This window comes from Gluconacetobacter sp. (assembly GCF_047721585.1).
Taxonomy (GTDB): Bacteria; Pseudomonadota; Alphaproteobacteria; order Acetobacterales; family Acetobacteraceae; genus Gluconacetobacter; species Gluconacetobacter dulcium.
Genome location: NZ_JBDNXE010000022.1, coordinates 1 through 40,393, shown reverse-complemented (window position 1 = coordinate 40,393; position 40,393 = coordinate 1). Strand labels below are relative to the sequence as shown.

The 40,393-nt window shown below is 68.7% G+C and carries 35 protein-coding genes; 15 read left to right on the top strand and 20 right to left on the bottom strand.

All coding sequences use genetic code 11. The annotated features are described in order from the left end of the window. Nucleotides 1-8 precede the first annotated feature (8 nt). The 4 genes from ABF821_RS06465 to gpmI form a co-directional block, all read right to left on the bottom strand. Entirely contained in the window at nucleotides 9-515 is a 507-nt protein-coding gene (locus tag ABF821_RS06465) for an RNA pyrophosphohydrolase (RefSeq protein WP_415529444.1), read from the bottom strand. Beyond that, nucleotides 508-1,932, bottom strand: coding sequence for a S41 family peptidase (locus ABF821_RS06460; protein ID WP_415529443.1), 1,425 nt, complete (start codon nucleotides 1,930-1,932; stop codon nucleotides 508-510). The genes ABF821_RS06465 and ABF821_RS06460 overlap by 8 nt, the downstream gene beginning before the upstream one ends. Nucleotides 1,933-2,068: 136 nt before the next feature. Next, entirely contained in the window at nucleotides 2,069-3,508 is a 1,440-nt protein-coding gene (locus ABF821_RS06455; protein WP_415529442.1) for a murein hydrolase activator EnvC family protein, read from the bottom strand. Nucleotide 3,509: 1 nt separating this feature from the next. Continuing rightward, the gene (gene gpmI, locus ABF821_RS06450) at nucleotides 3,510-5,060 is read right to left on the bottom strand and encodes a 2,3-bisphosphoglycerate-independent phosphoglycerate mutase (protein WP_415529441.1); all 1,551 of its coding nucleotides are present in this window, start codon (nucleotides 5,058-5,060) and stop codon (nucleotides 3,510-3,512) included. Nucleotides 5,061-5,169: 109 nt separating this feature from the next. On the opposite strand from gpmI, the gene msrB reads away from it, so the two are divergent. The 3 genes from msrB (at nucleotide 5,170) to ABF821_RS06435 (ending at nucleotide 6,587) form a co-directional block, all read left to right on the top strand. Continuing rightward, nucleotides 5,170-5,583: a peptide-methionine (R)-S-oxide reductase MsrB gene (gene msrB / locus ABF821_RS06445; RefSeq protein ID WP_182972220.1), complete on the top strand. Its 414-nt coding sequence runs from the start codon at nucleotides 5,170-5,172 to the stop codon at nucleotides 5,581-5,583. A gap of 51 nt (nucleotides 5,584-5,634) precedes the next feature. Further along, on the top strand, nucleotides 5,635-6,291 hold the full coding sequence (gene upp, locus ABF821_RS06440; RefSeq protein ID WP_182972219.1) for a uracil phosphoribosyltransferase: 657 nt from the start codon (nucleotides 5,635-5,637) through the stop codon (nucleotides 6,289-6,291). Between the two features lie 80 nt (nucleotides 6,292-6,371). Beyond that, nucleotides 6,372-6,587 (top strand): dodecin, encoded by a 216-nt coding sequence (locus tag ABF821_RS06435; RefSeq protein WP_342767963.1) that lies wholly within the window; start codon nucleotides 6,372-6,374, stop codon nucleotides 6,585-6,587. Between the two features lie 28 nt (nucleotides 6,588-6,615). Here the strand turns inward: ABF821_RS06435 and ABF821_RS06430 are convergent, their stop codons facing one another. The 7 genes from ABF821_RS06430 to carA form a co-directional block, all read right to left on the bottom strand. Continuing rightward, the gene (locus tag ABF821_RS06430) at nucleotides 6,616-7,788 is read right to left on the bottom strand and encodes a BMP family ABC transporter substrate-binding protein (RefSeq protein WP_415529440.1); all 1,173 of its coding nucleotides are present in this window, start codon (nucleotides 7,786-7,788) and stop codon (nucleotides 6,616-6,618) included. Further along, entirely contained in the window at nucleotides 7,785-8,549 is a 765-nt protein-coding gene (locus ABF821_RS06425) for an alpha/beta fold hydrolase (RefSeq protein WP_415529439.1), read from the bottom strand. The genes ABF821_RS06430 and ABF821_RS06425 overlap by 4 nt, the downstream gene beginning before the upstream one ends. After that, nucleotides 8,542-9,513, bottom strand: coding sequence for an isopenicillin N synthase family dioxygenase (locus ABF821_RS06420; protein WP_415529438.1), 972 nt, complete (start codon nucleotides 9,511-9,513; stop codon nucleotides 8,542-8,544). The genes ABF821_RS06425 and ABF821_RS06420 overlap by 8 nt, the downstream gene beginning before the upstream one ends. Nucleotides 9,514-9,584: 71 nt before the next feature. Continuing rightward, nucleotides 9,585-10,781 (bottom strand): threonine ammonia-lyase, encoded by a 1,197-nt coding sequence (locus ABF821_RS06415; RefSeq protein ID WP_415529437.1) that lies wholly within the window; start codon nucleotides 10,779-10,781, stop codon nucleotides 9,585-9,587. An 11-nt stretch (nucleotides 10,782-10,792) separates the two neighbouring features. Further along, nucleotides 10,793-11,266: a transcription elongation factor GreA gene (gene greA, locus ABF821_RS06410; RefSeq protein ID WP_415529436.1), complete on the bottom strand. Its 474-nt coding sequence runs from the start codon at nucleotides 11,264-11,266 to the stop codon at nucleotides 10,793-10,795. Nucleotides 11,267-11,398: 132 nt separating this feature from the next. Beyond that, nucleotides 11,399-14,653, bottom strand: a complete 3,255-nt coding sequence (carB, locus tag ABF821_RS06405; RefSeq protein ID WP_415529434.1) for a carbamoyl-phosphate synthase large subunit — start codon at nucleotides 14,651-14,653, stop codon at nucleotides 11,399-11,401. A gap of 12 nt (nucleotides 14,654-14,665) precedes the next feature. Next, the gene (gene carA / locus ABF821_RS06400) at nucleotides 14,666-16,090 is read right to left on the bottom strand and encodes a glutamine-hydrolyzing carbamoyl-phosphate synthase small subunit (RefSeq protein WP_415529433.1); all 1,425 of its coding nucleotides are present in this window, start codon (nucleotides 16,088-16,090) and stop codon (nucleotides 14,666-14,668) included. A gap of 161 nt (nucleotides 16,091-16,251) precedes the next feature. Between carA and ABF821_RS06395 the strand changes: the two genes are divergently transcribed. The 8 genes from ABF821_RS06395 (at nucleotide 16,252) to ABF821_RS06360 (ending at nucleotide 24,209) form a co-directional block, all read left to right on the top strand. Then, complete coding sequence (locus ABF821_RS06395; protein ID WP_415529432.1) at nucleotides 16,252-16,707, top strand: GatB/YqeY domain-containing protein; 456 nt, start codon at nucleotides 16,252-16,254, stop codon at nucleotides 16,705-16,707. Between the two features lie 4 nt (nucleotides 16,708-16,711). Continuing rightward, nucleotides 16,712-18,544: a DNA primase gene (dnaG, locus tag ABF821_RS06390; protein WP_415529431.1), complete on the top strand. Its 1,833-nt coding sequence runs from the start codon at nucleotides 16,712-16,714 to the stop codon at nucleotides 18,542-18,544. A 217-nt stretch (nucleotides 18,545-18,761) separates the two neighbouring features. After that, nucleotides 18,762-20,699: an RNA polymerase sigma factor RpoD gene (rpoD, locus tag ABF821_RS06385; protein ID WP_183008902.1), complete on the top strand. Its 1,938-nt coding sequence runs from the start codon at nucleotides 18,762-18,764 to the stop codon at nucleotides 20,697-20,699. 20 nt (nucleotides 20,700-20,719) lie between these two features. Continuing rightward, entirely contained in the window at nucleotides 20,720-21,286 is a 567-nt protein-coding gene (locus tag ABF821_RS06380) for a GNAT family N-acetyltransferase (protein WP_415529446.1), read from the top strand. A 153-nt stretch (nucleotides 21,287-21,439) separates the two neighbouring features. After that, on the top strand, nucleotides 21,440-21,910 hold the full coding sequence (gene rpsF, locus ABF821_RS06375) for a 30S ribosomal protein S6 (protein WP_182972209.1): 471 nt from the start codon (nucleotides 21,440-21,442) through the stop codon (nucleotides 21,908-21,910). A gap of 6 nt (nucleotides 21,911-21,916) precedes the next feature. Next, nucleotides 21,917-22,192, top strand: a complete 276-nt coding sequence (gene rpsR / locus ABF821_RS06370; RefSeq protein WP_114726487.1) for a 30S ribosomal protein S18 — start codon at nucleotides 21,917-21,919, stop codon at nucleotides 22,190-22,192. A gap of 12 nt (nucleotides 22,193-22,204) precedes the next feature. Next, nucleotides 22,205-22,771 carry a 50S ribosomal protein L9 gene (rplI, locus tag ABF821_RS06365; protein ID WP_182972208.1) on the top strand — a complete coding sequence of 189 codons (567 nt, stop codon included), beginning with the start codon at nucleotides 22,205-22,207 and terminating at the stop codon, nucleotides 22,769-22,771. A 160-nt stretch (nucleotides 22,772-22,931) separates the two neighbouring features. Beyond that, the gene (locus tag ABF821_RS06360) at nucleotides 22,932-24,209 is read left to right on the top strand and encodes a class I SAM-dependent methyltransferase (RefSeq protein WP_415529430.1); all 1,278 of its coding nucleotides are present in this window, start codon (nucleotides 22,932-22,934) and stop codon (nucleotides 24,207-24,209) included. A 21-nt stretch (nucleotides 24,210-24,230) separates the two neighbouring features. Here ABF821_RS06360 and rsmA read toward each other — a convergent pair whose 3' ends face one another. From rsmA to cysQ, 9 genes are all read right to left on the bottom strand, one after another. Continuing rightward, a complete protein-coding gene (gene rsmA, locus ABF821_RS06355) occupies nucleotides 24,231-25,061 on the bottom strand; it encodes a 16S rRNA (adenine(1518)-N(6)/adenine(1519)-N(6))-dimethyltransferase RsmA (protein ID WP_415529445.1) in 831 nt (276 codons plus the stop codon). 32 nt (nucleotides 25,062-25,093) lie between these two features. After that, a complete protein-coding gene (locus ABF821_RS06350) occupies nucleotides 25,094-26,464 on the bottom strand; it encodes a peptidylprolyl isomerase (RefSeq protein WP_415529429.1) in 1,371 nt (456 codons plus the stop codon). A gap of 28 nt (nucleotides 26,465-26,492) precedes the next feature. Beyond that, nucleotides 26,493-28,829: an LPS-assembly protein LptD gene (locus ABF821_RS06345; RefSeq protein WP_415529428.1), complete on the bottom strand. Its 2,337-nt coding sequence runs from the start codon at nucleotides 28,827-28,829 to the stop codon at nucleotides 26,493-26,495. Between the two features lie 11 nt (nucleotides 28,830-28,840). Continuing rightward, nucleotides 28,841-29,950, bottom strand: coding sequence for an LPS export ABC transporter permease LptG (gene lptG, locus ABF821_RS06340; protein WP_182972204.1), 1,110 nt, complete (start codon nucleotides 29,948-29,950; stop codon nucleotides 28,841-28,843). Further along, complete coding sequence (gene lptF, locus ABF821_RS06335; protein WP_415529427.1) at nucleotides 29,947-31,089, bottom strand: LPS export ABC transporter permease LptF; 1,143 nt, start codon at nucleotides 31,087-31,089, stop codon at nucleotides 29,947-29,949. Before lptF ends, lptG begins: the two co-directional genes overlap by 4 nt. A 264-nt stretch (nucleotides 31,090-31,353) precedes the next feature. Next, nucleotides 31,354-32,802, bottom strand: coding sequence for an FAD-binding oxidoreductase (locus tag ABF821_RS06330; protein ID WP_415529426.1), 1,449 nt, complete (start codon nucleotides 32,800-32,802; stop codon nucleotides 31,354-31,356). A gap of 153 nt (nucleotides 32,803-32,955) precedes the next feature. After that, nucleotides 32,956-33,498, bottom strand: a complete 543-nt coding sequence (locus ABF821_RS06325; protein ID WP_182972201.1) for a hypothetical protein — start codon at nucleotides 33,496-33,498, stop codon at nucleotides 32,956-32,958. Nucleotides 33,499-33,547: 49 nt separating this feature from the next. After that, the gene (locus tag ABF821_RS06320) at nucleotides 33,548-34,519 is read right to left on the bottom strand and encodes an L-threonylcarbamoyladenylate synthase (protein ID WP_183008909.1); all 972 of its coding nucleotides are present in this window, start codon (nucleotides 34,517-34,519) and stop codon (nucleotides 33,548-33,550) included. A gap of 40 nt (nucleotides 34,520-34,559) precedes the next feature. Then, nucleotides 34,560-35,360: a 3'(2'),5'-bisphosphate nucleotidase CysQ gene (gene cysQ / locus ABF821_RS06315; protein ID WP_415529425.1), complete on the bottom strand. Its 801-nt coding sequence runs from the start codon at nucleotides 35,358-35,360 to the stop codon at nucleotides 34,560-34,562. Between the two features lie 184 nt (nucleotides 35,361-35,544). On the opposite strand from cysQ, the gene ABF821_RS06310 reads away from it, so the two are divergent. The 4 genes from ABF821_RS06310 (at nucleotide 35,545) to ABF821_RS06295 (ending at nucleotide 40,294) form a co-directional block, all read left to right on the top strand. Continuing rightward, complete coding sequence (locus ABF821_RS06310; protein WP_415529424.1) at nucleotides 35,545-37,014, top strand: leucyl aminopeptidase; 1,470 nt, start codon at nucleotides 35,545-35,547, stop codon at nucleotides 37,012-37,014. A gap of 30 nt (nucleotides 37,015-37,044) precedes the next feature. Beyond that, nucleotides 37,045-37,494 carry a DNA polymerase III subunit chi gene (locus ABF821_RS06305; RefSeq protein ID WP_182972197.1) on the top strand — a complete coding sequence of 150 codons (450 nt, stop codon included), beginning with the start codon at nucleotides 37,045-37,047 and terminating at the stop codon, nucleotides 37,492-37,494. A 105-nt stretch (nucleotides 37,495-37,599) separates the two neighbouring features. Further along, nucleotides 37,600-38,454, top strand: a complete 855-nt coding sequence (locus ABF821_RS06300; RefSeq protein ID WP_415529423.1) for an aldo/keto reductase — start codon at nucleotides 37,600-37,602, stop codon at nucleotides 38,452-38,454. A gap of 70 nt (nucleotides 38,455-38,524) precedes the next feature. Continuing rightward, on the top strand, nucleotides 38,525-40,294 hold the full coding sequence (locus ABF821_RS06295; RefSeq protein ID WP_415529422.1) for a hypothetical protein: 1,770 nt from the start codon (nucleotides 38,525-38,527) through the stop codon (nucleotides 40,292-40,294). Nucleotides 40,295-40,393: the final 99 nt, after the last annotated feature.

Here is a 40,393-nt window from a genome sequence, read left to right as displayed (position 1 = left end):
GGCCGGGGTCAGGGGCGGGGGTGTGCGTAGGGCGCGAAATCCTGGGTCAGGGTCTGGTAGATGGGGCGTTTGAAGCCGACATTGCGGTCGGGCAGCGTGGCGAGGTCGATCCATTGCCAGGCGTCGAATTCCGCCGGCTGGTGGGCGTCGAGGCGGATGTCGGCGTCGGTGCCGGTGAAGCGCAGCGCGAACCATTTCTGGGTCTGGCCGCGATAGCGGCCGCCAAGGACCTTGCCGAGCAGGGCGGGTGGCAGGTCGTAGGTCAGCCATTGCGGGTGGACGGCGAGGATTTCGGCGCGGTTGGTGCCGATTTCCTCGTGCAGTTCGCGCAGGACGGCCTGTTCGGGGGCCTCGCCCGCGTCGATGCCGCCTTGCGGGCATTGCCAGACGCCTTCGGACAGCGGGCCGCCGGCGCCGGGCTGGTCGGTGCGCCGGCCGATCAGGATCTGGCCTCGGTCGTTGAACAGCATGGCCCCGACATTGCGGCGGTAGGGCAGGGACGCCGCGTCAGTCATGATGCGGCGGGTTGGTCGGCGTGGCGGCCGCCGTATGCTGGCCGGTGGCCATGGCGCGCACGATCTTGAGCCCCTGCTGCAACTGGAAGTCGGTCGCGGGCTTGGTCATGTCGAAGGCGGGCCAGTTGGCCGGCGGTTCGTTGGGGATGGACGAGACGATCGACGGCAGATCGACCCGTGTCGGCGGTTTGGCGGTGTTGCCGCCCTGGTTCTTGATGATGTGGCTGAGATCGGCTTCGCGGATGCTGTAGCCGGGGTCCTCGCGCGTTTCGCGCACCGTCACGTCGGGGACGATGCCCAGGCCCTGGATGGATCGGCCGGACGGCGTGTAGTAGCGCGCCGTGGTCAGGCGCAGCGCGCCGTCGCCGGGGATGGGCAGGATGGTCTGCACCGAGCCCTTGCCGAAGGATTTCTCGCCGACCAGCACGGCGCGCTGATGGTCTTGCAGGGCGCCGGCGACGATCTCGCTGGCCGAGGCCGAGCCGCCATTGATCAGCACCACCATCGGCAGGCCGTCGGTGATGTCGGTGCCGTGGGCGTCCCACCGCTGGCTCTCCTGCGCGTGGCGGGCGCGGGTCGAGACGATCTCTCCATTGCGGATGAAATCGGCGCTGACGCCGATCGCCTGGTTGAGCAGGCCGCCGGGATCGGAGCGCAGGTCCAGCACCAGCCCGGTGAGGTGGCCGTGGGCCTCGGCCTTCAGCTTGCGATAGGCGGCTTCCAGCCCCGGCGTGGTTTCCTCGTTGAACTCGGACACCCGGATATAGCCCGTTGAATCATAGAGGGCCGATTTGATCACCTGGATGTGGATGACCGCCCGCGTCATCGTCACGATGATCGGCTTGGGTGTCTTTTCGCGGATGAGGGTCAGGGTGATCTTGGTATCCGGCTTGCCGCGCATGCGCTGCACGGCCTCGTCCAGCGGCAGGCCGTCGATGTTCTTGCCGTCGATGGCGACGATATAGTCGCCGGTCTTGATGCCGGCCTTGGCGGCGGGCGTGTCGTCGATCGGCGAGACGACGCGGATGTGGCTGTCATCGGCTTGGACTTCCAGCCCCAGGCCGCCGAACTCGCCCTTCGTGCGGGTTTGCAGGTCGGCGTACTGTTTTTCGGTCATGTAGGAGCTGTGCGGGTCGAGGCCGCTCAGCATGCCGTTCAGCGCGTTGATGATCAGTTCGCGGTTGGAGACCTGATCGACGTAATTCGCCTTCACCTGTTCCAGCACATGGCCGAACAGCGACAGGAGGCGGAAATTCTCGGCCGGGGAATCCGAATCGCTGTCCTTGGCCAGGCTGGCGGCGAGGGCGTTGGATGTCAGGCTATGCCCTCCGGAGAGGGGGAGGTGGGCGATCTGTGGCCCCGCCGCGATGCCCGCCAGAAAGGCGCAGCCAAGCAGCAGGCCGGTGCGGAACGTCATACCGTGCGTCTCCTGAGTGAAACCGCCCCTGCCGTGGACGGGTGGAGCCCGTGCCGTCGGGAAACGGCCCGGACCATCGTCATTGGGACGATCTTATACCGAACTCGCGCCGGGCGGAAACCGCCGAGAGAAAGGACTATAGAAACGGAGCGGGATCGACCGCCCCGCCGCCGTGCCGCAACTGCACGAACAGGGTCGGCCGCGCGCCCTGGCCGGACCAGTCGGGCATGCGGCCCAGCGGGGCGCCGTGGGCGAGCGCCTGGCCGGTCGAGACGGCGAGCGCGCCCAGCCCCGCCAGCACGAAACGGTAATGGCGCCCGCAATTGAGGATGACCATCTGGCCGTAGGAGCGGAAGGCGCCGGCGAAATCGATCTGCCCGGCGCAGGGCGCGCGCACCGTGGCGGCCGAAGGGGGGGCGTAGGTGATGCCGGATGCCGGCCCGGCCTCGGTCGTGGCGCCCCAGGCGGTGACGATGGTGCCCGGTACCGGCGCCCTGCGCCCGGCCGGCGTGCCCGGTGGCGGCGTGGTGAGGCCGGGGCCAGGCCCCTGGGCGATGGCGGCGGCGCGGGCGCGGGCGGCCGCGGCCTCGTCGGCGCGGTGGGCGCGGATGGCGGCCTGGGCGGCTTGTTCCAACTGGTCCTCGGCTGCTTTTTCCAGGGCTTCGATCCGGTTGACGGCGTCTTGCAGGCTGCTGGCCTTGCGCGTTGCGTCCTCGACCCGGCGGGCGGCCTGGGTGGCGGCGCTGTTGGAACGTTGCTGGGCCTGGCGTGCGGCCTCGGCGGCGCGGGCGACGCTGTCGCGCTGGGCGGCCTGCTTCTGCTGGAGTGCCGCCAGTTGCGTGCCCTTGGCTGCCAGGTCGGAATCCAGTTTTGCCAGGATGGCGCGGCGGGTACGGATGGCGTTGGCCCGCTGTTCGAGCTGCGCCGAGAGGCCCTGGATGACCAGCAGGCCCGCGATGGCGCGGTCGGGCGGGACCGGGGCGGCCAGCAGCGTATCGGCGGGATAGCGCGCCAGCCGTGCCGCGAGCGGCAGCATGGGGGTGACTGCCGCCGAGTCGCGGCTCAGTTCCGCGCGGAGTTGGGCCTGCTCGGCCCGCAGGGTGGCCACGCGGTCGCTCAGGTCGGCGGTCTGCTGTTCGGTCTGCTGCAATTGCGTGGTGGCGTCGACCGTTGCCTCCGACAGGGCGGCGGCTCTGGCGGCGTCCTGCCGGGCCTGGGCGCGGGCGGCGTCGCGGGCGGCGGTGCGGGCCGCAAGGTCGCGGGCCTGAAGCTGCTGGCGGGCAATCAGCGCCTGCTGGGCGGCATGGGCCTGCGCCACCGCGCGGCGCGCGGCGGCGGCGGCGTGGTCGGCGGCCGCGCTTTGGCTGGCGTGCGGTGCGGCATGGTGGTGTGGGCCGGGGTGGGACGTGTGCGGCGGGGCCGCATCGGACGGGTCGGGAACAGTCAGTCCGGCGAGCAGTCCGGTGGCCAGACCGATGGTCGGGAGCGAGAGATGCAGCGGCCGTGTGGGCCGCAGGCACCGGCGTGGCGTAAACGCGCGCAGGATGGCCGCCGGCGCGCGTTTACAAACGGACATCTCAGAAGCCGTGCTTCGGCACCAGCAGCGATGTTCCCGTCATCGCATCCGGTTGCGGCAGGCCCATCAGGGCCAGCAGGGTGGGGGCGATGTCGGACAGGCGGCCGTCATGCAGGGTGACTTCCCGCGCGCCGGACAGCACCACGGGGACCACGTTGAGGGTGTGGGCCGTGTGCGGGCCGCCGGTCTCGGGGTCGAACATCATCTCGGCATTGCCGTGATCGGCGGTGACCAGGATGGCGCCGCGCTGGCGATGCACGGCCTCGACCAGTTGCTTGAGGCCCCGGTCCACCGCCTCGATCGCCTTGACCGCCGCGCTGAAGACGCCCGTGTGCCCGACCATGTCGGGGTTGGCGTAGTTGAGGATGATCAGGTCGTAGGTGCCGCTGTTGATGGCCTGGACGGCCTTTTCGGTGAGTTCGGGCGCCGACATTTCCGGCTTGAGGTCGTAGGTCGCGACCTTGGGCGAGGGGACCATGATCCGGTCTTCGCCCGGCAGTTCGCCTTCCTTGCCGCCATTGAGGAAGTAGGTGACGTGGGGATATTTCTCGGTTTCGGCCATGCGTAACTGGCGCTTGCCGGCCCTGGAGACCACGTCGCCCAGCAGGTCGTCCAGCGACTGCGGAGGGAACAGAACGCCGATCAGGGCCGCCAGGCGGTCGCTGTAGCGCGTCATGCCGACGGCGGCCGAGACCTGGACCACGCGCGAGTGGGGGAAACCCTGGAAATCCTTCTCCAGCACCGCATCCAGCAACTGGCGGATGCGGTCGGCGCGGAAATTGAAGGACAGGACGGCATCGCCATCCTTCATGCCGCCATAGGCGCCGAGGACGGTCGGCGGCAGGAACTCATCGGTCGTGCCGGCCTTGTAGGCGGCGTCGAGCACGGCCAGCGGGTCTTCGCCGTGCGGGCCCTGGGCGGCGACGACGGCGTCGTACGCCTTTTCCACCCGGTCCCACCGCCGGTCGCGGTCCATGGCGAAATAGCGGCCCGAGATGGTGGCGATGGTGACGGTGGGCGGCAGGTCGTTGAGCAGGCGGGTGACGTAGTCGCGGCCCGAATGCGGGGGGGTGTCGCGGCCGTCGGTGAAGATGTGGAAGGCGACCGGCACGCCGTTATTGGCGAGGGTCCTGGCGAGCGCCACGGCGTGGTCCTGGTGGGAATGCACGCCGCCTGCCGAGACCAGGCCCATCAGGTGGCAGGTGCCGCCGGTTTTTTTCACCGCCGCGATCAGGTCGGTCAGGGCCGGGTTGGTTGCCAGGCTGCCGTCGCGGATGGCGGCGAAGATGCGCGGCAGTTCCTGCATGACGACGCGGCCGGCACCGATATTGAGGTGGCCGACCTCGGAATTGCCCATCTGCCCTTCCGGAAGGCCGACATCCTCGCCACATGTCTTGAGGAAGGCATGGGGGCCTTCCTGCCACAGGCGGTCGAAAGTGGGGGTGGAGGCCGCGCGCACGGCGTTGTCGGCCACGTCCTCGCGCCAGCCGAAGCCGTCGAGAATGACGAGCATGACGGGACGGCGGGGGTGGAGGTGAGTCTGGTCGGCCATGGGTATTCTCTCCCGTTATTTTGTCGCCCATGATGGCACCGATTACCGGGATTGCGAATGGCCCGGCACGGGCTCCCGAGAGATTGGTGCCCCGGATGGAGGAAGCGTAATGACATCGAACGAAGCGAACCTGACGGATGGCCCGGCCTGCGGCAGTGGCTGCGGCCCGCTGACGCCGGACCAGATCCGCGTGATGCGCGACCATGGCACCGAACGCCCCGGATCGAGCCCGCTGAACCATGAAAAGCGGGCGGGGCTTTATCGTTGCGCGGCCTGCGGCACGCCGCTGTTCCGCTCCGAGGCCAAATATGACAGCGGCAGCGGCTGGCCCTCCTATTATGACGTGCTGCCGCATGCGGTGGAAAGCCATACCGATACCAGTCACGGGATGGTCAGGACCGAAATCCATTGCGCGTCCTGCCAGGGGCATCTGGGGCATCTTTTCCCCGACGGGCCGCGGCCGACCGGGCTGCGCTATTGCATCAACGGGCTGGCGTTGAATTTTGTGCCTGACGCCGCCTGAGCGGGCGGGTAGCCCTTTCGGTTGCGCCACGATCTGCCGTAAAAGGGCAGGATGAGCGAGAATGTGATTACCCCCCCTTCCGCGCCCGTGGTGGTGCTGGATCATCCTCTGGTTCAGCACAAGCTGACCCGGCTGCGGCAGGTGAGCACGTCGACGGCGGGGTTCCGCCGCCTGACGCGCGAGATCAGCCTGCTGATGGCCTATGAGGCCACGCGGGACCTGCCGCTGGAGACGGTGGAGATCGAAACGCCGCTGGAGCACATGGAAGGGCGCCTGCTCTCGGGCAAGAAGCTCTGCCTGGTGTCGATCCTGCGGGCGGGCAACGGCATTCTGGACGGGATGCTCGATCTGCTGCCGGCCGCCCGGGTGGGGCATATCGGCCTGTTTCGTGACCCGGAATCGCTGGAGCCGGTCGAATATTACATGAAGCTGCCCGAGGATATCGACGTGCGGGTCTGCATCGTCGTCGATCCGATGCTGGCGACGGGGCACAGTGCCGCCGCGGCGATCGACCGGCTGAAGGCCGCGGGGGCGCGGCAGCTTGTCTTCGTATGCCTGCTGGCGGCGCCGGAAGGGGTGGCGTTTCTCTCGGCGGCGCATCCCGACGTGAAGATCATTACCTGCTCCATCGACCGCGAACTGGACGCGCACGGCTATATCCGGCCCGGCCTGGGCGATGCCGGGGACCGGTTGTTCGGCACCAAGTAGCCGGCTGGAACCCGGACTGGCGGGAGCCGTTGTTCCTCTGTCGGAGGCTGTTGGAACAGCCTCTCGGGACAGGGAGGAACATCATGTCCGGACATGTCTACAAGGTGGTCGAACTGGTGGGTTCGTCGCCCGACACGATCGAAGCCGCGATCGGCAGCGCGCTGTCGCGTGCTTCCGACAGCGTGCATGCGATCCGCTGGTTCGAAGTGGTGAATACGCGCGGCCATGTGGTCAATGGCCAGGTGGGCCATTATCAGGTGACGCTGAAGGTCGGGTTTACCATCGACGAGACCTGAGCCGCCCGGTCGCGGATCGGGCGGGGCGTCAGTCCAGGCCGTGGACCCCGTTCAGGGGCCAGTTCCAGTGATAGAGGCTGAAATCGTCCATGCGTTCGCCGGATGCTACGCGGATACGGTCGTGCGTATCGCGTAGCGGGCCGACGAAGGGGGACCAGCCGGCCATGATCCGGTCACGCGCGGCATCGGCCTGCCGCCGCACGGCCTCGGGCACCCGCGCGCCCCACGCATCGCGATCGACGCCGGCGCCGAGCGGCAGCAATCGGGCGGTCGGGGTCCAGCTTCCGTTCAGGCGGGCGCGGACCTGATCGACGTAATAATTCCGGAAATCGTAGACGACGGAGCTGAGATAGGCGTCGGGGCCGCTCGCGCGCTGGTCGGTGCTGGACATGATGCCCCACAGGCCGCGCTGCTGGGCGAGGCGCAGATAGCTGGGCTCGTCCATGATGCCGGCCAGGACGTCGCATCCATTGTCGGCCAGGGCGGCCGCCGCGCCCAGCGCGCCCTGCGGGTCGAACCAGGCGTTGATGGATACGACATGCATGGTCGTGTCGGGACGGACGGAGCGTGCGCCGAGCAGCAGCGCGTTGGCGCTGCCATAGACGCTGGGCAGCGGGAAGGACGCGATGAAGCCGAGGCGGCCGGTGCGCGTCAGCCGGCCGGCGGCGATGCCGATGACGTAGGACGCATACCAGTGCGCGATATAGTACCAGCCGACATTATGGGCCAGGCGGTTGCTGTCGCACTGTACGAAGGCGACCTCCGGCGCGCGTTCGGCGACTTCGGTGAGGAAATCGCCGTAATCGGCGCCGGCCAGGACCATGTTCGCGCCCTCGGCCACGAACTGGCGGAGGATGCGTTCGGCGTCGGCCGAGAACGGGACATTTTCCACCCAGACGGTGCGCAGGCGCGGGAAGGCGGCGTGGACGGCCTGGACCGCGCGGTTATGCAGCGAACTCCAGCCGCCATCGGTGACCGGGCTGATATGTGCGATGGCGAGGAGGGCATCTTCCTCGCGGATCGGGGGGAGGGGTGGTGTGGACCATTGGGCGGTCAGCCTGGCCAGGGTCGGGTCGTCGGGCGGGAGGTCGCGGGCGGTGGCGCGGCCGGGGAGGGTCGTGGCGACCGAGGCGGCGGTGGCCATGTGCAGGAGACCCCGGCGTGTGGCCATGCGGGAGGCGGGCAGCCGGATGCGGGTCATCCGGGGGAATCGAGGAAGGGCAGCAGGATGTCGAGCAGCGCATCCGGGGCGACGACGTGGGGGGCGTGGCCGGTGTCGATGGTGCGGATGGTCGCGCCGGGGAGCCGTTCGCACATGAGGCGCTGCAACGGCAGGGTGACGGACCTGTCGCGGAGGGCCTGGACGTAGAGGCGCGGGATGGTGCCGAAACGCTCCGGTGTGAGATGCGCGGTCAGGGCGCGGCCGCGTTCGCCCTGTGGCGTGAGGCGGCGGGAGGCCGGCACCGCGAGAGCCGGGGGGCAGTCCTGGAGGAAGAAGGCGATGGCGGCTTCCGGCGGGACGACGGAGATTGCGCCCGGTACCGGCCAGTCGAGCCATGGGGTGACGCCGGAGGCGGTCGGGTCGGTGGGCAGCAGGTGGTTGACCATGGCCGCGAAGCCCGTCTCCGACGGCAGCATCATGCCGGCGATATAGACCAGCCGGCGCGTCAGGCCGGGGTGCCGCTCGGCTAGGGCCGAGGCGACGACCCCGCCGCCGGAATGGGCGACGATGCTGAACGGGCGCCCGATGCCGGCGACGACCCGGTCGAGATGGTCCAGATAGGCCGGCAGGGAAGCGGTGGCGGGCGGCGCGCCGTCGGCGCCGTTGCCGGGGAGATCGACCGCGATGGCCGGGCGGTGGTCGCCGCGCCGGGCGAGCGCCGCGCGGAAGCCGTCCCAGACCCATGCGCCCTGCCAGGCGCCGTGGATGAGCAGGAGCGGCTCGGCACCGGTATCAGCCATAGGTGCGGCGATACATGGCGCGCAGATGGTCCTGCACGGTGACGGGCGGGTAACGCGGGGTTTCGCCCGGTGCGAGGCAGCCGGGCAGGCAGGAGACCGTGTAGTCGGCGTTGCCCGTGTAGAAGAAGGGTACGGAGTAGCGGTCGCCGCCGGAGGTGTTGACGACGCGGTGCAGCGTGGAGCGGTAGCGGTCGTTGGTCCAGCGCGCGATCATGTCGCCCAGATTGACGACGAAGCTGCCGGGGATGGGGGTGGCGTGAATCCAGCCATCATCCGGCCCGCGCACTTGCAGGCCGCCGCTCCCGTCCTGGAGCAGGAGGGTGAGGCCGCCGAAATCGGTGTGGGCGCCGCAGCCTTTCTCGCCGGGTTGCGGGTTGGCGGGCTGGGGCGGGTAATGCAGCAGCCGCAGCGTGATCTGGGGATCGCGGCAATAGGTGCTGAAAAAATCTTCCGCCAGTCCGAGGGACAGGGCCAGGCCCTGCATCAGCCGCTCCGCGATGACGGTCAGGGCGGCGGAATAGGCCATCATCGTCGGACGGAAGCCGGGCATGGCCATGGGCCACTGGTTGGGCCCCTGGTTGAAGCGCAGCCCGCCCGATTCCGGCTGCTCGGCGCCGATATAGAAGCCTTCCTTGAGGTCGGGCGGGGTGCCAGCTTCGAGCGTCTGGTTGCGGAGCGGTTCGTAGCCGCGATTGCAGGAGGACAGGGATTTGTCGAGACGGGTCTTGTCTGCCGTCGGCAGGGCGAAGAAATGCCGGCTTTCCGCCAGCACGGCGTCGATCAGGCCCTGTGGTACGCCGTGATCGGTGCAGTAGAAGAAGCCGGTCTGCGTGCAGGCGGCGCGCAGGGCGTCGCCGACGGCCTGACGTTCCGCGGGATCGGCCGCGCAGAGGCCGGCGATCGAGATGACCGGCAGGGCATCGGCGCCGACCTGTCGGGCGTCCAGCTTTGTCGGATTGTCCATGCGCCCCCACGCCCGGTTCGATCGTTTCGGGACGATATCGGTGTGTGGGGGCGATGGCAAGGAAGGGTGGGTCAGACCCGGCGGACGATGTAGGTCTTGGCCAGTTCGTCCATGATCTGCTGGGCGTGCAGCGGGTCGCGGGCCTCGATCATCACTTCCAGTTCGGCGGCCTGGACGCTGGCGGCGGTGAACAGGCGCTGGTGCGAGACCTCGATGATGTTGCCGCCGGCATCGCCGATCGTGCGCGAGATGTCGGCCAGCACGCCCGGGCGGTCGGGGATGTCCATCTTGAGGCACAGCAGGCGGCCGTCGCGCAGCAGCGTGCGCAGCAGGGTGTTGGCCAGGATGCGGCTGTCGATATTGCCGCCGGTGACGGGCAGGGCGACGCGCTTGCCACGGAACAGTTCCGGGTAGGTCAGCACGGCCGCCAGGGCCGCGGCGCCAGCACCTTCGCTGACCTGCTTGGCGCCCTCGGCCATCAGGGTGATGGCGTCCTCGACCGCGCGTTCCGGCACCACCAGCACGCGCGAGACGTGATCACGGATGACCGAAAGCGGCTGGCGGCCGATGCGCAGGACCGCGATGCCCTCGGCGATCGTGGCGCCGCCGGGCGGTGTGAGCTCGTCGCCGGGGAAGTCGGAGAGGGAGGAATAGGCTTCGACCTGCACGCCGACGATGTCCATCTCCGGCCGCAGGGCAGCGCCGGCTACGGCGCAGCCCGAGAGCAGGCCGCCGCCGCCGATGGGGCCGACGAAGACATCCAGCGGGCCGGCATCCTCGAGCAGTTCGAGCGCGAAGGTGCCCTGGCCGGCCATGACCGCCGGGTCGTCGTACGGGTGGACGAAGACGCGGCCTTCCGCCGCGCACAGGGCGTCGGCATGGGCGGTGGCTTCGGCGAAATTGTCGCCGTGCAGCACCACGCGCGCGCCCCACGCGGCGGTGCGCGTGACCTTGGCGGCGGGGGTGAAGCGCGGCATGACGATGACCGCGTCGATGCCCAGCAGCGCGGCATGGCGGGCGACGCCCTGCGCGTGGTTGCCGGCCGAGACGGTGATGACGCCGCGCCCGCGTTCCTCGGATGTCAGCAGCGCCAGTTTGTTGGCGGCGCCGCGTTCCTTGAACGAGCCCACGGCCTGGAGATTGTCCAGCTTGAGCACGATCTCCGCGCCTGTCGCCTTCGACAGGGCGTGCGAGGGAACCGTGGGGGTGCGCAGCACGCGCCCCTCGATCCGGGCGGCGGCCGCCCGGACGTCATCGAGCGTGATCATGACCGGCTGCCTCAGCCGTAGGTGACGGCCAGGATTTCGTAGGTCCGGTCGCCGCCGGGGGCGGGGACCGAGACGGTATCGCCGATCTTCTTGCCGATGAGCGACTTGGCCAGCGGCGAGGACACGGACAGCAGGCCCTGCTTGATGTCGGCCTCGTGCACGCCGACGATCTGGTAGGTGGCTTCCCTGTCGGTCTCTTCGTCCACCAGGCTGACCTGGGCGCCGAATTTCACCTGGTCGCCCGACAGGGTGGACGGGTCGATCACCTCGGCCGACGAGACGATCTCTTCCAGTTCGATGATCCGGCCCTCGATGAAGGACTGGCGGTCTCGGGCGGCGTGGTACTCGGCATTTTCCGACAGGTCGCCGTGGCTGCGGGCTTCGGCGATCGCGCGGATCACGGCCGGGCGCTCTTCACTCTTGAGTTTGCGAAGTTCATCTTCCAGCCGTTGCAGGCCCTTGCCTGTCATCGGAAATTTCTGCAAGGCGCGTCCCCAGGGTGAAGGTCGGTCAGATGGCCGACATGGCAGATTGCAACAAGAGCATCCCACAAGACCGACAGCGCCGGAAACGGGGCCGGCGGTGCCTGCCCTGTTCCCGGCGTGGGTGTGGTACGCTCAGAACGATCCGTTAAAGTAGGATTGAAGCGGCGCGACTTCAAGCGGTCCTTCCCGCATCGCCGCGATCGCGTGGGTTGCGGCGCGGGCGCCGGCGATCGTGGTGAAGTGGGGAATGCCCGAGATGAGGGCCGAGCGGCGGATGTCGAAACTGTCCGCGACCGACTGCGCGCCGTGGGCGGTGTTGATGATCATCTGCACCTCGCCCGAGCGGATGGCGTCCACGCAGTTCGGCCGCCCTTCCAGCACCTTGTTGACCACCTGGACCGCAATGCCCGCGTCGCGCAGGTGCTGCGCGGTGCCGCGCGTGGCCAGGATGGTGAAGCCCATATCGACCAGGCGGCGGGCCAGCGCCGGCACCGCCGGCTTGTCGCTGCCGCGCACCGACAGGAACACCGTGCCCGACAGCGGCAGGCGCACGCCGGCGGCGAGCTGCGACTTGGCGAAGGCGCGCTCGAACGAGGCGTCCAGGCCCATGACCTCGCCGGTCGAGCGCATTTCCGGACCCAGGATCGTGTCCACGTTCGGGAAACGGTTGAACGGGAAGACGGCTTCCTTGACCGCGACATGCGGGGCGACCGCGCGGTCGTCGAGGCGGAATTCCGCCAGCTTCGCGCCCGCCATGACCCGCGCGCCGATCTTGGCCACCGGCACGCCGGTCGCCTTGGCGACGAAGGGCACGGTGCGCGAGGCGCGGGGATTGACCTCCAGGACGAAGATCTCCTGGTCCTTGATCGCGTACTGGACGTTCATCAGCCCGACGATGCCCAGTTCGCGGGCCATGGCCTCGGTCTGCGCCTTGAGTTCGGTGACGATGGCCGGGGACAGGGTGTAGGGCGGCAGGGAGCAGGCGCTGTCGCCGGAATGGATGCCGGCTTCCTCGATATGTTCCATGACGCCGGCGACGTAGACTTCCTGCCCGTCGGCGATGCAGTCGACATCGGCCTCGATCGCGTCGTTCAGGTAGCGGTCGATCAGCACCGGGCCGGAGGCGATGTCCTGGCCGGCCAGTTGCAGGGCCACGCGCATGTAGCGCTGGAGGCTGGTGCGGTCATGGACGATTTCCATCGCGCGGCCGCCCAGCACGTAGGACGGGCGGATGACCACCGGGTAGCCGATGCGGTCGGCCACGTCCTCGGCCTCGGCCGGGGTGCGGGCGATGCCGTTGGCGGGCTGGCGCAGGCCCAGACGCTGGAGCATGGACTGGAACCGCTCGCGGTCCTCGGCGCGGTCGATCGCGTCGGCGGGCGTGCCCAGCAGGGGGATGCCGGCGGCTTCCAGCGCGTGGGACAGTTTCAGCGGCGTCTGGCCGCCATACTGCACGATGCAGCCCAGCACGGTGCCGCTTTCCTGCTCGCGGCGGATCAGGGCGATGACGTCCTCGGCGGTCAGGGGCTCGAAATACAGCCGGTCCGAGGTGTCGTAGTCGGTCGAGACCGTCTCGGGGTTGCAATTGACCATGATGGTCTCGAACCCGGCCTCGCGCAGCGCATAGGCGGCGTGGACGCAGCAATAATCGAATTCGATGCCCTGGCCGATGCGGTTGGGGCCGCCGCCGAGGATGACCACCTTCTGCCGGTCGGTGGGGCGGCTTTCGCATTCCGGCGTGCCAAACCCGCCCTCGTAGGTCGAATACATATAGGGCGTGTCGGAGGCGAATTCGCCGGCGCAGGTGTCGATGCGCTTGTAGACCGGCGTGACCGCCAGACGGGTGCGCAGGGTGGCGATCTCGGCCGCCGAGGTGCCCGACAGGCGGGCGAGCTGGACATCGGAGAAGCCCATGGCCTTGAGGCGGCGCATGGCCTGGGCGTCGCGCGGCAGGCCGTCGCGGATCACGGCGTGTTCGGCTGCCACGATCCTGGCCAGTTCGCGCAGGAACCAGGGCTCGAACTTGCAGGCGGCGTGGATGTCTTCGATGCTCAGGCCGGCGCGCAGGGCCTGGGCGGCCATGAGAATCCGTTCCGGCCGGGGCTGGGAGAGGGCGGCGCGGAAGGCGTCGGTGCCGCCGTCGCCGGGGGCTTCCACCGGGTCAAGCCCGGCGAGGCCGGTTTCCATCGAGCGCAGGCCCTTTTGCAGGGCCTCGGGGAAGGAGCGGCCGATGGCCATCGCCTCGCCCACCGACTTCATGCTCGTGGAGAGCAGGGCCGGGGTGCCGGGGAATTTCTCGAAGGTGAAGCGCGGGATCTTGACCACGACATAGTCGATGGTCGGCTCGAACGACGCCGGGGTGGAGCCGGTGATGTCGTTGGCCAGTTCGTCCAGCGTATAGCCGACCGCCAGCTTGGCCGCGATCTTGGCGATGGGGAAGCCGGTGGCCTTGGAGGCCAGCGCGGACGAGCGCGAGACGCGGGGGTTCATCTCGATGACGACCATGCGGCCGTCCGCCGGGTTGATGCCGAACTGGACGTTGGAGCCGCCGGTTTCCACGCCGATGGCGCGCAGGCAGGCCAGCGATGCGTCGCGCATGCGCTGATATTCTTTGTCCGTCAGGGTCAGCGCCGGGGCGACGGTGATGGAGTCGCCGGTATGCACGCCCATCGGGTCGATATTCTCGATCGAGCAGACGATGATGCAATTGTCCGCGCGGTCGCGGACCACCTCCATCTCGAATTCCTTCCAGCCCAGCACCGATTCCTCGATCAGGACTTCGGTGGTGGGGGAGGCGTCGAGGCCCGAGGCGACGATCTGGTCGAATTCCTCGCGGTTATAGGCGATGCCGCCGCCCGAGCCGCCCATGGTGAAGGAGGGGCGGATGACCGCCGGCAGGCCGACATCCTCCAGCGCCGCGCGGGCTTCGTCCAGCGTGTGGGCGATGGTGCTGCGGGGGCTTTCGATGCCGATCGCATCCATCGCCTCGCGGAATTTCTGCCGGTCTTCGGCGCGGTCGATCACCTCGGCATCCGCGCCGATCAGTTCGACGCCGTGCTTCTTGAGGAAGCCCGACTTGTCGAGCGCCATCGCGGTGTTGAGCGCCGTCTGGCCGCCCATGGTGGGCAGGACCGCATCGGGCTTTTCGCGCAGGATGATGCGTTCGACGAATTCGGGGGTGATCGGCTCGATATAGGTGGCGTCCGCCAGGCCGGGATCGGTCATGATCGTGGCCGGGTTGGAGTTGACCAGGATGACCCGATAGCCTTCCTCGCGCAGGGCCTTGCAGGCCTGGGCGCCGGAATAGTCGAATTCACAGGCCTGGCCGATGACGATGGGGCCGGCGCCGATGATCAGGATCGAGCGTATGTCTGTCCGTTTGGGCATGGGGCGCGACTTTCAGGCGGGCTGATTGGTGCGGTCGATCAGGGCGACGAAGCGGTCGAACAGGTAGTGGCTGTCCGACGGGCCGGGGCTGGCCTCGGGGTGGTACTGGACCGAGAAGGCCGCGTAGCGCGTGGAGGCGATGCCTTCGTTCGAGCCGTCGAACAGGCTGGTATGCGTCACGCGGACATCGTCGGGCAGGCTGGATTCGTCCACCGCGAAACCGTGATTCTGGCTGGTGATCTCGACCTTGCCGGTGCCCAGGTCCTTGACGGGCTGGTTGGCGCCGCGATGGCCGCGCGCCAGCTTGTAGGTGCGCGCGCCCAGCGCCTGCGCCAGGAGCTGGTGGCCGAGGCAGATGCCGAAGATCGGCTTGCCGGCCTTGAGCACGCCCTGGATGGCCGGCACCGCGTAGGCGGCGGTCGCGGCCGGGTCGCCGGGGCCGTTGGAGAGGAAGACGCCGGCGGGATCGAGGGCCAGGATTTCTTCCGCCGTGGCGGTGGCGGGGACGACCGTGACGTCGCAGCCGGCATTGGCCAGGCAGCGCAGGATGTTGCGCTTGGCGCCGTAATCGACGGCGACGACGCGGCGGCGTTTTTCGGGCAGGGGCAGGGTGCCGCCGGGCCAGGTCCATACGCCTTCGGCCCATGGATAGGCCTGGGCGCAGGTGACGTCGCGGGCCAGGTCCATGCCTTCCAGGCCGGGCCAGGCGGCGGCCTGGGCGCGCAGGGCGTCGAGGTCGAACGCGCCGTCGGCGGGGTAGGACAGGATGGCGGTCTGCGCGCCGCCGTCGCGGATGCGGAGCGTGATCGCGCGGGTATCGACGCCGCAGATGCCGGGGACGCCCTGGGCCTTCAGCCAGCGATCGAGCCCCTGCGTGGCGCGCCAGTTGGCGGGTTCGGTGAGGTCCTGCTTGACGACCAGGCCGCGTGCCGCGACGCGGGTGGCCTCGTCATCGGCTTCGTTGGTGCCGACATTGCCGATATGCGGAAAGGTGAAGGTGATGATCTGGCCGGCGAAGGACGGGTCGGTCAGGGTTTCCTGATAGCCGGTCATGCCGGTGGAGAAGCAGAGTTCGCCGATGGCGGCGCCGGTGGCCGGCGTGTGCGCGCCGAAGCCGCGCCCCCACAGCACGGTGCCGTCGGCCAGCACCAGGGCGGCGGTGGCGCCCGTAGGAATGGCAGCTTGGGACGAGGCGGGAGCCTGGCGCTCGGTCATCTGGGTCTCCGGTCCATCGGACGCTTGGTCGGGGGGCACGCTATCGGGTTGCAGGTCGGACAGGCTGAGGCCGGTATGGCGCAGGATCACCGTCCAGTGCTTGGGCGGAATCGCGCCGGCCTGACGCCATTTGCGAATGGCCTCGGTCCCGACGCCGGTCAGGCGGGCGGCGTTGTCGGCCCCGCCCAGACGGTCGATGATGTGGTCGATCGATGACGGCATGGAGAATTCTTCCTTCCGGGGTTATCTCCTACCAGCCTCTCGTGGGGCTGGGAAGAAAATTCCCACCCTGATTGTTCCCTGTCGGGTGGGAAAAATCTTCCGGCTGTTTACCCGAAGGCACCCCGTCCGGTAGGTGCCTCTCAATTCAGGAGTGACGGATCATGAGCCTTCGCGCACGTTTCATGGAAGACCTCAAGGCGGCGATGAAGGCCGGGCAGAGCGCGCAGGTGGCGACCCTGCGCATGGTCAACGCGAAGCTGAAGGATGTGGACATCGCCGCCCGTGCGCGGAGCGCCGAGGTGTCGGAGGACGAGATCGTGTCGATGCTGCGCGGCATGATCAAGTCGCGCACCGAGTCGGCCACGATGTATCATCAGGGTGGCCGGCCGGAACTGGCCGAGAAGGAAGAGGCCGAGATCGCGACCATTCGCGCCTATCTGCCCGCCGAACTGGACGCGGCGACGCTGGAGGCGGCGGCGCGCGAGGCGATCGCCGAACTGGGGGCGAATTCGATGAAGGATATGGGCAAGGTGATGGCGGCGCTGAAGACGCGCTTTGGCGCGGCGCTGGACGCGGGACAGGCCAGCGGGCTGGTCAAGTCGCTGCTGTCCGCCTGACGCGGTGGCACTCGACCCCGCCTTTCTGGAGGAGCTTCGTGCCCGCACGCCGATCGCGGCCGTGATCGGGCGACGGACCCGGCTGGTCCGTTCGGGGCGGAACTGGAAGGCGTGCTGCCCCTTCCATGGCGAGAAGACGCCGTCCTTCTACGTCTATGACGACCACTACCATTGCTTCGGTTGTGGGGCGCATGGCGATGTGATCACGTTCGTGATGCAGAGCGAGGGGCGGGGGTTTCCCGAGGCGGTGGCCGAACTGGCGGCGGCTGCGGGCATGGAGGTGCCGCGCGCCAGCCCCCAGCAGCGTGAGAACGAGCAGCGCGCCCGCGACCTGGCCGAGGTGCTGGAGCTGGTGCAGGCCGACTGGGTGCGGCGGCTGCACGCGCCGGAAGGGCGGAGCGGGCTGGCCTATCTGCGCGGGCGCGGCCTGTCCGACGAGACGATCGCCGGATTCGGGCTGGGCTGGTCGGGCGATGGCCGGGGGGCGCTGCTGGAGGCACTGCGTCCGAAAGGCGTGACGCCCGACCTGCTGGCGCGGGCGGGGCTGATGCGGGTGGATGAGGACGGGCGGCCGAAGGGGGAACTGTTCTTCAACCGCGTCACGTTTCCGATCCGCGACCGGCGGGGGGCGCTGGTGTCGTTCGGCGGGCGTATCCTGGGCGACGGGCAGCCGAAATATCTGAACGGGCCGGAAACCGAGCTGTTTTCCAAGCGGCGGGTGCTGTTTGGCATGGACCGTGCCCGCGGCGCGCTGCGGATGGCGCGGCCGCGTGGGGCGCCGCCGGTCGAGTTGCTGGTCGTCGAAGGCTATATGGATGTTATCGCCCTGCATCAGGCGGGTTTTCCGGGCGCGGTGGCGCCGCTGGGCACGGCCCTGACCCCCGAGCAGATGGAGGAGCTGTGGCGTCTGGCGCCGGCGCCGATCCTGTGTTTCGACGGGGATGGCGCGGGGCAGCGTGCGGCGGTGAAGGCGGCCGAGACCGCGTTGCCGCTGCTGTCGATGGATCGGACGGTTCGTTTCTGCACCCTGCCGGAGGGGGAAGACCCGGACAGTCTGCTGCGGACGCGCGGCGCGGGGGCGGTTGCCGCCCTGGTGGAGGGTGCGCGGCCGTTGAGTGCGGTGTTGTTCGACCTGCTGACCCAGGGGGTGCGCGATCCGGGGCCGGAGCAGCGGGCGGCGCTGCGTCGGCGGCTGACCGATGCGGCGGCGATGATCGCCGACAAGAGCCTTGCCTCCGAATACCGCTCGACATTGGTGGACCGGTTTTTCGAGACCTATCGGCGCCGGCCGGGTGGCGGGGCGCGTCGGGACGGCGCGGCCCGGCCGTCTGTCGTCTCGGTGGTGTCGGCGCCGTTCGATGCGCTGGCGGCGACGGAGGAGCGCATGCGAATCCTGACGGCGATCCTGCTGCGTCATCCGGGGCTGTTGTCCGAGGTTGAGGATGCCTATTGCCGGCTGGATCTGCCGCCGGTGCTGGGCCGGGTCCGGGCGGGGCTGATGGATGCGGCGTCGGAAGGGGTGCCGATGGATGCCGATGCGCTGGCGGCCTGGATGGACGAGGCCGGGCTGGCGGACGAGCGCGCCGCCGTGCTGTCGGCCCGGCCGCTGCCGATGGCGCTCAGTGCGCCTGACGATCTGATGGCGGTCGATGTCGCGCAGGAATGGTGGCATTTCTATGCGCTGATGAATGTGCGCCAGTTCGGCGAGGATCTGCGGGTGGATACCGAACGGATGTGCGCTGGCACGCTGGACGCGCGCGCGTGGGGCAGTCTGCGCCCCCGGCTGCTGGCCTGGGAAGCCCTGCGGCGGGGGGAATTATCGGCCGACGACGGGTGACATTCCGGGGGCTGAAACAAGCCGGGCCTTGACTTTGGCGGGTGAATCGACCACCTGCACACCACTTGTAATTTGTCAGATGCGATAGAATGGCCGTTTCGTATCCGGAGGTTTGTCTCCCACACCCGTGAGGGAGACCGGATGTGAGGCAGGGCCGGCGATGCCGTGGCGCGGGGAAAGCGTGGCGGCGGGTTAGCGCTTAGGGATAGGGCAGGCGATGGCTACAAAGACAGCCGCGGGTTCGGAAGCGACTTCTGGCGACCAGGATAACGACACCACTCTGCTGGATACGCAATCCGGAGCTGTCAAGAGGCTGATCGCCCGCGGCAAGGAGCGGGGGTACATCACCTTCGACGAACTGAACGCCGTCCTGCCGCAGGACCAGATGTCCTCGGAGCAGATCGAGGACGTGATGGCGGTGCTGTCGGAGATGGGCATCCAGGTCGTCGAGAACGAGGATAACGACGACACCGAGGCGAACCGCGAGGAAAAGACCGAGGAAGCCGAAACCGAGGAAGAATCGGCCAGCGGCAACGTCGATACCGAGAGCCTGGGCCGCACCGACGACCCGGTGCGGATGTATCTGCGCGAGATGGGGTCGGTCGAACTGCTGTCGCGCGAGGGCGAGATCGCCATCGCCAAGCGGATCGAGGCCGGCCGCGACGAGATGATCGGCGGGCTGTGCGAAAGCCCGCTGACCTTCAGCGCCATCATCTCGTGGCATGAGCGGCTGAAGGCCGGCGAAATGCTGCTGCGCGACATCGTGGACCTGGAGGCCATGCAGTCGGGCGGCGCCGAGGAGGAAGGTGTCGAGCCGCCGCAGGAAGACGGCGGTTTCGAGGCCCCGGCCGAGAATGAGGAAGGCGAGGAAGGCGACAGCGCCGGCCTGTCGCTCTCGGCGCTGGAAGAGAAGCTGAAGCCGGAGATCCTGGCGCAGTTCGAGGAGATCGAGGAGCTTTATTCGCGGCTGCAGAAATTGCAGTCCAAGCGGCTGGAGACCCTGACCTCGGGCGCCGAGATGTCGGACAAGTCCGAGAAATCGTACGAGAAGCTGCGCGAGGAACTGGTCGGCAAGGTGCAGCAGGTGCATCTGCACAACACCCGGATCGAGTATCTGGTGCAGCACATGAAGGAGATCTTCCAGCGGCTGAACGGGCTGGAAGGGCGTATGCTGCGTCTGGCCGAGAGCACCAAGGTCTCGCGCGAGGACTTCCTGATCAAATATCGCGGCAGCGAACTGGACCCCGGCTGGATGGACATGGTGTCCGCCCTGCCGGCCAAGAGCTGGAAGAACTTCGTCGCCAAACATACCGCCACCGTGCTGGAACTGCGCGGCCAGGTGGCGGCCCTGTCGCAGGAAACCGGCCTGCCGGTGGGCGAGTTCCGCCGCGTCTATGCCACCATTTCGCGCGGTGAGCGGGATTCGGCCCGCGCGAAGAAGGAGATGATCGAGGCGAACCTGCGGCTGGTGATCTCGATCGCCAAGAAATACACCAATCGCGGCCTCCAGTTCCTGGACCTGATCCAGGAGGGCAATATCGGCCTGATGAAGGCGGTGGATAAGTTCGAGTACCGTCGCGGCTACAAATTCTCGACCTATGCCACCTGGTGGATCCGGCAGGCGATCACGCGCTCGATCGCCGATCAGGCGCGGACCATCCGTATTCCGGTACATATGATCGAGACGATCAACAAGCTGGTCCGGACCTCGCGCCAGATGCTGCATGAGATCGGGCGCGAGCCGGCGCCCGAGGAACTGGCCGAGAAGCTGGGCATGCCGCTGGAGAAGGTGCGCAAGGTCCTGAAGATCGCCAAGGAGCCGATCTCGCTGGAGACGCCGATCGGCGACGAGGAAGACAGCCATCTGGGCGACTTCATCGAGGACAAGACGGCGGTGATTCCGCTGGATGCCGCGATCCAGACCAACCTGCGCGAAGCCACGACGCGGGTGCTGTCCTCGCTGACGCCACGCGAGGAGCGCGTGCTGCGCATGCGCTTCGGCATCGGCATGAACACCGACCACACGCTGGAAGAGGTCGGCCAGCAGTTCAACGTGACGCGCGAGCGTATCCGCCAGATCGAGGCCAAGGCGCTGCGCAAGCTCAAGCACCCCAGCCGCAGCCGCAAGCTGCGCTCGTTCCTCGACGATAACTGAGGCCGGGTGTCGTGAATGCGATGATCGGGTCCGGGCCGACGACCCGGATCGTCGTCGACGTGACGTTTCTGTGCATGGACGCGCCGCCTTCGGGTGCCGCGCCCGTGCTGCCGGCGGCGTACCGGATCGTGCGGCAGCCGGCGCCGGAGGCTGCCTTCTATCGGCGTCTCTATGACGGTGTGGGGCAGGATTATTGCTGGTGGATGCGCCGGGTCATGCCCGAGGGGCAACTGGTCGCCCTGCTGCGCGATCCGCGCGTCGCGGTGCATGTCCTGTGGCGGGGTGACGAGGTCTGCGGTTTCTTTGAACTGGATCGGCAGGTGCCCGGTGAGGTCAATCTGGCCTATTTCGGGCTGATGCCGGGGCAGATCGGGCAGGGAATCGGGCGGACCTTCCTGCGGGCCGCGCTTGACGCGGCCTGGGCCTCGCGGCCCCAGAGCGTGCGGGTCAATACCTGCACGGCCGACCATCCCAGGGCGATGGAGACGTATCTCCAGGCCGGATTCCGCAAGGTGCGCATGGTGCGCGAGGTGTGGGACATTCCCGACCGGCTGGGGATGAGCGTGCCGGCCTGGCTGCGCGATTAGTTTTTCCTTGTGATCGGGCGGGGTTTGTGCTTCACACCGCTCCTTCCCTGCTCGGGCGCGGCATCGCCCCGGCTATACCCATGCCCCCCGGGAGGGGCGCCGTGCGGACCGTGTCCGAGGCGGCCGGGTTGACCTTATCCGAAGGGAGTTCCCATGCCGTTATATGAGACCGTGTTCATTGCACGGAATGACGTGTCGCAGCAGCAGGTCGAAGCCGTCGCCGACGGAATCGCGGCCCTGCTGGAGACTGATGGCGGTGCCGTCAAGAAGCGCGAATATTGGGGCCTGCGCAGCCTGGCCTATCGCATGAAGAAGAACCGCAAGGGGCACTACATGCTCCTGGGTCTGGATGCGAAGCCGGAGACGATCAAGGAGATCGAGCGCCAGCTGAGCCTGAACGAGGACGTGATGCGCGTCCTGACCCTGCGCGTCGAAGAGATCGACGAGGCGCCGTCCGTGATCCTGTCCCGCAAGGGCGACGAGCGCGAGCGCGGTTTCCGTGGTCCGAAGCCGGCCGGCCGGTTCGAGAGCGGCCGTGGCGGCCCCCGTCGCAGCTATGACGACCGCGAGGAATTCCGCGCCCGCAATGACGAGCCGCGCGATATCGACGGCGAAGCGGAGTAAGAATCCATGTCCGACACCACCGAAATCAATCCCGCCGCCCGTCGCACGGCCGTGGGCGCCCGTCGGCCGTTCTATCGCCGCCGCAAATCCTGCCCGTTCTCCGGACCCAACGCGCCGAAGATCGACTACAAGGACGTGCGTCTGCTCAGCCGCTTCCTGTCCGAGCGCGGCAAGATCGTGCCGAGCCGCATCACCGCCGTTTCGGCGAAGAAGCAGCGCGAGCTGGCCCAGGCGATCAAGCGGGCCCGCTTCCTGGCCCTGCTGCCTTACATCGTCGGTTGAGGGAGGCAGATCATGTCCGCAGTAGAACTGATCCTGCTCCAGCGCGTCGAAAACCTGGGGCAGATGGGCGACATCGTGAAGGTGAAGCCGGGTTATGCCCGTAACTTCCTTCTGCCGCAGGGCAAGGCGATCCGCGCCAACGGCATGAACCGCGAGCGTTTCGAGCGCGAGCGCGTGCAGCTTGAGGCGCTGAACCTGAAGCGCCGTGAAGAGGCCGAGCGCCTGTCCGAGCGCATGCATGGCCTGTCCGTTGTCCTGATCCGTCAGGCCGGCGACAGCGGCAGCCTGTATGGCTCGGTCACGACCCGTGACGTGGCCGAGGCCACCACGGCGGCCGGGCTGACGGTTTCGCGCACCCAGGTTGTCCTTGAGCACCCGATCAAGCAGTTGGGCCTGTACACCGTGCGCGTGGCGCTGCATCCGGAAGTGTCGATCCCCGTCACGGTCAACGTGGCGCGGTCGGAAGAGGAAGCCGAGCGTCAGGCACGCGGCGAGGCCATCGGCGCTGAAGAAGAGCCTGCCGGCTTCGTCGAGGAAGCACTGGTCGAGGAAACGGAAGAGGCTTCGGCCGAAGCCTGATCCGACTCGCGGCGCAGGCCGCCGAAGCTGCGAAAGGCCCGGAAGAGTTTACTCTTCCGGGCCTTTTGTCGTTGAAAAACCATCGAAAGCACCGCTGCTCGTTCTTTACGGATGGCGCTACAGACTTCATGCTGCCCTCAAAATAGGAGGGAGCCGAACGATGACGCCGGTGATCGACAGGATCTTTCGCAGCTTCATCACCCAGGGGCGGCTGGATGTCGTCTTTTCGGACGGGACGCGACGTACCTATGTCGGCACGCCGGGGCCGGTCGCGGCGATGCGTGTGCTCGCGCCCTCGGTGGAGCGGCGGCTGATCGCCAATCCGGGCCTGGCCTTCGGTGAAGCCTATATGGACGGGCTGGTCGAGCCGGTGGGCTGCACGCTGTACGACCTGCTGGACCTGCTGATGACCAACAGCATGCGCGCCGGCCATATCGGCGAGGCCGTGGCGGCGGTGATCCGCTATGGCAAGCGGACCTGGACCCAGTTCAACCCGGCGACGCGGTCGCGGCGGAACGTCGCCCATCATTACGATCTGAACGGGGCGCTGTACGACCTGTTCCTGGACAGCGACCGGCAATATTCCTGTGCCTATTTCGCGCGTGGGGACGAGACGCTGGAAGAAGCCCAGAGGGCCAAGAAGCGGCATATCGCGGCCAAGCTGCGTCTGAACCGCCCGGATCTGGAGGTGCTGGATATCGGCAGCGGCTGGGGCGGCATGGCGCTGACGCTGGCGCGGGACTATGGCGCGCGGGTTACGGGCATCACCCTGTCGGAAGAGCAGCTTGCCGTCTCCCGCCGTCGGGCGGTGGAGGAAGGGCTTGCGGACCGGGTGCGGTTCGAACTTGTGGATTACCGCGATGTGACGCGACGCTTCGACCGGATCGTGTCGGTCGGCATGTTCGAGCATGTGGGGGTTGGCCATTATCGGCGGTTCTTCGAGAAGGTGCGCGCGATCCTGGCGCCCGACGGGGTGATGTTGCTGCATTCCATCGGGCGGAATGACGGGCCGGGTTCGACCAATCCGTGGATCGACCGCTATATCTTCCCCGGTGGCTATTCGCCGGCGCTGAGCGAGACCTTCGCCGCGATCGAGAAGGCGGGGCTGTGGGTGACGGATTGCGAGATCCTGCGTCTGCATTACGCACGGACCATCGCCCATTGGCGCCAGCGCTTCGCCGCCAACCGGGACCGGGTGGCGGCCCTGTATGACGAGCGGTTCTGCCGGATGTTCGAATTCTATCTGGCGGGGGCGGAACTGTCGTTCCGCGTCCAGGGCCATCTGAATTTCCAGGTGCAGATCACCCGCTCGATCGACGCGGTGCCGCTGACGCGGGATTATATGGTCGAGGCCGAGCGGGCCGGAGCCGCCGCGGCTGAACCCGCCGCCGCGCCGCGTCGCCGGGTTCGCGGCCGCAAGGACCGGGTGGCGGAGTAGGGGCGGCGCCGTCCCTGCCCGTCAGGCGGTCCGGGCGGCGTGGCAGCGTGCCAGCCGGTCGAATTCGGCGATCGATAATGTTTCCGCCCGGCGTTCGCCGGCGATTCCGGCTTCGCCCAGCAGGGCTTCGCCGCCGATGGCGCGCAGCGATCCGCGCAGCATCTTGCGCCGCTGGCCGAAGGCGGCGGCCGTGACCTGCTCCATGGCCCGGAACAGCGCAGGTTCGGGCTGGGCCGCGTGGGGGATCAGGCTGACGACGGCCGAATAGACCTTGGGTGGGGGAGAGAAGGCGCCGGGCGGGATTCGCATGACCAGGCTGGCCTGGCAGGTCCATTGGGCCAACACCGCGAGGCGCCCGTAATGATCGGTATCGGGAGCGGCGCAGATCCGCTCGCCGACTTCCATCTGGAACATCAGGGTCAGCCGTTCCCACGACGCGGCCTGGCGCAGCCAGCCGACCAGCAGCGGGGTGCCGACATTATAGGGCAGGTTGGCGACGATCTGGCGCGGTGCGGGGCAGAGCTCCGTCAGGTCGCGCCGGGTCGCGTCGGCTTCCACCAGCCGCAATCTGTCGGGGAAATGGGCGACCAGTTCCTCGATGACCGCGACCGCCCGGCGGTCGATTTCCACCGCCGTGACGCTGGTGGCCGGGGTGGCCAGCAGGGAGCGGGTCAGGCCGCCGGGGCCGGGGCCGACTTCGATGACATGCCGGCCGGTCAGGTCGCCCGCCAGGGCGGCGATCCGCGCCGTGATGCCGGGATCGAGCAGGAAGTGCTGGCCCAGCGCCTTGCGGGCGTCCAGCCCGTGGCGGGCGATGACCTCGCGCAGCGGCTCCTGGACCGGATCGGCCATGGCCGTGGCCATGGTCGGATGGCTCGGGTTGGTCACACCTTCGACCGGATGTCGATGACGGCGCGGCGGCGCAGGTCGCGGTTCAACTGGCGCGATGTCTGTTCCACCCGCTCGTTCATCAACTGGTCCGCGATTTCGCTGGGGGTCTGCTGGGCGAAATTCTTCTGCTGGCGCGCGCAGACCATCAGCACGGCGATGCCGTCGCCCGAGACCAGGGGGTGGCTGGCCTTGCCGGGGGGCAGGTTGGCCAGGATCTGCTGCATCTGCGGATTGATGCGCTCCAGTTGCAGGTCGCCGGGATTGGCGGGGCGCTTGTCGCCGTATTTATGGTTCGCCGCTTCGAGGTCCGCGCAGCTATGCGCGTTGGCGGCGAGTTGCTGGGCCTGTTGCAGCATGTCGCGCTGCTGCTCGGAGGGGGCCTGCGGATTGAGCGGCGTGGTGAAGGGCAGGTACGCCTGACGCAGCGTCAGCAGCGTGCCCATCTGGTGGCCGATGGTGCGGCGGCCGTTCAGCGTGGCGATGACATAGCCGCCGGCGACGCGGATCGGGTTGGAAATGGCGCCTTCGGGCATGGCGCGGGCGACGGCGACGACCTGCGGGTCCAGGCTGTCTTCCTGCACCCAGCCCATCATGCCGCCTTCCAGCGCCGTCTGGCTCTGCGAGAACTGGGCGGCGACGATGGGGAAGGGCGCGCCGTTGCGCAGTTCCTGGATGATCGTCTGCGCGAATTTCAGCTCATCCTCGGAATGGCGCGCGTCATCGACCGGGATGAAGATCTCGCTCATCAGATACTGCGTCTTGCCGTCTTCGTGGCGCAGGGCTTCCTCGCGCTGGGCGATCTCGGCGGCGGTGGTGCGTCCGCGCGAGCCGAGTTCCTCGCGCAGGACCTGCGACCAGCCCAACTGCACCCGGATCTGGTCGATCATGGTGGTCAGCGAGATGCCGTCCGCCGCCAGACGGTCGCGCAGGGCGTTGTGGGGCATGTTGTTGCGCCGTTCGATATCGGCGATCGAGGCGGCGATCTGCTCCGGCGGCACGTTGATGTGGCGCGACAGCATCTCCTGCTGCCGCAGGCGTTCGTCGATCAGCTGCCGGACGATCTGCGGACGCAGCCGGTTCATGAGGTCGTCGGTCAGGTTCAGGCCGGCCGACAGCGCGAACAGACGGCCGCGATTCTCCACGTCACGCCGCGTCAGCACCGTGCCGTTGATGACCGCGACGATCGAATCCTGCGGGATCGAGCCGTCGGATGCCTCGGCGTCCGGCCTGGCGGCCGGCTTGGCAGTTGGCCTGGCGGCATCGGCGGGCAGGGCGATGCCCGCCGTCCAGGCCGCCAGGCCGGCGGCGGCGATGCGGGCCAGGAGGGGCGATGGGAATCCGGTCGGGGAAAGGCGGCGTCGCATTCTGTTCGGTCTCTCGCGCGTCGTCGGGTCAGCCATGGATACCAAAGGCCCCGATGGTCTTGAAGGTCAGGGTGAACATGATGGTCGAATTCCGCTGTTCGCCGCCGATCGAGGTATATTGCTTGATATACATGACGTTGAAGGCAAAACAGTCATTCTGGTAGCCCGCATTGCCGCCCATGCTGACGAATTCCTTGCGGGACAGGCTGCGCCGGACGAAGCCCGAGAGGCTGTAGCCGCTCCAGCTCGTCGAGGCGCCGAGCGTCAGTTCGTTGGTGCGGACATAATAGGCGGAGGGCGGGCCGCTGGTCTGGAGGTTGGTGGCGTAATAATAATAGGGCGTCACCGGCTCGTAGACATAGCCGCCCGTGACGCGGAAATGCTCGACGCCGGTGGAAAACAGCGCGTCGCCGAAATCGATGCGCCCGGCATAGGGGTCGACGCGGGTGCGGCCGGTGAAATCGACATAGCGGTTGGGGGCGATGCGCGCCCGCGCGACCACGTCGGAGAGATGGTGGCTCAGCCCCGAATAGGGGATGCGGTTGCGGGTGATATGCTCCTGGATGCTCTCGCCGACCAGCGTGTCGATTTCATGCCCGTCCCAGGTCCAGTTGGCATGGACGCCGAAATTGCCGCGCAGGCCGCCATCCAGCCTGTCGGTGCCCGGATAGCGGTTCAGCGCGAACAGGGTCGAGTCGGTGAACTCGTATGACAGGCTGTCTTCGTTGGGCATGTTGCGGGTGACGCTGTTGCCCGTGTTGGGGGCTGCGATGATCTGGGCGATCGGCTCCAGGATCTGGGTGCCGCTTCCATGCTGGAAGGAGCGCAGGAACGGCCAGTTCATCTTCAGGGCCACGGTCGGCAGGACCTGGCCGGTGACCGCGGCGCGGCGGGCCGTCGTCAGGGCGTAGAGCGGCTGCTCGTTCAGGCTGGTGGCACGGTGGATGGCCGATTCCAGGTGCAGGGTCAGTTTCCAGAGCTGGCCCAGCCGGTTGCGGAACGGCCGGTCCCAGTTCGCCGAGATCTGCCCGCGCTGGTCGGAGACGCCGTTATTGCGGTAGACGTAGAAATCATCGGTATCCAGCGACAGTCGGCCGCCCCAGGCGTCGGGCTGGCCGAAATAGCTGAACGCATAATGCGGCAGCACCCAGGGCAGGTCGGTGTTGCGGATGACGCCCTGGTTCAGGCCCTGATAAGCCTGGGCGTCGAGGCGCGAATAGGAACCGGTGCCGAACCCTTCGAGAAAGACGTTCGACGACAGCATTTCCTGCCCGTAGCCGGTCACCCGGTAGTCGCGCATGTAGTTGGCGGAGGTGGCGACGTTGATGTTCATCCCCGTTCGCCATTCCCGCGAGATCGAAGCCTTGCCCTGGGCGAAGAGGAAGCCCTGCACCCCATGTTCGTTGGCCGAGCCGACGGTGTTGCCGAACGTGTTGATATAGGCGCCCTGGCGATGGGTATCGTACGCCAGGCCGGCCAGGATGTTCAGCGTGCCCCAGTTGAAGATGTTGCGGTACTGGGTGCTGACCTGCGGCCCGGTCCGGGTGGAGAACAGCCCCTGGACCGTCAGGTCGGACTGGCCGTCGATCGCCCAGTAATAGGGAATGGTGACGTAGGCGCCCAGATAGCGGTCGTGCGGGGTAATGCCGGGGGTGAGGAAGCCGCTCTGCCGCCGGACCGACGGATCGGACATGGAGAAGACCGGCAGGTACATGACCGGTATCCCGAACATGTCGAGATAGGCATCGCGGAACTCGATGCGCTTGTGCTCGGTATCGTCGATCGCGTCGTAGGCCCGCAATTGCCAGAACGGCGGGCGGGCGGGATGTTTGGCGCAGATCTCGCAGGCGGTATAGACCGCGCGGGTCATGTCGTTGATATGCGCGCCGGTTCGGCGCATGCCGTTGGCGGCGAGCTTGGCGTTGTCGGCCATCAGCGCGTGCAGGCGCGTCATGATGCCGTCGCGCATGCCGTTGCTGAGTTCGGCATAGTCGCTGAACAGCACCGTGCCGTCCGCCTCGACGATCGCGACGTTGCCGCGCGCCGCCGCGATGCCTGTCGTGCGGTCGTAGGTGACCGTATCGGCCCGCAGGACGTGGTCGTTCTGCCAGATCTGGACATTGCCCGACCAGGTGACGATCCCCTGCGCGTTGTCGTAGGACACCGTGTCGGCCTGGAAGGTCACCGGGTCTTTCTCGGACACCGACGTGCCTGTGCTGACATGCACCGGACGGATCTGGGCGTGGGCATGGTGGATCTGGAACGCGGCGCCCAGAACCGTGCCGCCCAGCATGCTGGCAGCCAGCAGCGTGCCGCGTGCCTGCGCGGATGTTCCCCCGATGGGGCGGTACAGGCAGCGAGGCATGAGAAAGGGCATCATCCGTCTTCTAGATGAAGCAGCAGCGAAACTGCAAGGCAGAGACCCGCTCCGGTCGGGGCCCAGGCGGCCAGAATCGGCGGCATGGCGCCGGATTCCCCGAATTGCGCCGCGACTTTGGACAGTGTGAACAATGCGAAGCCGGCGGCCACGCCGCCGCCGACCATGCGCGCCACCCCGCCGCGTCGGGTCGGACGCATCGAAAAACCGGCCGCGACCAGTGCCATGGTGCCCGCCAGAATGGGCAGCGTCAGCAGCGACTGGAAATGCAGCCGGTGCCGGATGGATGAAAAGCCCGAACGCTCCAGAAGCGTGATGAAGCCCGGCAGCGCCCAGACCGACAGCGTGTCGGGCGAGGCGAAGCTTTCCTGCACGCGCGTGAGCGTCAGGTCGGTCGGCAGCGTGAACCGCCCCACCTGGACGGGCAGGCGGTCGGGCCGGATGGTATGCGTGTCGTCCAGCACCCATTCTCCGTCGCCCAGGTGCCCGCTGGGGGCCTCGACGCGGACGATCATGCGGTCGGCCTCGTCCAGCCGGAACAGGCTGATGCCGCTGATCTGCAGGACGCCGTCCCGCAGATGCACGTTGCGGGCATGCAGGATCGCCACCCCGTGGGGGGTCAGGCCCTGGTCGGCCTGGCGGATCCATAGCGCGCCGTCGGCGAGGTTCAGCGGGCCGCCGCTGCGCAGGTAGACATGATCCAGGGTCTCGGCCCGGCGGTACATGATCGAGGAGAGGGGCGACAGCACGCCGGTGGCCAGGGCGCCGATCAGCAGGGCGCAGGCCAGCGGGCCGGTCAGGAACTGCCATGCCGAAATGCCGGCCGCCCGTGCCACGATCAGCTCGGACGACCGGGTCAGGCGCCAGAAACAGACGATCCCGCCCAGCAGTACGCCGAACGGCAGGATTTCGATCGTGAAATAGGGAATGTGCAGCAGCGCGATCTCGCTGACCAGGCGCGTGGGGACGTTCGGGCGCGTCGCGACCCGGCGCAGCAGGTCGATGAAATCGAACAGCGAGACCAGGCCGGTCAGCGACAGGATCATCGCCATGACCGCCAGCGTGAACTGACGGGCGATGTAGAAGGAGAGGGTAACCGAGACGGTCATGGCCGGGGTGCCTGACCCGGCGCGGCCGGAGCCATGCGCGACGCGGCCCTCGCCCGTTGCCGCAGGCGCCACTCGGGCAGGAACAGCACGATCGCGCACAGGGTGCCGGGGACGATCGCCTCGACCCACATCAGGGGGACCAGGCCGGGATTGCGGCCGGCCAGGTTCTGCACCATCAGGCTGAGCGCCAGCAGGCACACCACGCTCATGATCGCGGTGAACGGGCGCAGGATGTTGCCGTGCCGCGAGAACGTGCCGCGCAGCACGCTGACCAGTCCGATCATCGCGAACGAGAACGCGGTGAAGGGCGATGTGAGCCGCCGCCATGCCTCGACCGCGAACTTGCCGCGATCGCGGGCGGAGACCTCGTGCGGGTCGGGATGCAGCAATTCATGCAGCGACATCTCGCTGGAGTCGCGATAACGGATCTGTTCGCCTCGGGGGGCGGTCAGGTCGATGGTGTTGCGGGCGAACGTCAGGACGTTCAGCCGGCCGGTCCGGCGATCGATTTCCTGCCGCGACCCGTCGAACAGGACCACGCGGGGCTGGTCGTTGACGATCAGCATCGTGCCGCGCTCGGCCAGGATGGTCGAAGGATTGTCGGGCTGGCGGTCGTCCTCGACCATGATGCCGTGCAGCGTGCCGTCATGATCGCGGGAGCGGACATAGACGGTCATGGTGCTGGACAGGGGGGTGAAGACGCCATCCTGGAGCATGAAGGCCGCGATGCGGTTGCGGATCTGGAATTCATATTGCTTGAACGCGTGAAAGGCTTGCGGGACGATCCATACATTCAGGATCAGGCAGAGCATCACCGACGCGCCCGCGCAGAGCAGGCCGGCCCGTGCCACATGGAAGGGCGACAGGCCGGCCGCGCGCATGACCGTCAGTTCGCGGTCGGTCGCCAGGCGCTGATAGACGAACTGCACCACCACGAAGGTCGTGATCGGCAGGATGATGGCGACGAACGAAGGGACCAGCAGGCTGGTCAAGCCGACGAAGACCCGCAGCGACAGCCCGCGTTCGACGACCAGGGAGACGAAACGCAGCGATTGGGTGAGCCAGATGAGGGCCGCGAGGCCGCCCGTCGTCGCCGCCAGTGCCATCAGGAGCTGCCGCAGGACGTAGCGGTCGAGCATCGGCAGGTGCGCCCTTGATGGACGTCTTGTTGCGGATCGGGCGAACGACATAGGTCTGTGTAGCTCCCCGGAGGATATGGTGAAAAGCCCTGCGTCCCCGGTGTGGTGCGACCGTTACGGCTATCCGGGCCGCCGGTTCCCGGCCGTCGGGACGTGGGGGCCGGTTGAAGCGGCTTCCGTCCGATGGTTGCGTCTGCGCGGGGGACGATGCTGGTGGAAAATTAAGGAACCGGAAATGCGCCGGTGCGTCGGCCCGCGACGGCCCTAGCCGGCGGGAGGAAACAGCGTTGCCGGGTTCATCAGTCCGTGGGGGTCGATCGCGTCTTTGATCCGGCGCATGGTGGCCAGTTCGGCGCCCCCGCGCCAGTCTGGCATCATGTAGGGCTTCAGGCGCCCGACCCCGTGCTCGGCCGAGAAGGAGCCATCCAGTTCGCGCACGATGGCGGCGACCGTATCCATGATCCGGTGATCCTGCGCCAGGAAGTCCGCCGGGTCCATGCCCTCGGGCTGCACCAGATTGAAATGGATGTTGCCGTCGCCGATATGGCCGAACGGCGCGGGGCGGATGCCCGGGATCAGCGCCGCGCAGGCGGCGCTGGCGCGGTCGATCAGCTCCGGCACGCGCGAGACGGGAACCGAGACGTCGTTCTTGACGCTGGCGCCCGCCCGGCGCTGGGCCTCGGCGTGCTCCTCGCGCAGTTTCCACAGCGCCAGGCGTTGCCCCTCGCTTTCGGCGATGACGGCGTCGCTGACCGTGCCGGCTTCGAACATGCCGGCCAGGACGTCCTCCAGCGCCGCGCGGAGGTCGGCATTGCGGCGTGGGGTTGCCAGTTCCACCAGCACGTAGGCCGGGGCGGCTTCGGCCAGCGGCAGGCTGGCGCCGGGCACCAGCCGCGTGACCAGCTCCATGCCGGCGCCCGACATATATTCGAACGCCTGGATCAGTGCCGGGTCCTGGTCGCGGAAGGCGGCGAACAGGGCCAGGGCCGCGCTGGCGTCGGCTACCGCGCAGAGCGCCGCCTCGACCGCGCGGGGCTGGGGCTGCAATTGCAGGATGGCCGAGGTGATGAAGCCCAGCGTGCCTTCCGACCCCACGAAGAGCTGGCGCAGCGCGTAGCCGGTATTGTCCTTGCGCAGCCGGCGCAGGCCGTTGAAGACGCTGCCGTCGGGCAGCACGACTTCCAGCCCCAGCACCAGTTCCCGCGCGTTGCCGTAGCGCACGGTGTTGTTGCCGCCCGCGTTGGTGGCCAGCACGCCGCCGATCTGGGCCGAGCCCTCCGACGAGATGGAGAGCGGCAGCATCAGGCCGGCGTCGCGCGCCGCGTCCTGCGCCGCCTTGAGCGTGACGCCGGCCTCGATTTCCATGGTGTGGTCCAGCGGGTCGATCCGCCGTACGCGGTTCATCCGGGACAGGCACACCACGATGTCCCGCCCGCTTTCGTCGGGCGTGGCGCCGCCGACCATGCTGGTATTGCCGCCCTGCGGCACCATCGCGACGCCGGCTTCGGCGCAGAGGGCGACGGCCTGGGCCAGTTCGGCCGTGCCGGCCGGGCGCAGGACGGCCGCCGCACGCCCGTGATAGAGCGAACGCCAGTCGGTGCAGTAGGGCGCGATGTCGGAACTGTCCGTCAGGATGCCGGACGGCCCCAGCAGCGCCGCCAGACGGGCCAGCAGATCGGCGGTCGGGGGGGCGGAGGACTGGGGAGCGGTCATGACGGGGTTCCGGTGGTCGATGGCGGGTCGGCGCGGGAGGCGGCGGTGCCTGTCTTGTGGGGGCCTGTCTTGGGACAGAATGGCGGGCGTGGCAATCTTTCGCACGCGCGCCGTCCGAATCTGTGGATCAGGTCCGCCGGTCAGGTCCGCCGGTCAGTTCAGGGCGGTCGTTCTGAACGGGACGGCGGGCACGTCCATCGCGCGGACCATGCCCATGCCGATCGCGCCGACGAGGGCGCCGACGGCGAAGGCCAGCGCGACGACCGAGCGCCGGCGCTGCGCGGGGCGCGCCCGCATGACGGACAGGGCGGCCTGCGTTTCGGCCCGCGCCTGCTGGGTCAGGTAGAGCTGCGATCGCAGTTCCTCATTGCGCGCCCGTGCGCTGCGCAGGTCGAGGTCGAGCCGGTTGATGCTTTCGGTCAGTTGCAGAATCCGCGTCCGCGCGGCCTGCATTTCCTCGGCGGCGGCCCCGGAGGCGGCGCGGGATGCGCGCGGGCGCGGCGGCGGGCGCGCGGGCGGGTTGGGCGCGAGCGCGGTGAACAGGTTCTTCAGTGCTCCGCCGGTCGTGCCGTTGCGGCGGGCGCGATTGCGGATGGCGTCCAGGGCGTTGGCGGACTGTCCTGGGTGGTCTTCCAGCACCAGTGCCAGGATGTCCGCCAGGATCTTGAGTTCCTTGGGATCGAGTTTGTCGCTCATGGCGGCGGATCACGAGGTTCGGGGCAAGCGGTTGTGGACGGATAGCGCATCATGCGGGGCGCGGCGAGGCGGCGCGGCGCAGGCGGTCGCGGATGGCCAGGCCCAGGCCGGCGCGGGGGATCGGCATCGCGGCGATGCGGGTCAGGCCACGTCGCGCGCCCTCGCTGTCCAGAAAGCGCAGGCCCGCGAACAGGCGGGCCGCGGCTTCGTCCACCGTGCCCGAGGGGCTGAGATTCCAGACCAGCCCGGCCCCTGGCAGTTCCGGCCCGAAGGCGAGGAGGGCCTCGTCGGCGCCGACCTCCTGCGCGTCGAGACGGACGGGCAGGGAGGGGGCGTAGTGCGAGGCCATCCGGCCCGGAGAGACCGGCAGCGTGTCGGTGTAGTCGTCGGGATGCGAGATCGGGCCGCAGATTTCGGCCAGGGCCTCGATCGTGACGCCGCCGGGGCGCAGCAGGACCGGGGCGGTGCCCGTGAGGTCCAGCACCGTGCTCTCCACCCCGACCTGGCAGGGCCCGGAATCCAGCACCGCGTCGATGCGGCCGGTCAGGCCGCGCAGGACGTGATAGGCGTCGGACGGGCTGACCTTGCCGGACAGGTTGGCCGAAGGTGCCGCGACCGGGCGCCCCGTGGCGCGCAGCAGGGCGGCCGTGACCGTGCCGCGCGGTACGCGGACGGCCACCGACGGCAGGCCGGCGGCGGCCAGGTCCGAGATCGTGCCATCCGGCTGGCGCGGCAGGATCAGCGTCAGCGGGCCGGGCCAGAACCGGTCGGCCAGGCGGCGTGCGAGATCATCGGCCACGGCCTCGGTGAAGGCGGCTTCGGCATCGGGGAAATGGCTGATCAGGGGGTTGAAGCGCGGGCGTTCCTTCGCCGCGAAGATGCGGGCCACGGCGGTATCGCTGGTCGCGTCGGCGCCAAGCCCGTAGACGGTCTCCGTCCCGAACGCCACGAGGCCGCCTGCCCGCAGCAGTTCCGCCGCGCGGGAGATGCCCGCTTCGTTTGCTTCCAGACGTTCCGTCATCTCCCGTCTACCCGCCCGTTTTGCCGCCGATCATAACGTGTCATGGGCCTGATGGCTCCCGCTTTCCGGCGCAGACGAAGTGCGGGTTGCGCCAGTCAGGCTTGCCGTAGCGCAGCGGTTCGCCATCCATCATGGTGACGCTGCCGCCGGCGGCCTCGACGATCACCTGCGGGGCGGCGGTGTCCCATTCCATCGTGGTGCCCAGGCGGGGATACAGGTCGGCCGCGCCTTCGGCCACGCGGATGAATTTCGCGGCGGAGCCGATATTGCCCAGATGGGCGATCCGCCGGCCGCCCAGGAACGAGGCCAGCCGTGGGTCGTCGGCGTAATGGCGCGAGGCCAGCACCGTCAGCCCTTCGGGGGGGACGGCGCGCGCGTGGATGGCGTGCGTGCCGTGCGCGTCGATGCGGCGGGCGCCGGTGGCGACGTGGCCGGCGTAAAGCTGGTGGTAGGCCGGCAGGGCGACCGCGCCGAGCACGGCGCGACCGTCGCGGACCAGGCCGATATTGACGGTGAAATCGTCCCGGCCGGCAGCGAACTCGCGCGTGCCGTCCAGCGGGTCGACCAGCCAGAACGTGTGGCCTGCCTCGACGCGCACGCCGGCGGCGGCCTCTTCCTCGGCGATCACCGGGATGGTCGGCACCAGGGCGCGCAGGCCGGCCAGGATATGGGCCTCGGCCGCGTGGTCGGCTTCGGTCACCGGGGACGAATCGGATTTGGTTACGGTTTCGAACCCGCGCGCGCGGATCACGCGGATCAGTTCGGCGGCCTCGTCAGCCAGCCGGGTCGCGAGATCCAGCAACATATCGTCGCCGGGATGAAGCAGGGAGGAACGGTTCATGGGTCCATGGAATTAGCTTACTCGCGGCCGCGCGTCATGCGCCTTTTCTTGCGTCCCCGGCCTTTCGGCGGCATCGCGCGGGGGGTGCTTTGGACAGACGGGCCGGCATGCGGCATGCTGCGGCACCTGTTCCGGGGCCAGGGCGCCACCCTGTCCGACCGATCGTTGCGGAGTATTCAGCGCCATGTTGCAGACCGGCTTTTCCGACATCACTCTTCCCGTCGATGGTGTTCTGGCCATCCTGGTGCCGGAGGATGGGCCACGGCCGGCGTCCTATCTCGCGGCCGACCGGGCGACTGGTGGCGCGCTGGAGCGCGCGGTCGCGGCGGCGTCGTTCGTATTCGGTGCCGGCCGGACCTGCATGCTGCTGGCGCCGGGGGGCGGGTTTGACCGGGTTCTTCTGGTCGGGCTGGGCAAAATTGCCGAGATCGGTGCCCGCGCCGTGGAGAACGCGGCGGCCGCCGCCGTCACGACGCTGGGCAAGCTGGCTACGACCGCGCGGATCGCGGCCGATGGTGTCGCGCCCGAATTGGTGGCCCATGTCGCCCAGGGGGCGACGCTGGCCGCCTTCCGCTTCGACAGCTACCACACGCGGCTGACCGAGGATGCGCGCTGGCGCCTGACGGACCTGACGATCCTCACCCCCGACGTTGCACTGGCGGAGGCGGCGTCGGCGGACCTGCTGGCCGTGGCGCGGGGGGTTTATCTGGCGCGCGATCTGGTCAGCGAGCCCGCGAATGTGCTGCGTCCGCCTGAATTCGCGACCCGGATCGAGGCGTTGCGCGATCTGGGGGTCGAAATCGAGATCCTGGATCGCGACGCGATGGCGGAACTGGGGTTCGGCGCGCTGCTGGGCGTCGCGCAGGCCAGCGATGCGCCGCCGCGTACGGTGCTGATGCGCTGGAACGGCGCCGGAGACGATTCGGCGCCGCTGGCCTTCGTCGGCAAGGGCGTGACCTTCGATTCCGGCGGGATTTCGATCAAGCCGGCCGGTGGCATGGAGGAGATGAAGACCGACATGGCCGGGGCGGCGGCCGTGGTGGGGCTGATCGCGGCGCTGGCCGGTCGCAAGGCGCGGGTCAATGTCGTGGGCGCGGTCGGGCTGGTGGAGAACATGCTGGCCGGCAATGCCCAGCGGCCGGGCGATGTGGTGCGGACCTGTTCGGGGCAGACGGTCGAGGTGATCAATACCGATGCCGAGGGGCGGCTGGTACTGGCCGACGTGCTGTGGTACGTGCAGGACCGCTTCAAGCCGCGCCTGATGGTCGATCTGGCGACGCTGACCGGGGCGATCGTCGTCGGGCTGGGGCATGAATATGCCGGCCTGTTCGCCAATGACGACGTGCTGGCCGGACGGCTGGTCGCGGCGGGCGAGGAAACGGGCGAGCTTCTGTGGCGCATGCCGCTGTCGGATGCCTACAACGAGGCGCTGCGCTCGGATATCGCCGATTTCAAGAATGTCGGCGGCCGGCCGGGCGGTTCGATCACCGCCGCCAAGTTCCTGGAGCATTTCGTCAACCATGTGCCCTGGGCGCATCTGGACATTGCCGGTACCGCCTGGGCCAGGAAGACCGTGCATTGCACGCCCAAGGGGGCGACGGGCTTTGGCGTGCGCCTGCTGGACCGCTTCGTGCGGGAAAATCACGAAGGGTGATGCGGGGCTGAGGCGGGATCGCGGCGCGCCATGGCGGAGATCGGCTTTTATCACCTGACGCGGACCAGTGTGGACCAGGCGCTGCCGGCCCTGCTGGGCCGGACGCTGGAGGCCGGGCGGCGGGCCGTGCTGCGCTGTGGCGACGCGCAGCGGGTCAAGGCGATGGATGAGGCCCTGTGGCGCTCCACCGATCCGCTCTGGCTGCCGCATGGCAGCGCCGCGATGGGGCATGGGGCGTTGCAGCCCATCTGGCTGACGGCGGGGGAGGACGTGCCGAACGGGGCGACCTACCTGTTCCTGATCGATGGGGTGAACTGCCCCGACGCCGCCGCGTTCGAGCGGGTGTTCGATCTGTTCGATGGTGGCGACCCGGAGGCCGTGGAAGCGGCCCGCCAGCGGTGGACCATTGCTCGCGAGGCCGGGCACACGCTGGTCTACTGGCGGCAGCAGGCGAAGGGATGGAGCCGGGGAGGCCGCTGAAAGGCGGGTCCGGACGTGCTTCCCCTCGATGCCCGAAGATCATCGGTCTCCGGGAGGTTTGTCTGGGGAACTTGTCTGGGGAACTTGCGAGGAGGACCGCGCGGCATGATGACTTCCGTCACGTTTCCCGGTGGCATGTGCCTGCCGGCGCTGGGGATGGGCACCTGGGCGCTGGGTGATCGTGCCGAGCGGCGCGCGCAGGAGATCGCCAGCCTGCGGCTGGGCCTGGATAAGGGGCTGCGGGTGATCGATACCGCCGAGATGTACGGCGCCGGGCGGTCGGAACGGCTGGTGGGCGAGGCGATCGCCGGGCGGCGGGACGAGGTTTTCCTGGTTACGAAGATCCTGCCGTCCAACGCTTCGCGTGCCGGAGTGGCTGAGTGTTGCCGGGCATCGCTGCGGCGGTTGGGTACCGACCGGATCGATCTGTACCTGCTGCACTGGCGAGGGGGCGTGAAGCTGGAGGAAACGGTCGGGGCCTTCGAGCAGCTCAAGAGGGAAGGGCTGATCGGCGCCTGGGGCGTGTCGAATTTCGATATCGGGGACCTGGACGATCTGGCGCGGGTTGCCGCGCCGGGGGCCTGTGCCGCCAACCAGATTCTCTACAGTCTGGATTATCGCGGGGTGGAGTTCGATCTGCTGGAGGCGGACCGGCGGCGCGCCATCGTGACCATGGCATATTCTCCGCTGGGGCAGGGCGGCGACCTGCTGCGCCAGCCGGTGTTGCAACGGATCGCGGCGGAGCACGAGACCAGTCTGGGGCCAGCCACGCCCGCCCAGGTGGCGCTGGCCTGGGTGCTGCGGCAGCCTGGGATGCTGGCGATCCCCAAGGCGGGCAGTCCGGAGCATCAGCGCGAGAATGTCGCGGCGACCGAACTGGTGCTGACACAGCATGACCTGGACGCGATCGACCGGTCGATCCCGCCGCCGCGCCGCAAGGTCCCTCTCGCCATGATCTGAACGGCGTGGTTTGATGCGGGCTCGATCGGACCCGTGATTCGGGGATGGGGCCATCCTGCCGCTGTTTCTCATGCTTGTGCTGTCGGTGCTGCTGCTGGACGGCCTGATGCCCCGGTTCGCGGTGCCCCAGGTGGCGCGGGCGGGGTGGGGGCTGGCTCTCGTGCTGGCTTTGGCGATGGCCTGTCTGCCGCCTGGGTCGGCCCTGATGGCGGGCTCTCCAGCGGGGCCGGTGGCCCTGTTGCGGGTCGATGCGCTCTCGCTGCCCTTCGTGATGATTCTGTCGGTGGCCGGTCTGGCCTCGGGGGCGCGGGGGCCGGTGCTGGCGGGGGCGGCGCTGACGGTCGGTACCGGTAATCCTGTCCTGTTCTGTATTGGCGCGGCGGGGCTGTTGCCCCTGCTGCGCGCCGAGGGCGCCGTGCCGCGTGGCATGGTGGCCTGGGGGAGTGCGGGCGTTGCGGTGGCGACCGCGCTGCTGTCGGGTTCGGGCGGCTGGCGGCTGATTGTGCTGCCGCTTCCTGCTCTGCTGGCGGCTTCGGCGTTGATGGGGCTGTCGTTGCGGCCATTGTCCGGCGCGCGGCATGGGGCGCCCGCCGGGGTGGCGCATCTGGCCGGGCTGATGGTCGGACTCTGCCTTGCGGTGCGGATGCTGGTCGACTGGCCGGTGGAGCCGGTCGGCGCCATGTGGGGCGGTGGCGTGGTCGTTGCGGGGCTGGTGCTGGCGCTCACGGGATGCTGGCGGGCCAGAGGGGCGCGCGATGCCGGGCGGGTGGTGGCCGGCCTGTTGAACGGATGGGGCGGCATGGCGCTGGTGCTGGTGGGGCTGGTGGTCACCGGGCGCGCGGATGACCTGCCGTTGCTGGCGCTGGGGGCATTTCGTGGCCTGATGCTGCTGGTGGGTGGGGTGGGGCTGGCGGTTCTGGCCGCCATCCTGACCCTGGCGCAGATGGCCGAGGCGGCGGGCTCGCTGGGGCTGGCGCGTGTCGGTGGGCTGGCGGCCCTGATGCCGAAGGCGTCGGCCATGCTGGCTCTGGCGCTGGCCGGGGTGTGCGCGCTGCCGCCCTCCGGCGGGTTTGCGGTGGCGTGGCTGCTGGTGCAGTCGCTGCTGGCGCTGCCGCGCGCCGAGGGGCTGGCGGGGGCGATGCCGCTGCTGGCGGTACTGGCCGGCGTGGGGCTGGTCTGTGGATTGCTGATCCTGGCGGCGGTGCGCCTGTTGGTCTGTCTGGTGCTGGGCCGGCCGCGCACACCGCGTGCGGCCGGTGCGACCGACCCCGCATCGGGGCGGCTGGCCGTGCCGGCGGCCTGCCTGGGTGGGGCTGTGGGCGTGGTGCTGGTGCCTGGGGTCTGGTTGTGGCTGACGCGGGGGGCTGGCTGGGCTGCTGCTGGCCTGAAGGGTCCGATTCCGTCCGGTGCGCGGCCGGACTGGCTGGCTCTTGCCGCGCCGGGGGGCGGCGGCGTGCTGTATCCGGCTGGTATCGTCGCGCTGCTGGCGCTGGCGGGCGCTCTGGTGCTGGGAGTGTCGCGTCTGGGGAACACGGTGCCGTCGCGCCCGGCGCCGGCCTGGATGGAGGGGGCGCCGCCATCGCCGCCCTGGATGCCGTTCGGCGAGCCGGTGGCGCAGGCCGGCCCGGCGCAGTTTGCCGGTGTGCTGGCGTGGGGGATGGGACGGCGTGCGGTGTCGCGGCGTATTCGGCGGGTGGTCCGCTGGGGCCGGGATGGCGGGAGGCGGGTATCGGTGCTGATGGAGGTTGGGGTGGCCTGGGTGTCGCGCCATGCCATGGGGCTGGTGCTGCTGTGGTTGGCCGTGGCGGCGCTGCTCCGGATGTGGGGCCATTCGCGATGATGTCGTGGGTGGTGATGGTGGTGGCCGGGAGTGCGCTGCTGGCCGTGCATCTTGTGTTGATGGTCGCCTGTGCGCCGCTCGTGCGGGGGGGGCTGGTGG

Bases quoted from the DNA above. Each gene is read 5' to 3' on its own strand.
- ABF821_RS06465 (WP_415529444.1), bottom strand. From the start codon at position 515: ATGACTGACGCGGCGTCCCTGCCCTACCGCCGCAATGTCGGGGCCATG.
- ABF821_RS06460 (WP_415529443.1), bottom strand. From the start codon at position 1,932: ATGACGTTCCGCACCGGCCTGCTGCTTGGCTGCGCCTTTCTGGCGGGC.
- ABF821_RS06455 (WP_415529442.1), bottom strand. From the start codon at position 3,508: ATGTCCGTTTGTAAACGCGCGCCGGCGGCCATCCTGCGCGCGTTTACG.
- gpmI (WP_415529441.1), bottom strand. From the start codon at position 5,060: ATGGCCGACCAGACTCACCTCCACCCCCGCCGTCCCGTCATGCTCGTC.
- msrB (WP_182972220.1), top strand. From the start codon at position 5,170: ATGACATCGAACGAAGCGAACCTGACGGATGGCCCGGCCTGCGGCAGT.
- upp (WP_182972219.1), top strand. From the start codon at position 5,635: ATGAGCGAGAATGTGATTACCCCCCCTTCCGCGCCCGTGGTGGTGCTG.
- ABF821_RS06430 (WP_415529440.1), bottom strand. From the start codon at position 7,788: ATGACCCGCATCCGGCTGCCCGCCTCCCGCATGGCCACACGCCGGGGT.
- ABF821_RS06425 (WP_415529439.1), bottom strand. From the start codon at position 8,549: ATGGCTGATACCGGTGCCGAGCCGCTCCTGCTCATCCACGGCGCCTGG.
- ABF821_RS06420 (WP_415529438.1), bottom strand. From the start codon at position 9,513: ATGGACAATCCGACAAAGCTGGACGCCCGACAGGTCGGCGCCGATGCC.
- ABF821_RS06415 (WP_415529437.1), bottom strand. From the start codon at position 10,781: ATGATCACGCTCGATGACGTCCGGGCGGCCGCCGCCCGGATCGAGGGG.
- carB (WP_415529434.1), bottom strand. From the start codon at position 14,653: ATGCCCAAACGGACAGACATACGCTCGATCCTGATCATCGGCGCCGGC.
- carA (WP_415529433.1), bottom strand. From the start codon at position 16,090: ATGCCGTCATCGATCGACCACATCATCGACCGTCTGGGCGGGGCCGAC.
- ABF821_RS06395 (WP_415529432.1), top strand. From the start codon at position 16,252: ATGAGCCTTCGCGCACGTTTCATGGAAGACCTCAAGGCGGCGATGAAG.
- rpoD (WP_183008902.1), top strand. From the start codon at position 18,762: ATGGCTACAAAGACAGCCGCGGGTTCGGAAGCGACTTCTGGCGACCAG.
- ABF821_RS06380 (WP_415529446.1), top strand. From the start codon at position 20,720: ATGATCGGGTCCGGGCCGACGACCCGGATCGTCGTCGACGTGACGTTT.
- rpsF (WP_182972209.1), top strand. From the start codon at position 21,440: ATGCCGTTATATGAGACCGTGTTCATTGCACGGAATGACGTGTCGCAG.
- rpsR (WP_114726487.1), top strand. From the start codon at position 21,917: ATGTCCGACACCACCGAAATCAATCCCGCCGCCCGTCGCACGGCCGTG.
- rplI (WP_182972208.1), top strand. From the start codon at position 22,205: ATGTCCGCAGTAGAACTGATCCTGCTCCAGCGCGTCGAAAACCTGGGG.
- ABF821_RS06360 (WP_415529430.1), top strand. From the start codon at position 22,932: ATGACGCCGGTGATCGACAGGATCTTTCGCAGCTTCATCACCCAGGGG.
- rsmA (WP_415529445.1), bottom strand. From the start codon at position 25,061: ATGGCCGATCCGGTCCAGGAGCCGCTGCGCGAGGTCATCGCCCGCCAC.
- ABF821_RS06350 (WP_415529429.1), bottom strand. From the start codon at position 26,464: ATGCGACGCCGCCTTTCCCCGACCGGATTCCCATCGCCCCTCCTGGCC.
- ABF821_RS06345 (WP_415529428.1), bottom strand. From the start codon at position 28,829: ATGCCTCGCTGCCTGTACCGCCCCATCGGGGGAACATCCGCGCAGGCA.
- lptG (WP_182972204.1), bottom strand. From the start codon at position 29,950: ATGACCGTCTCGGTTACCCTCTCCTTCTACATCGCCCGTCAGTTCACG.
- lptF (WP_415529427.1), bottom strand. From the start codon at position 31,089: ATGCTCGACCGCTACGTCCTGCGGCAGCTCCTGATGGCACTGGCGGCG.
- ABF821_RS06330 (WP_415529426.1), bottom strand. From the start codon at position 32,802: ATGACCGCTCCCCAGTCCTCCGCCCCCCCGACCGCCGATCTGCTGGCC.
- ABF821_RS06325 (WP_182972201.1), bottom strand. From the start codon at position 33,498: ATGAGCGACAAACTCGATCCCAAGGAACTCAAGATCCTGGCGGACATC.
- ABF821_RS06320 (WP_183008909.1), bottom strand. From the start codon at position 34,519: ATGACGGAACGTCTGGAAGCAAACGAAGCGGGCATCTCCCGCGCGGCG.
- cysQ (WP_415529425.1), bottom strand. From the start codon at position 35,360: ATGAACCGTTCCTCCCTGCTTCATCCCGGCGACGATATGTTGCTGGAT.
- ABF821_RS06310 (WP_415529424.1), top strand. From the start codon at position 35,545: ATGTTGCAGACCGGCTTTTCCGACATCACTCTTCCCGTCGATGGTGTT.
- ABF821_RS06305 (WP_182972197.1), top strand. From the start codon at position 37,045: ATGGCGGAGATCGGCTTTTATCACCTGACGCGGACCAGTGTGGACCAG.
- ABF821_RS06300 (WP_415529423.1), top strand. From the start codon at position 37,600: ATGATGACTTCCGTCACGTTTCCCGGTGGCATGTGCCTGCCGGCGCTG.
- ABF821_RS06295 (WP_415529422.1), top strand. From the start codon at position 38,525: ATGCTTGTGCTGTCGGTGCTGCTGCTGGACGGCCTGATGCCCCGGTTC.